The organism is Streptomyces longwoodensis (assembly GCF_001514125.1).
In the GTDB taxonomy this organism is placed as follows: domain Bacteria; phylum Actinomycetota; class Actinomycetes; order Streptomycetales; family Streptomycetaceae; genus Streptomyces; species Streptomyces longwoodensis.
Window position 1 is genome coordinate 220839 of sequence record NZ_KQ948553.1, and the last position, 56122, is coordinate 276960.

The window sequence follows — 56122 nt, forward strand, 5'->3', positions numbered from 1 at the left end:
GTGGATCTCCCACTGGCTGGTGGTGATGCCGCCGAACTTGGAGGAGTCGGAGTAGCCGAGCATGACCTCCTGGACGTCGCCGCGCAGGGCGACCAGCCGCCGGTAGGACGGGTCGGAGAGCATGTCCTCCAGGATCGTGTCGGCGGCCTTGAGTTCGTCGGTGGTCTCCAGGAGCGGCACGATGCCGATCTTCGCCCAGCCGGCGTGCAGGTCGATCAGGCCGGCCTCGCGGGCGAGGACGGCGGCGGCGAAGACGTCGTCCGCGCCCTGGCACATGGAGATGATGTACGACTCGACGACCTCGGGTCCGAAGACCTCCAGGGCGCGCTTGACGGTCCGGAAGACGCCGAGGGTCTTCTCGCCGGCCGCGTCGACCGGCGCCGGGGTGGGCGCGAGGGGCCGGCGGGAGCGCAGTTCCTTGGCGAGCAGCCGGGCGCGGTAGTCGCGGGGCATGTCGGCGTAGCGCCAGGACTCCTCGCCGAGCCGGTCGAAGAGCTGGCCGAGGGCGTGGTGGTGGGCGTCGGCGTGTTCGCGGACGTCCATGGTGGCCAGCTGGAGGCCGAAGGCGGCGAGGGTGCGGATGGTGCGGCTCATGCGGCCGTCGGCGAACAGGCCGCCGCGGTGGGCGCGCAGCGAGGTCTGGATGAGGACCAGGTCGTCGAGGAGCTCGCGGGTGCCGAGGTAGTCGCGGCCGGGCTCGTGCGCGGTGCCCCTGGCCAGGCGCTGCTTGGTGTTCTCCAGCTTCTGGCGGATGCAGGTGGCCTTGAGCCGGTAGGGCTCCTCGGCGTTGAGGCGCTTGTAGCGGGGGCTGATCTCGGGCAGCCGTTCGAGGTCGGCCTGCAGCGAGGTGAGGAGTTCCTCGGTGGCGCCGGAGTAGCGGATGGAGTTCGACAGGAAGCCCCGCAGCTCGTCGATCATCTCCAGGGCGTCGTTGATGCCGTGTTCGTGCTGGAGGATGAGGACGTCCCAGGTCACCTCGGGGGTGACGTTGGGGTTGCCGTCGCGGTCGCCGCCGATCCAGGTGCCGAAGGTGAGCGGGCGGGTCTCCTCGGGGAGGTGGACGCCGACGCGCTCCAGTTCGGCGGTCAGGTCCTCCAGGACGTCGCCGACGGCGCCGGCGTGCAGCTCGTCGAGGTAGTAGATGGCGTTGCGGGCCTCGTCGGCGGGCTCGGGGCGGACCACGCGCAGTTCGTCGGTCTGCCAGACGAGGTCGATGTTCTCGGCGAGCCGGACGTCCTGGCGGCGGCGGTCGGCGTCGATGACCGGCGTCTCCAGGAGCGCGGCGATGCGCCGGAGCTTGTTGAGGACCGAGCGGCGGGCCGCCTCGGTGGGGTGGGCCGTGAACACGGGGCGCACGTTGAGGTTGCGGACCGTCTCGCGGACGTGCTCGGGGTCGGCGTCCTTGAGGCGGTCGGCCGTGCGGGCGAGCAGGCCGCCCTCGGCGGCGCGGCGGGCGCGCAGCTCGCGGCCGCGGTGCACCTGCTCGGTGACGTTGGCCAGGTGGAAGTAGGTGGAGAAGGCGCGCACCAGCTTGGCCGCGGTCTCCAGCTCGATGCCGCGCAGCAGCTCGGCGGCGGCCTCGCCGTCCTCGCGGGTGAGGCGGCGGACCTTCTCCACCAGGTCGAGCAGCTCCGGGCCCTCCTGGCGGACGAGGGTCTCGCCCAGCAGGTCGCCCAGTCGGCGGATGTCGGCGCGCAGCTCGGTGCTGGTGGTCTCCTGGGACACGGTCTGGTCCTCGGCACTGCTCACAGGTGCGGCTCCTTGCAGTGTTGAAGCTCGTCTGGGAGGGGAACCCGGACTCCGCCCCGTGCGGCGGCGCCGCTTGCGGGGAGCAAGCTCCGGGAAGAAATCAGAGCGGACCGCGCTGTCCGACCGACACAAGGATAGGTGTCCATGCGCAGGCGCAGGCTGTCGGGCTCTTGCCGCCGCGCATCGCCCTGCCATACTTACGATGCCGTAGGTTACGGAACCGTAGGAACCGCTGGTACGGCTTCCGTCCACGGCACTGCCTGATTCCAAGACCCCCAGAGGACCCGCATGACCTCAAGCTCCGACGTGATCGCAGACACGGCGAAGACGACCGCCTCCACCGATCCGACCCCCGCCACGCTGGGCGGGGAGCAGAAGCGCTCGATCGAGCAGATCGCGCTGCTGCTCTTCATCACCGTTCCGTTCCTCGCGCTGGTGGCCGCGGTGCCGCTGGCCTGGGGATGGGGAGTGAGCTGGCTGGACCTCGGTCTGCTGGTGTTCTTCTACTTCCTCGGCTGCCACGGCATCACGATCGGTTTCCACCGCTACTTCACCCACGGCTCCTTCAAGGCCAAGCGGCCCCTGCGGATCGCACTGGCGATCATGGGGTCGATGGCGGTCGAGGGGCCCCTGGTCCGCTGGGTGGCGGACCACCGCAGGCACCACAAGTTCTCCGACGCGGAGGGCGACCCGCACTCCCCGTGGCGCTTCGGCGAGACCCTGCCGGCCCTGCTGAAGGGCCTGTGGTGGGCGCACATCGCCTGGATGTTCGACGAGGAGCAGACGCCGCAGGACAAGTACGCGCCGGACCTGATCAAGGACCCGGCGATGCGGGCGATCTCCCGCCAGTTCGTGCTGTGGACGGCCGTGTCGCTGCTGCTGCCGCCGCTGATCGGCGGCCTGGTCACGATGTCCTGGTGGGGCGCGGTCACCGCGTTCTTCTGGGGATCGCTCGTCCGGGTGGCGCTGCTGCACCACGTGACCTGGTCGATCAACTCGATCTGCCACGCCGTCGGCAAGCGCCCGTTCAAGTCGCGCGACCGCTCGGGCAACGTGTGGTGGCTGGCGGTCCTGTCGTGCGGCGAGTCCTGGCACAACCTGCACCACGCGGACCCGACCTCGGCGCGGCACGGTGTGATGCGCGGCCAGATCGACTCCTCGGCCCGGTTCATCCGCTGGTTCGAGATGCTCGGCTGGGCCTATGACGTGCGCTGGCCGTCACGCTCGCGTATCGATTCGCGCCGCACCGACGAGGAGGGCGGCTCCCGGCGCCGGAAGGTCACGGCCGACGCGGCATGATGGACGCCGTGGCGACCGATCCCAGCAGTACCCCCAGCAACGACAAGCCGCGGCGTGCGCGCCGCACCCGGATGACCGGTGCGGAACGCCGCCAGCAGCTCCTGGAGATCGGTCGCACCCTCTTCGCCGCGAAGGGCTTCGAGGGCACCAGCGTGGAGGAGATCGCGGCGAAGGCCGGGGTGTCCAAGCCGGTGGTGTACGAGCACTTCGGCGGCAAGGAGGGCCTGTACGCGGTCGTCGTGGACCGGGAGATGCGCCGTCTGCTCGACATGGTGACCAGCTCGCTGACCGCGGGGCACCCGCGCGAGCTGTGCGAGCAGGCGGCGTTCGCGCTGCTGGACTACATCGAGGAGTACACGGACGGGTTCCGCATCCTGGTCCGTGACTCGCCGATCCCCCAGTCGACGGGGTCCTTCGCCTCGCTGATCTCGGACATCGCCACGCAGGTGGAGGACATCCTGGGCCGCGAGTTCAAGAGCCGCGGCTTCGACCCGAAGCTGGCGCCGCTGTACGCCCAGGCCCTGGTCGGCATGGTCGCCCTGACCGGCCAGTGGTGGCTGGACGTGCGCCGCCCGAAGAAGGCGGAGGTCGCGGCGCACCTGGTCAACCTGGCCTGGCACGGCCTGGACGGCCTGGAGCCCAAGCCGCGGCTGATAGGCCACCGCAAGAGCTGACGGCGCCCCACGCCCGGCACACCTGAACGCGCCGGGGCCCCCTGTTCCCAGGGGGCCCCGGCGCGTGCGTGCGGGTCGGTCCGACCCGGTGCGTCCGTCTCAGTGCTTGAAGACGTCCTTCGCCTTCTCCTTGGCCTGGCGGGCGTCGCCCTTCATCTGGTCGGCCTCGCCCTCGGCGGTCATCCGCTCGTTGCCCACGGCACGGCCCACTGCTTCCTTGGCCTTGCCCTTGAGCTCTTCGGTCTTGCCCTTGGCCTTCTGCTCGCCTGCCACGGTTGATCACTCCCAGTCAGGTTCGGGGGGCGTCTCATCGCTACGAGTGACCGCTCCCGCCCGCCTCAAACCTCCGGCTCGAGGAACTCCAGCCGGTTGCCGACGGGGTCCTCGGCGTAGAACCTGCGGTGACCCGGCAGGTCCCCGTCCCACGTGACGGTGACGCCGTGGCGCGCGAGCCGGCCGGCGTACGCCGCGATGTCCGTGACGCGCAGCCCCGGGTGCGCCTTGCGCGCGGGGCGGAAGTCCGCCTCGACGCCCAGGTGGAGCCGGACCTCGCCGGAGCGGAACCAGCAGCCGCCGCGGGCGGCGAGCGCGGGCGGCTTGGCGTCCTCCGTCATGCCGAGGACGCCGACGTAGAAGGCCCGCAGCAGGTCCTCGCTGTCCGGTGGCGCGGCGAGCTGGACGTGGTCGACGCAGCGCAGCATCACGCCTCCTTGCGGGCCACCGCGAACAGGCGGCGGAAGGGCAGGACGGTGCCGTACGGGCTGCTCGGGTAGGCCGTGCGCAGCAGGTCGCGGTACTCGGCGACGAAGGCCTCCCGGGCCCCCGGGTCGTCGGCCAGGGCGGTCAGGGCGGGGCGCAGGCCGGTGCCCTTGACCCAGTCCAGGACCGGGTCCTCGCCGGTCAGGACGTGGTGGTACGTGGTCTCCCAGACGTCGGTGGCGCAGCCGAGGCGGGCCAGCCGGTCCAGGTAGACGCCGGGGGCGTGCACGGAGTCGCCGGCGCGCAGGACGTGTCCGAGGCGGTCCTGCCAGCGGGGCGTGGCCGCGAGCTCGCGCATCTGGGCGTGCAGGGGCGCGTCGAGGTTGTGCGGGACCTGGAAGGCGAAGGTGCCGCCGGGGGCGAGTCCGGCCAGCCAGGCGGGGAAGGCGTCGAGGTGCCCCGGCACCCACTGGAGCGCCGCGTTGGACACGATCAGGTCGTAGGGCTCGGCCGGTGTCCAGGCGGTGGCGTCGGCGGGCGCGAAGTCCAGGCGGCCGCCGCCGGGCGTGGGACCGGCGTGCGCCTGCGCCTGCTCGAGCATGGCGGGCGAGTTGTCGTAGCCGGTGATGTGCGCGGTGGGCCAGCGGTCGGCGAGCAGGGCGGTGACGTTGCCGGGGCCGCAGCCGAGGTCCGCGATGCGCGGCGGGTCGCCGGGCAGGCCCGGGACGCGGGCCAGCAGGTCGGTGAAGGGGCGGGCGCGGTGGCCGGCGTGACGCAGGTACTGGGCGGGGTCCCAGGTGGGCTCGGTCATGCCTCCACTGTCCCCGGCAATTTCTCTTGATGTCAAGAGACTTCACATCAAGAGACTTCATGTCGACACAACCACTACACTGATCGTCATGGAGGACGAGGTCGATCGGCTGGTCGCAGCGTGGCGCCGGGAGCGCCCGGACCTCGACGTGGAACCGCTCGAGGTGCTCAGCCGGGTCAGCAGGCTCGCCCGGCACCTGGACCGCGCCCGTCGGCTGGCGTTCTCCGAGCACCAGCTGGAGCCCTGGGAGTTCGACGTCCTGACCGCCCTGCGGCGGGCCGGGGCGCCCTACCAGCTCTCCCCCGGCCAGCTGCTGACCCAGACGCTCGTGACGTCGGGCACGATGACCAACCGCATCGACCGGCTGGCCAAGAAGGGCCTCGTGGAACGGCTGCCGGACCCCAGCGACCGGCGCGGGGTGCTGGTGCGGCTCACGGACGAGGGCCGCGACCGCGCCGACCAGGCGCTGGCGGGGCTGCTCGCGCAGGAACGCGCGATCCTCGGCGAGCTGTCGCACGCGCAGCGGATCGAACTGGCGGGGCTGCTCCGGCAGTTGACGGCGCCGTTCGACAACATCCCGGGCTAGGGAGTGTCTTCGGGCTGGGCCCGCCCTCGGGCTGCGGCGCCGTCGTGGCCGGTCGCGCAGTTACCCGCGCCCCCTCGGAACCGACCGGAGTCTCAGGCGCTGCTGCTCTCCTCCTGGACCATGCGGGCCGGAGTGCCGAGGTCGACCGGGCCGACGCCCGCCCGGCGGGCCAGGGCCACCGCGGCCAGGGTGGAGTGGACGCCCAGCTTGCCGAGGACGTTCTGCATGTGGGTGCGCACGGTGTGCGGGGAGAGGAACAGCCGCTCGGCGACGGCCTTGCGGCCGAGCCCGGCGACCATGCAGCGCAGCACCTCCCGCTCGCGCGGGGTCAGCGACTCCACCAGCCGCTCGCTCTCGGTGCGGTGCTTGCGGGCCGCGGTCAGCTCGCGCAGTACCCCGGTGAGCAGCGCGGGCGGCAGGTGCGTCTCGTCGCGCAGCACCCCCCGGATGACGTTGAGCAGCCGGGACAATGAGCAGTCCTTGGCGACCCAGCCGGACGCACCGGCCTGCAGCGCGAGGGCCGCGCGGCGCGGGTCGTCCTTCTCGGCGAGGACCACCACCCGGACGTGGGGCTGCGCCGCGCGCACCCCGGCGACCAGGGAGATCCCGTCGACCAGCCCGTCCTCGCCCACCTCCTGCACGGGCACCGCGGGCCGCGGCCCGGGCACGGCGCCGCCGAGGTCGGCGTCGACCAGCAGCACGTCGTAGCGGCGCCCCTCGGCGGCCGCGCGGTCCAGGCAGCGCAGCGCCGCCGGGCCGCTGCCGGCCGCGGAGACGTCGACGTCGGGCTCGGCGGCCAGGGCGGCGGCGAGCGACTCGGCGAAGATGCGGTGGTCGTCGACGACCAGGACTCGGATGCGCACCACGAAACCCCCTTCCCCGAGCTCCACGAGGAGCAGGGGATACCCCAGGTCCGGAGAGTGACGGCCGGCGCGGACACGACGCCCGGGCGGGGCACGCGCCGCACGGCCGCCGCCGTGCAGTAACCGCTACCCCCGCCCCGGGCGTCGTACCCGGCTGTCTCGCCCCCTGATCAGCACCGGCCCCCACCGGCGCTGTTCACAGGGTAGGGCTGCGGGCCGGGAGCGGAAGGGGATTTGCAGAACTGTTCCCCCGGCGCGTTTATGGTGTGCCGCATGTTCCGTCTTGAGACAGAAGTCGACAAGGACCGTCGCGCGGTGCTCCGTTCGCGCCTGCTGGACACCAACACGGCGGCCTCGCCGGTCCTGCGCGCCCTGCGCGGCACCCCGGCGGAGCGCGAGGCGCCGCTGCACGTCTGGGCCCTGGACCAGGCGGGCGAGCTGGCCGGCGGCCTGGTCGGGCACACCTGGACGGCCTGGCTGCACGTCACCCACCTGTGGGTCGACGAGCGGCACCGCGGCGCGGGCCTGGGCGCACGCCTGCTCACGGAGGCGGAGCGGGTCGCCCGCGAGGAGCGCGGTTGCACCCGCGTACGCCTGGAGACGTGGGACTTCCAGGCGCCGGGGTTCTACCGGCGCCTGGGCTACGAGGTGGTGTGCACGATCGAGGACTACCCGCCGGGCTGCACCGAGTACACGCTGACCAAGCGACTCGGCTAGGCCGGTTACGGCCCCACTCCCGAGGCGGGTCAGGCCAGGCGGCGGGCACCCGCCGCGGGGACCGCCTCGAAGACGCGCGGGGCGGTGAACCCGGCCCCCGCGAACGCCTCTTCGACCGCCTTGCCGACGGTCTCCACGTCGGAGGCCTCGGCGAGGACGATCGCCGAGCCGCCGAAGCCGCCGCCGGTCATCCGGGCGCCGAGCGCGCCGGCCGCCAGCGCCGTGTCCACGACCAGGTCCAGCTCGGGGCAGGAGACGCGGAAGTCGTCCCGCAGCGAGGCGTGCCCCTCGGTCAGGACCGGGCCGATGGCCCGGGTGTCGCCCGACTCCAGCAGGGAGACGACGCGTTCGACCCGGTGGTCCTCGGTGACCACGTGCCGCACCAGCCGCACGACCTCCTCGGCGTCCGGTGCGTCCCGGGCCTCGGTGCGCAGCCGGGCCAGGGCCGCGTCCAGGTCGTCGAAGGGGACGTCCCGCAGCGCGTCGACGCCGAGCAGCGCGGCGCCCTGCTCGCAGCCGGAGCGGCGCTTGCCGTACTCGCCCTCGTTGTGCGCGTGCTTGACGCGGGTGTCGACGACCAGCAGCCGCATGCCCTCGGCGGCCAGGTCGAAGGGGATCTGCCGCTGGGACAGGTCGCGGGTGTCGAGGAAGAGCGCGTGGCCCTCCTCGCAGCACGCGGACGCCGTCTGGTCCATGATCCCGGTGGGCGCGCCGACGTAGACGTTCTCGGCGCGCTGGCACAGCCGGGCCAGCTGCCAGCGCTGCAGGCCCAGGTCGTACAGGTCGTTGAGCGCCAGGGCGACCACGACCTCCAGGGCCGCCGACGAGGACAGGCCCGCGCCCGCCGGGACGGTCGAGGCGAGGTGGACGTCGGCGCCGGTCACCGCGTGGCCGGCCTCGCGCAGCGCCCACACCACGCCCGCGGGGTACGCCGTCCAGTCGCGGTCGGTCCCGGGCGCCAGGCCGTCGAGGGCCAGCTCGACGACGCCGCCCTCGACGTCCTCGGAGTGCAGGCGCAGCACGCCGTCGTCGCGGCGCGCGACCGCGGCGACGGCGGTGTGCGGCAGCGCGAAGGGCATCACGAAGCCGTCGTTGTAGTCGGTGTGTTCACCGATGAGGTTGACGCGGCCGGGCGCCGACCACACGCCCTGGGGCCCGGTGCCGTAGAGCTCGGTGAACCGGGCGCGTACCTGCTGTGCCGCCACTACTGCTCCTCCGTGATCCGCTGTGCGAACTCCCACGCGTCCGCGACGATGCCCGCGAGGTCCGCGCGGGACGGGTTCCAGCCCAGCTTCTCGCGGGCGGTGGCCGCCGAGGCGACCAGGACGGCCGGGTCGCCGCCGCGGCGGGGGGCCACGACCTCGGGGATCGGGTGGCCGGTGACCCGGCGCACCGTCTCGACGACCTCACGGACCGAGAAGCCGTTGCCGTTGCCGAGGTTGCAGATGAGGTGCTCGCCGGACCGGGCGGCCCGCAGCGCGAGCAGGTGGGCCTCGGCCAGGTCGGCGACGTGGATGTAGTCGCGCACGCAGGTGCCGTCGGGGGTCGGGTAGTCGTCGCCGTAGACGGAGATGGCGTCCCGCCGGCCCTGGGCGACCTGGAGGACCAGGGGGATCAGGTGCGACTCGGGCTGGTGGCGCTCGCCGTACGCGCCGTACGCGCCGGCCACGTTGAAGTAGCGCAGGGAGACCGCGGCCAGGCCGTGGGCCGCCGCCTCGCCGGTGATCATGTGGTCGACGGCGAGCTTGGAGGCGCCGTAGGGGTTGGTCGGCCGGGTGCGGGCGCTCTCGACGATCGGGACCTCGTCGGGCTCGCCGTAGGTGGCGGCGGTGGAGGAGAACACCAGGGTGCGCACGCCGGCCTCGCGCATGGCGGTGAGCAGTGCCATGGTGCCGCCGACGTTGTTCTCCCAGTACTTCTCCGGCTTGACGACGGACTCGCCGACCTGGGAGGAGGCGGCGAAGTGCAGCACGGCGTCGAAGGAGGCGTCGAGCCACTTGGCGGCGTCCCGGATGTCGCCCTCGACGAAGGAGGCGCCGGCGGGGACGCCCTCGCGGAAGCCCGTGGAGAGGTTGTCGAGGACCGTCACCTCGTGGCCGGCCTCCAGCAGGTGCTGGGCGACCACGCTGCCGACGTACCCCGCGCCACCCGTGACCAGGTACTTACCGCTCATGAACTCGCTACCTCTCGCAGTCGCTCGGCCGCGGCCTCCGGCCGGATGTCGTTGATGAACACGTTCATGCCGGACTCGGAACCCGCGAGGAACTTCAGCTTGCCGGAAGTGCGGCGGATGGTGAAAAGCTCGAGGTGCAGCGCGAAGTCGTCGCGGTTGACGCCGTCGAACTCCTCCAGCCGGCCGAACGGCGCCTGGTGCCAGGCGGCGATGTACGGCGTCGGCGGCTCACCCTCCCCGAAGATCCGGTCGAAGCGCCTCAAGAGTTCCAGGTAGACCTGGGGGAACTCGGTGCGCGCCGCCTCGTCCAGCGCGAGCAGGTCGGGCACCCGCCGCTTGGGGTAGAGGTGCACCTCGTACGGCCAGTGCGCGGCGTACGGCACGAAGGCCACCCAGTGTTCACCCTCCAGGACGACCCGCTCGTCGGCGCGTTCACGCTCCACGACGGCGTCGAACAGGTTCTCCCCGCCGGTCGCCTCCTTGTGCGCGGCCACCTGGCGCAGCATCAGCGCGGTGCGGGGCGTGGTGAAGGGGTAGGCGTAGATCTGCCCGTGGGGGTGACCCAGCGTCACCCCGATCTCGGCGCCACGGTTCTCGAAGCAGAACACCTGTTCCACGGAGGGCAGATGCGACAGCTCGGACGTCCGGTCGGTCCACGCGTCCAGGACGAGTCGCGCCTGCTCCTCGGTGAGGGCGGCGAAGGACGCGTCGTGGTCCTCGGTGAAGCAGACCACCTCGCAGCGGCCGGAGTCGCCGGCGAGGGAGGGGAAACGGTTCTCGAAGACCACGACGTCGTACGTCGAGTCGGGGATCTCGCTCAGCCGCCCGTCCCGGGACGGGCACAGGGGGCACTCGTCGGCCGGGGGGTGGTAGGTGCGGCCCTGCCGGTGGGAGGCGACGGCGACGGAGTCGCCGAGCAGCGGGTCGCGCCGGACCTCGGAGGTCGTCCGCGTCGGCTCCAGCGGCCGGCGGTCGACGGCGTCACGCACCCGGTCGTCGCGCAGGTCGAAGTAGATCAGTTCGCGACCGTCGGCCAGCCGGGTCGAAGTCTTCTTCACGTCGGACTCCTCACTCAACATAATCAAACATAACACATCACAACCCACCACCAGGAGTCAACGTCACGATCAAACAAAAACGAGCACCTGAAGTGTTCAATTGCTGAACGCAAAGGCGTAGGTTCCGCTCTGGATCTGTTCACGCAACGAAGCGAGATTCCATGCAAACCCCCACGGACACCCCTGTGCTCGACCTGGCGGCCGAGCTCCGACTCCCCACGAACGCACTCGACTACACGATTCTCGCCATCTACTTCGTCGTGGTCCTGGGCATCGGCTTCGCCGCCCGCAGATCGGTGAAGACCAGCCTGGACTTCTTCCTGTCCGGGCGGTCGCTGCCCGCCTGGATCACCGGCCTGGCCTTCATCTCGGCGAACCTCGCCGCCACCGAGATCCTCGGCATGGCGGCCAACAGCGCCCAGTACGGCGCCTACACGGTGCACTGGTACTGGATCGGCGCCATCCCGGCCATGGTCTTCCTCGGCCTGGTGATGATGCCCTTCTACTACGGCAGCAAGGTCCGTTCGGTCCCCGAGATGCTCCTGCTGCGCTTCGACAAGTGGGCGCACCTGCTCAGTTCGGCCCTGTTCGCCTTCGCCGCCATCCTGATCGCCGGCGTCAACCTCTACGCGCTGGCGATCGTCGTCGAGGCGCTGCTGGGCTGGCCGCAGTGGGTGGCGATCGTGGTCGCGGGCGCCTTCGTCCTCGGGTACATCACCCTCGGCGGCCTGTCCTCCGCCATCTACAACGAGGTCCTGCAGTTCTTCGTCATCCTGGCGGCCCTCATCCCGCTGGTCGTGCTGGGCCTGAAGAAGGTCGGCGGCTGGGGCGGCCTGACCGACAAGCTGACGGCGACCCACGGCGAGAACTTCACCACCGCCTGGGGCGGCACCGGTATCGGCAGCGACAACCCGCTCGGCGCCAACTGGCTGACCATCGTCCTCGGCCTCGGCTTCGTCCTCTCCTTCGGCTACTGGACGACCAACTTCGCCGAGGTGCAGCGCGCCCTGTCCGCGAAGAACCTCTCCGCGGCCCAGCGCACGCCCCTGATCGCCGCGTACCCGAAGATCTTCATCGTGTTCCTGGTGATGATCCCGGGCCTGACCGCCGCCGCCCTGATCCCCGGCTTCGGCACCCCCGACTCCGGCTACCAGTACAACGACGCCATCCCGTACCTGATGGAGCAGTTGCTGCCCAACGGTGTGCTCGGCATCGCGGTCACCGGTCTGCTCGCCGCCTTCATGGCGGGCATGGCGGCGAACGTGTCGTCCTTCAACACGGTGTTCACCAACGACATCTGGGCCCGCTACGTGGTCCGGGGCCGCGATGACGCCTACTACGTGCGGTTCGGCCGCCTGATCACCGTGATCGGTGTCGCCGCGTCCGTCGGCACGGCGTTCCTCGCGTCGTCGTTCTCGAACATCATGAGCTACCTGCAGACGCTGTTCTCCTTCTTCAACGTCCCGATGTTCGTCGTCTTCATCGTCGGCATGTTCTGGAAGCGCGCCTCGGCCAAGTCCGGCTTCTGGGGCCTGCTCGCGGGCACGGTCGCGGCGATGGTGAACTACTTCTGGATCTACAAGCAGGGCATCGTCGACATCCCCTCCGACCAGGGCGCCAACTTCGTCTCCGCGATCGTCGGCTTCGTCGCCGGCGCCGTCGTCATGGTCGCCGTCTCGCTGTTCACCGCGCCGAAGCCGGCCGCCGAGCTCCAGGGCCTGGTCTACGGCACCCGCTCGCCCGGCATGCAGGAGCCGCCCGCCGCGGGCGACGACGCCTGGTACCGCAGGCCCGCCCTGCTGGGCTGGGGCGCGATCGTCCTGGCGGCCGCCTGCTACATCCCGTTCTCGTTCTGATCGCGGGAGGATTGAGGAACCATGTCCGAGCACCACGGGTACTCCGAGCACGACGTCCAGCGCGAGGTCACCGACCTCGAGAGCAAGTCCGCGACGGCCGCGCGCCTCTTCGACATCCGCCGCATCATCGGCGGCCTGTTCGTCCTCTACGGCGTCATCGTCATGATCGCCGGCTTCACCGTGTCCGACGCCGACCTCGACAAGGCCGAGGGCGTCAACATCAACCTCTGGACCGGGCTGGGCATGCTGCTGCTCGGCCTCTTCTTCCTGGTCTGGCTGAAGCTGCGGCCCACCGCGGCCCCGACGCCCCCGCCGCTGCCGGAGGACGGGGAAGCGGGCGAGCCGGGCCGGCCCACGCCGTAGTCGCCCCCGGTACGGATACGCCTGCGGGTACGGGGCCGGAGTCCACAGGAACTCCGGCCCCGTACGGGTGCGCCGGACCGTACGTCCGCGACGCCGCTCAGAGCACCGGACCGCCGTCGGCCGCGCCCCGGGCGCCCGCCCGGTCCAGCAGGCCGGTGCGGGCCGCGAGGGCCGCCGCCTCCAGGCGGGAGCCGACGCCCAGCTTCATCAGCACCCGCTGCACGTGGGTACGGGCCGTGGAGGGCGCGATGCCCATGCCGGCCGCGATCACCCGGGTGTCCTCGCCGTCCGCGACCCGGACCAGGACCTCCACCTCGCGCGGGGTGAGCATCTGCAGCAGCCGCTGGCCCTCGTCGTCGGGCTGCGCGGCCGGGTTCAGCAGCTCGCTGAACGCCCCCTGCAACAGCTGCGGCGCCACGGCGGCCTCACCCGCCCGCGCCTTCATGATCGCCCGCTCGACGCCCTCGATGCGCTCGTCGTGCCGCACGTAGCCGCAGGCGCCCGCCGCGAACGCGGCCGCGATGCCCCGGGGGTCGGGCACCGGGCCCAGGACCAGCACCGCCACCTGCGGCCGCTCCCGCTTGATGCGGACCACCGGGTCGAAGGTCCCCGGCGCGGCCGGGGCCGCCGTGCCCAGCAGACACACCTCGGGCGCCCGGCTGATCACCAGCTCCGCCGCCCCCGCGGCCGGTGCGGCCGCCGCCAGCACCCGGTGCCCGCGCAGTTTCAGCGCCGAGGCCAGCGCCTCGGCGAGCAGTCGGTGGTCGTCGACCACCATGAGCCGCACTCCCATCGAGCAACCCCCCAGTCCCCCCATGGATGCCCACCACGGTGCCGGTCGAACGCGGTGCCCCCCGGCTCCCCCGTCCGTTTCATGCCCCCGGAAGCTACACGCTTGTTCGACATCGCGCTGCCCCTACCGGCGAGAACCGACCCGGATCGGAGGACTTTCCGGCGTTCCGCGCGCACGCGGGCGCACCACGGGGCAGCCACCGCGCCCGGCCCGCGACGGACACGCGCACGGCCCCGCCCCCGGGGAGGGGACAGGGCCGTGGCGGCGGGTGGCGGGGCGCCGGTGCTCAGCTTCCGGTGCCGAACCCGATCGCCAGGTACTCCTTGTCGCCGGTGCTGGAGACGTCGGCGTACACGCCGGCCATGTACAGCCGGCCGTCGGAGTAGATGATCTCCGAGTACTGCGGCAGGTAGTTGCTCTCCAGGTCGCGCACCGCGTCGGTGCCCGGGTTCTGCATCAGCGTCGTCTGCTTGAACGTGGTGCCGTCGATGCTGACGATCTGCCCGCCCTTGTCGTACGGCGGCCGCTTGTACGCGATCACGTCGGCGCCGTCCATGCGCAGCGGCACGATCGTGTAGCCGTCGCCCGCGTCCGCGCGCTGGCCGGTCTGCTTGCCGGTGGCCAGGTCGAAGGCGACGACCTCGTTGGTGCGGCTGTAGTCGCCGGTGCCGTCGTGCTCCTCGGTCGGCACGTACAGGCGGCCCGCGCCGACCGCGAGGCCCGTGCAGGCCTCGATGCGGGTGATGCCCTCGCAGTCCGCCGCGTACTGGTCGCCCGGCGCGGAGATGCGGGTGATCAGCTTGCCGGTCTTGTTGTCGACGGAGAAGAAGTCCGAGATGCCGCTGCCGTCACCGGCGCTGTCGCCGACGTCGGCGGCCACCACCAGCGGGTCGGTGGAGACGATCGAGGCGTACTCGATGCCCGCGGTCATCCTGTACTCCGACAGCACCTTCCCGGAGACCGGGTCGATGGTCTGGACGTGCAGCTCCGGGTTGTCGTACGAGCCGCACTTGCGCAGCGCCACCAGCTTCGGGCCGCCGCCGTAGCCGGCGTCGTAGCAGCTGTCGGACGTCTTGGGCGACCACAGCACCTTGCCGGTCGCGATGTCGAAGGCCGCGCCGCCGTCGGTGCTGCCCGCGGCGACGGTGTTCGCGCTGACGGTGACGTTGTCGAAGGTGACCGGGTAGTCACCGGAGGAGACGGTCTTGCGCCACAGCTGCTTGCCGGCCGCGAGGTCCAGCGCCGCGACCTCACTGCACCCGGCCGAGGAGTTCTTGGCGGGCATCTTCGGCTGGAACAGGACGGCGGTGCGGTAGTCCTTGGTCATGTGCCGGCTCGCCTCGCACACCGGGCCGGGCAGCTTGACCGTCCACAGCTTGGCGCCGGTGTTCCGGTCGTAGCCGGACACCTCGGCGACGCCGCTCTTCACGTACGCCTTGTCGGTGAGCCAGGAGCCGTCCACGGCCACGCTGTCGCCCTTGGCGACGACCGGCATCGGCACCTGGAAGAGCAGCTTGGAGGCCGGGTCGGCGGGCGCCTTCTCCGAGCCGCCGCCGGCCGTGCCGCCGGTGCCCTTGTCGTCCTGGCCGCCGGCGGTGCCGCCGGTGGTCCCGGCGGTCGCCTTGTCGTCCTTCTTCGCCTCGTTGTCGTCGGAGGACGCCTTGGAGTACCAGATGCCGCCGCCGACGATCAGCGCGATGGCGACGACCGCCGCCACGATGATCAGCAGCTGCGCGTTCACCTTCCGGCCGCCGCCGGCGGGCACGGCCTGCGGCTGGAGCGGCACGGTCGGCTGTCCGGGATACCCGTACCCCGGCTGGACCGGCTGTCCGGGCTGCCCCGGGTAGCCGTAACCGGGCTGGGCGGCGTACGGCGAGGGCTGCCCGTAGGGGCCCGGCTGCTGCGGGGCGGCGTACGGGCCCTGCGGCTGCGGGGGCGTGGGGTAGCCGTAGCCCTGGGGCGGCTGGGCGGGCGGGGCCTGCTGCGGGTAGCCGTAGCCGGGCGGCGCCTGGGGCGGGCCCGCGGGCGGGGTCTGGGGCGGGCCCTGCGGGGGCGGGGGCGTCGGCGAGCCCGGCGCCGGGGGCTGCTGGGGCGACGCCTGCGGTGCCTGCGGTGCCTGCGGTGCCTGCGGTGCCTGCGGTGCCTGCGGGTAGCCGTAGCCCGGCTGCGGGGCCTTGCTCAGGCTCGGCGGGGCGGGCGTGGCCTGGTCCTGCGGCTGGTCCTCGGGGGTGCCGGGGCCTGGCCCCTGCGGGGGCTGCTGGGGCGGCGGGGGCGGCGGCGTGGTCATGGTGTGGGTACCTCGTCGGGAAGGAGCTCGGGGGACGGACCGCGGGGAGGTGTCACTTGCCGTAGGCGAGCATCAGCTTCTCCTTCGCGTCGTCCGCCCCGTTCAGCCGGGTGCTGGAGAGGTAGAACCGCCCGTCCGTCCAGGCGAGGTCGCGGGCGTAGAAGCTGCTTTCGAGGGCGGTCGTGCTCGCCGGGAGCTGGAGCAGCTTCGCCGGGGTGTGCGCGGTCCCCGCGGTGGGGATCGACACCACCTGGCCGGCCGCGTCGTACGACGGCTCGACGTAGGCCACCAGGGCGCCGCCCTCGAGCCGGACGGGGAGCATCGTCTCGTCCGCGGGCGACTTCACGCGCCACTTCTGCTTGCCGGAGGAGAGGTCGATCGCGACGATCTCGTTCGGGCCGCTCTTGGCGTCGGTGGGCAGGTAGAGGGTGTCGGCGTCGGCCGCCACGCCCTGACAGCCCGTCAGGTCGCGCTGGAGGATCGCCGACTGGCACTCGGGCGCGAAGTTCCCGTCGAAGGCGACCTGGGAGCGGGCGGTGCCGTCGGCCTTGAACGTGGAGATGTTCCAGGTGTTCTTGTCCTGGTTGGTGCTGTAGACGACCAGCGGGTCCAGCGAGAAGGTGCGCGCGACCCGCCAGCCCTTGGCGAACTCCCGGGTCCACTTGGCCTTGCCGGTCGCCGGGTCCAGCTCCTGGAGCTCCTCGTGCTCCTTCGCGCCGGTCGCGTCGCAGGACGCCACGGACACCAGCCGGGTGCCGCCGGCGAACGCGGTCGGGAAGCAGGAGTCGCCGTAATTCTTCTTGTCCCACAGCTTCTTGCCGGTGCGCACGTCGTACGCCGTGCCGGACTGGGAGCGGCCCACCACCAGCGTGTTGCCGGCGAGGGACAGCTCGATGTCGATGGCGCTGTCGAACAGCGCGCCGTCGGCGACGACGGCCGTCCAGCCCTTGGCGCCGGTGTTCAGGTCGAGCTGCTGGAGCTGGTTGCACTTGGCGCGGTCGCTGGTGCCGCTCATGTACGCCACGACGACCTTGTCGTCGGCCGTCTTCTGCCGGGTGACCGCGCAGACCTTCTGCGGGAGCGTGACGGTGGCCCACGCGGGCGTGCCGTCGGCGACCTTGTAGCCGACGACCTCCTTGTAGGCGGCCTTCACGGCCGTGGTGCCGGTGATCCACATGCCGGGGGCCTCGGCGCCGGAGGCGGGCGCGTCGGGGGCCTCCTTGTACCAGAGGACCTTGGCCTCGCCGGCCTTGCGGCCCGCGTTGAAGTCCTGGGCGCCGCCGCCGCCGTCGCCGCTGCCGTCGCCGGGGTCGACCGGGTCGGCGGAAGCGGACGGCTTGTCGTCGTCGCTGTGCGTGGCGACCGGCTTGTCGTCCTTGTCGTCGCCGCCGCGCGTCACCGCGAACACCGTGCCGCCGACGACCAGCAGGGCGGCCACGGCCGCGGCGACCACGACCGCGGGCCGGCCCTTGAAGGGGCTGCGCGAGCCGGACGGCGGGGTGCCCGGGGCGCCGGGCGCGCCGGGGAACTGCGGCGGCTGCGGGTAGCCGTACCCGGGCTGCTGCCCGTACGGCCCCGGCTGCGCCGCGGGCGCGTAGGGTCCGGGCTGCTGGGGCGCCCCGTAGGGGCCCGGCTGCTGGGGCGGCGCGTACGGTCCCGGCTGCTGCGGTGCGCCGTAGGGTCCCGGCTGCTGGGGTGCGCCGTAGGGGCCCGGGGCCGGGGGCGGGGCCTGCTGCGGGTAGCCGTAGCCGGGCTGCGGCGGCGCGGGCGGTGTCGCGGGCGCCTGCGGCGGCTGGGCGGGCGGCTGGTGCGGGGGCGGTCCGAAACCACCCTGCTGCGGAGGCTGATCGGGCGGCTGAGCCATCAGCGTCTTCCCCCTCGTTCACTGATTTTCGGCCACGCCCTGAGGTTCGCTCGGGACCCGGAGTCGTACTCAGACAGTTCTCAGACGGCTCTTTCTATCACCCGGCACCGACGGTCCACCGGCCCGCGCCCGCCGCTGTTCCCAAGGGAGAACCCGCCCGTGATGCCCCCGTTACGCGCCTCCACGCCCCCTTCACACGGCGCGCGCGCCGACGCTGCGCGCCGGGGCGGGAGAACCGCGCCCCGCCCGCCGCGCCGTGCGCCGGGCCACTGCCTAGGCGTCCTCGGCCAGTTCCAGCCAGCGCATCTCCAGCTCCTCGCGCTCACCGGCCAACTCGCGCAGCTCGGTGTCGAGTCGGGCGACCTTCTCGAAGTCCGTGGCGTTGTCGGCGATCTGCGCGTGCAGCTTGGACTCGCGCTCGGAGAGCTTGTCCAACTGCCGTTCGATGCGCTGGAGTTCCTTCTTGGCGGCGCGCTGGTCGGCGGCGCTCTTCTCACCGCGCTCGGCGGCCGGCGCGGCCGCGGCGGGGGCGGCCGCCGCGGCGGCCTCCTCCATGTGCCGGCGGCGCTCCAGGTACTCGTCGATGCCGCGCGGCAGCATCCGCAGGGTGCCGTCGCCGAGGAGGGCGAAGACCCGGTCGGTGGTGCGCTCGACGAAGAACCGGTCGTGGGAGATCACGATCATCGAGCCGGGCCAGCCGTCGAGGACGTCCTCCAGCTGGGTCAGGGTCTCGATGTCCAGGTCGTTGGTGGGCTCGTCCAGGAACAGGACGTTGGGCTCGTCCATGAGCAGCCGCAGCAGCTGGAGGCGGCGCCGCTCACCGCCGGAGAGGTCGCCGACCGGCGTCCACTGCTTCTCCTTGCCGAAGCCGAACGTCTCGCACAGCTGCCCGGCGGTCATCTCCCGGCCCTTGCCGAGGTCGACCCGCTCGCGAACGCGCTGCACGGCCTCCAGGACCCGCCAGGTGGGGTCGAGTTCGGCGACCTCCTGGGAGAGGTAGGCGAGCTTGACCGTCCGGCCCACGGCGATCCGCCCGCCGGCCGGCTGGGTCTCGCCCTGGGTGCGCGCCGCCTGGGCCATGGCCCGCAGCAGGGACGTCTTGCCGGCGCCGTTGACACCGACCAGGCCGATGCGATCGCCGGGTCCGAGCTGCCAGGTGACGTGCTTGAGCAGCACCTTGGGGCCGGCCTGGACCGTGACGTCCTCCAGGTCGAACACGGTCCTGCCCAGCCGCGAGGACGCGAACTTCATCAGCTCGCTGGTGTCGCGCGGCGGCGGCACGTCCGCGATGAGCTCGTTGGCCGCCTCGATCCGGAAGCGCGGCTTGGACGTCCGCGCGGGCGCCCCGCGGCGCAGCCAGGCCAGCTCCTTGCGGACCAGGTTCTGCCGCTTGACCTCCTCGGTCGCGGCGATGCGCTCGCGCTCGGCGCGGGCGAAGACGTAGTCGGAGTAGCCGCCCTCGTACTCGTGCACCTCGCCGCGCTGCACGTCCCACATCCGCGTGCAGACCTGGTCGAGGAACCAGCGGTCGTGGGTGACGCAGACCAGGGCCGAGCGGCGCGTCTGCAGGTGCTGGGCCAGCCAGGCGATGCCCTCGACGTCGAGGTGGTTGGTCGGCTCGTCCAGGACGATCAGGTCCTGCTCCTCGATGAGCAGCTTGGCCAGCGCGATGCGGCGCCGCTCGCCGCCGGACAGCGGGCCGATCACGGTGTCCAGTCCCTGCGGGAAGCCGGGCAGGTCGAGCCCGCCGAACAGGCCGGTGAGCACGTCGCGGACCTTGGCGTTGCCGGCCCACTCGTGGTCGGCCATGTCGCCGATGACCTCGTGGCGGACGGTGGCCGCGGGGTCGAGGGAGTCGTGCTGGGTGAGGACGCCCAGGCGCAGCCCGCCGGAGTGGGTGACCCGGCCCGAGTCGGCCTCCTCCACCTTGGCGAGCATCCGGATCAGGGTGGTCTTGCCGTCGCCGTTGCGGCCGACGACGCCGATCCGGTCCCCTTCGGACACGCCGAGCGAGATGCCGTCGAGGAGCGCACGGGTGCCGTACACCTTGCTGACGTTCTCGACATTGACCAGGTTGACGGCCATTTCTCTCCTGCCCGGGGGGATGCTCGACCCTCCAGGGTAGTCGGGCGGCGGGGCGCTCCCGTCACGTCGGGCGGGCCAGGGACGGACGCCTCACCCGGTACCGGCCGCCCGGCGCCGCCGCTCCTGGTACCGCCACACGTCGAACAGCACCTCGTCGTCGCGCAGGTCCTCGCCGACGGGCCCGATCCGCTGCTCCGCGGCCACGCAGCGCGGGTCGTCGCGCAGGGCCAGGCCGGACACGGCGTGGGCGCGGATCCGCTGCCGCGGGTCGTGGGTGAGGGCGAGCAGCGCGTCCCCGGCCTCGGGTTCGGGGCCCCGGTAGTGGCGCAGCCAGTGGCACAGCCACGTACGGACGTCCGGGTCGGGGTCGTCGACCAGGGTGAGGACGACGGCCAGGCTCCCGCGACGGACCACGGACCGGCCGTCCCCGGAGACCTCCAGACAGTCCGGGACGAGCGACCGCACCCGCGGGTCGGGGTGCGTGAGGTACGACAGACCGAGGGCCTCGATCTCCGGGCCCTGGGCGTGGGTGAGCGCGTGCAGGAGGACCGCGAGCACCTCCGGGTCCTCCTCCTGCTCCGCCCACGGCAGGAGCTGGTCGGCCCGGTCCGAGAAGGGGTCACGGCCCGTCAAGGGGTCCCCGAGCACCATCCCCAGCAGCACGTCGGCGCCGAGGAGGCGGTGGGGCCGGTCCGGGTGGTTGAGCAGGTCCCTGGACCACTGCCAGGTCTCCTCATCGAGCCGGTGGGCGAGCGTGAACACGACCTTCGACCAGACGACGTGGTCGCGGTCGGGGTGGGCGAGGGCGCGCTCCACCAGTGTGTCGAAGGGCGTACGCCGCCCGTAGCGGGCCTCCAGTGCGGTGATGACCGCCGCGTGCGCGTCGTGCAGGGTCAGCCCGCCGAGTGACACCGCCTCCCACCACCAGCCGACCTCCGGGTCCTCGACCCGGGTCCGGGTGACGGGTCCGGTGAGACCGGTCAGCCGGCGCAGCCCCGCCTCGGCGCCCGTGTCCGCCCAGTGACGGGCGTGCGCCAACAGCTCCTCGCGGTCCGGGAACGGCAGGGGGGTGCGGCCGAAGGCCAGGGTGTCGGTCAGTCGCCACGCCCCGGCGGTCACCGCCCGCAGCAATGGGGTGGTTCCGTCGGACAACCGACGCAGCGGATCGGCCCCGGCCTCCAGCAGCGCCTCGACGACCGCTTCGTCGTGCGCCGCCACGGCCAGGCACAGCACCGGCACGCCCTCGTGGTCGTCGAACGCATCCGGCTCGACACCGCCCGCGAGCAGCGCCCGCACCTCCCGCAGGTCCCCCCGCCGCACGGCCCCCACCAACGCCCGCCGTCCCACACCCACCCCTTCCCCGACCGAACGCCGACGAGCGTAGGCGCCCGGCTGGGAGCGAGGCTCGGGGTTATTCACCCAGGGGCGCGGGGAACTGCGCGACCAGCCACGACGACGCCGCACCCACACGACGACCCAGGCGACCAGGGCAAGGTGCGGCACGAGAACCATCGACCGGCCCTGTCCCCACCCAGGGGCGCGGGGAACTGCGCACCCCACCACAACGGCGCCGCACCCACCCGACAGGCAGGACGCGGAGCGCACCGCTCAGCCAGACGCCGCGGGCTCCAGAACCGTCGCCCCCGCCACCGGCCCCACCGCCACGCGAACCGCCCGGCACGTCCCGGAAACCCGCAGAGCCCCCGCCACCGCCTCCGCCGACGCGAGGTCACGCGTGAGGAAGGCAGTGGTCGGGCCCGAGCCCGAGACCACCGCGGCCAGCGCCCCGGCCGCGCGCCCCGCGGCGAGGGTGTCGGTCAGCTCTGGGAAGAGGGACAGCGCGGCCGGCTGGAGGTCGTTGGAGACGGCCGCGGCGAGCGCGTCGGCGTCCCCCGCGGCGAGCGCGTCGAGCAGCGGCCGGGAGGCGACGGGCTCGGGGACGTCGCGGCCCTCGGCGAGCCGGTCGAACTCACGGAACACGGCCGGCGTGGACAGCCCGCGCGCGGCCATCGCGAAGACCCAGTGGAAGGTGCCGCCGACCTCCAGCGGGGTCAGGACCTCACCGCGCCCGGTGCCCAGCGCGGCCCCGCCGACGAGGCTGAACGGCACGTCGCTGCCGAGCTCGGCGCAGATCTCCAGCAGCTCCGCGCGGGACGCGCCCGTGCCCCACAGGGCGTCGCAGGCGAGCAGCGCGCCGGCGCCGTCCGCGCTGCCGCCCGCCATGCCGCCGGCCACGGGGATGTCCTTGGCGATGTGGACGTGCACGTCGGGGCTGCGGCCGTACCGCCCGGCGAGGGCGATCGCCGCGCGCGCGGCGAGGTTGGTGCGGTCCAGCGGGACCTGGTCGGCGTCGGGCCCGGCGCAGGTGACGCGGAGTTCGTCGGCCGGGGTGACCGTGACCTCGTCGTACAGGCCGACCGCGAGGAAGACGTTCGCCAGGTCGTGGAAGCCGTCCGGGCGGGCGGCGCCGACGGCGAGCTGGACGTTGACCTTCGCGGGCACGCGGACGGTGACGCTCACGCGCTCTCCTCGGGCTGGGCGGTGCGGTGCTCGGCGATGCGGGCGAACTCCTCGACGGTGAGGGCCTCGCCGCGGGCCTGCGGGGAGACCCCGGCGGCGACGAGGGCGGCCTCGGCGGCGGCCGCGGAGCCGGCCCACCCGGCGAGCGCGGCGCGCAGCGTCTTGCGGCGCTGGGCGAACGCGGCGTCGACGACCGCGAACACCTCCTTCTTGGAGGCGGACGTCTTCACCGGCTCACGGCGGCGGACCAGGGACACCAGGCCGCTGTCGACGTTGGGCGCGGGCCAGAAGACGGTGCGGCCGATGGCACCGGCGCGCTTGACGTCCGCGTACCAGTTGGCCTTCACCGAGGGCACGCCGTACACCTTCGAGCCGGGCGCGGCGGCGAGCCGGTCGGCGACCTCGGCCTGCACCATCACGAGGGTGCGCTCGATGCCGGCAAACGTGTCGAGCATGTGCAGCAGCACCGGCACCGCCACGTTGTACGGCAGGTTCGCGACCAGGGCCGTCGGGGCCGGGCCGGGCAGCTCGGTGACGTGCAGCGCGTCGGAGTGCACCAGCGCGAACCGGTCGGCCCGCTCCGGCATGCGCGCGGCGACGGTGGCGGGCAGCGCGGCGGCCAGCACGTCGTCGATCTCGACGGCGGTGACCCGGTCGGCGGCCTCCAGCAGCGCGAGCGTGAGGGAGCCGAGCCCCGGCCCGACCTCGACGACCACGTCGTCGGGCCGCACGCCGGCGGTGCGGACGATGCGGCGGACGGTGTTCGCGTCGATCACGAAGTTCTGGCCGCGCTGCTTGGTGGGACGCACGCCGAGGGCCGCCGCCAGCTCACGGACGTCGGCGGGGCCCAGGAGGGCGTCGGGGGTGGGGCTGCTGCTCACGGGACAAGACTACGGGGGCCCACCGACAGCCCCGGACCACGTCACGGGCCCCGCCCCGGCACTCCCGGCTCAGCCGTGCAGCCGGGCCCCGCAGTGCGGCCAGGGGCTCGCGCCGCGCCGCGCGTACAGCTTCTTCGCGCGGTACGTCTGTTCCGCCGCGGGCGCGTCCTGGGGCCGTCCGCTGCCGCCGAGGGTGTGCCACGTGCGCGTGTCGAACTGGTACAGCCCACCGTAGGTGCCGGACGGGTCGACCGCGTCGGGCCGGCCGCCGGACTCGCAGGCGGCGAGGCGCTGCCAGTCGAGCCCGTCGGCGCCGTGCACGGACGCGGGCAGCGGACGCGTGCCCACCTTCACCACCTGGGCGCGGGGCACCCGCACCACTTCGGCCCGCACCCGGCGGGGCCTGAGGCGCACGCCGTTGACGGTGCGCAGGGAGTACGTGACCCGCCGCAGGCCGGGCTGTCCGGCCTGCTCGACGACCTCCGTTCCCTTGAACTGGGTGGGGTCGGCGACGCGCCGGACGACGAACGGGATGGGCTCCTCGCGGACCTCCCTGCCCCCGGTGATGCGCAGCACGGTCACGGTCTGGCCGTCGCGCGGGAAGCTGTCCGGCGGCACCGAGGTGGTGTCCTGGCCGCGCAGGGTGATGCCGGCCTCCTCGACGGCCTCGCGCACGGTGGCCGCGTTGGTCCGCACGGTGCGGGCCCGGCCGTCCGCCATGACCGTCACCGAGCGCTCGGTGCGCACGTCCAGCGCGAGCCCCTCGCGCCCGATGGGCCGGGAGCGCGCGGCGGACAGGTACGCGCCCTCGGCGCGCACGCCCAGCTGTCTGAGCGCCCCCTCGACGGTGCGTTCGGTCGTCCACACCTCGTGGCGCTCCCCGTCCAGGGTCAGCCGCAGGGGGCGGCCGTAGCGCACCTCGACCTCCTCGCCGTCGCTCAGGCCGGTGCCGGGGCCGGGCACGACCACGTCGTGCGGGCCCACCCGCACGCCCTCCTCGGCGAGCAGTCCGGTCACGTCGTCGGCGAAGGTGTGCAGGGTGCGCGGGGTGCCCTCGACGGTCAGCTCGACGGCCTTGTCCTCGGCGACGAACGCGGTGGTGCCGCCGGCCAGGAACGCGACGACTAGCGCCTGCGGCAGCAGCCGGCGCACCGGCGAGTCGGGACGCTCGGCGTAGCGCGCCCTGCGCCGCCGCCCGGCCCGGTGCCCCGCCCCGGCGCGGGGCTCTCCCGGGCCCGGGTCGGGGCGCGGCGCGGCCGTGACGTCGACGAGGGTGGCGGTCGGCAGGTCCGCGAAGCCGGGGGGCGGCGGGGCGACCAGGGTGGCGGTGCCCGTCTGCCGGGGCAGCACGGGCTCGCGCGGCTCGTGCGGATACGTGTGCGCGTACGGGTGGGAGTACGGGCGGTCGTACGCGTACGCGTCGGCGTACGGGTGGCCGTACGGGTCCGGGTCGCCGTACGAGGAGAGGGGGCCGTACGGGTGCGGGAGGCTCCCGAGGGCGGGCCCGTACGGGTCGACGTAGTCCTCGGGCGGCCCGTACACCCCCTGTGGGACGGTCTCGGCGGTGTGCAGGCCGGGGTACTCCGGGTGGTGCGCGTTGCGCGCGTACTGCGGGTCGCTCACGCCGACACGCTCCAGGGGGCCGTATGTCCAGCGGGGTCGGGATCGGGCCCCCAGAACCTAGCGGCTCGCCGGTCACTCTCCAAAGCGACGCGGCCACGCTCCGTAGCTGCCGGGCGGCGAGCGCATCCCGGCCGTTATCGGCCGGTGACGAACGGCATACGTTCAGTAACCGAAGGCGCGCGCGGTGTTCGCGCCCAGGGCCGTCGCCAGGGCGTCCTCGTCGAGGCCCCGCACGGCGGCCATGGCGCGCACCGTGACCGGAACGAGATACGGCGCGTTGGGCCGTCCGCGGTACGGCGCCGGGGTGAGGAAGGGCGCGTCGGTCTCCACCAGCAGCAGCTCCAGCGGGGCGACGGCCAGGGCGTCGCGCAGGTTCTGGGCGTTCTTGAAGGTGACGTTGCCGGCGAAGGAGAGGAAGTACCCGGCCCGGGCGCAGACCTCGGCCATCTCGGCGTCACCGGAGTAGCAGTGGAAGACGGTGCGCTCGGGGGCGCCCTCCTCCTTCAGCACGCGCAGCACGTCCGCGTGGGCGTCGCGGTCGTGGATGACGAGGGCCTTGCCGTGCCGCTTGGCCATCTCGATGTGCGCGCGGAACGAGGCCTCCTGGGCCTCCTTGCCGTCCTCGCCGGTCCGGAAGTGGTCGAGGCCCGTCTCGCCGACCGCCTTCACGTGGGGCAGCGCGGCCAGCCGGTCGATCTCGGCCAGCGCCTCGTCGAGGGCTGCCGTGCCGCCCGGCTCGCGCGCGCCCTGCCGGGACCAGCCGTCGGGGTCGCCGTGGACGATGCGCGGAGCCTCGTTGGGGTGCAGGGCGACGGCCGCGTGGACGTTGTCGTACGTGGCCGCCGTCTCGGCCGCCCAGTGTGAGCCGCGGACGTCGCAGCCCACCTGGACGACCGTGGTCACGCCGACCGACGCGGCCTTCGCCAGGCCCTCCTCGACGGTGCCGGACTGCATGTCGAGGTGGGTGTGCGAGTCGGCCACCGGCACCCGCAGGGGCTGCGGGAGCGGCGGGGCGGTGTTCTTGTCGGCCCGGTCGGCGTTCGAAGGCATGCTCCGATCCTACGGAAGGCGACCGGGCCGCCCGGGTGGTGCCAGGCCCTAGCTGGCCCGGCGCTGGAAGGGGTGCAGCAGGTCGGACAGGTGCCAGTGGTGCTGCCCGTCCGGCCCCCCGGCGGACGGCCCGGGCACCTCGACCGGTCCGGCCGGCGACACCTCGTGCGGGCGGTGCGCCGCGTCGCGCACCGACGAGACCTGGCCGGCCCGCATGATGCGCACGACGGTGCCGTCGCAGTTGACGCAGGCCGGGCGGCTCAGCGGGGACGGCACGACGCGGCCGTCGGCCACGTACCGCACGAACTCGTGGCCGTCGCCGTCCCGGTGGTGCTCTATCTCGTACGACTGCTCCCAGCCGTGCCCGCAGCGCATGCAGGCGAAGGAGTACGACTCGTTGACGACGGCGGTGGCACCGGCGCGCAGGCCGGTCCGCCCTGTGGTCTCACTCATGCCAGCTCCTGTTGTCCGCTGGACTGGCGCCCCGGCGGGGATTCCCCCGGAACCCCGGTCGGGTCGCGGGACGGGTGCGTCCCTGCGGTCCAGTGGACTGCGCCGCCGAGGCGGGCGCAGCAGACCTGTCCACTGTTGGACCCGTTTTGGGCGTTCCTTGTCGAAACGGGCCCGGCGAGGCGCTCGGCTTTGCCTGGGGCGACCGCGCTTTTGCCCCGCCATGGGGCGTGCGCTCAGGCGATATGCGCCCTGCTCAGAGGGCATGTGCGCCGTTCTCAGGCCGGCTGCGTCCCGCCGTGCTTGGCCGCCACCACCGCGTCGAACACCTCGCGCTTGGGCAGCCCCGCCTCCGCCGCCACCGCCGCGATCGCCTCCTTGCGGCGCTCGCCGGCCTCCTCGCGCACCCGCACGCGCCGCACCAGTTCCTCCGGGCCGATCTCCTCCGGGCCGCGCTCGGGGGCGCCGCTCACCACCACGGTGATCTCGCCGCGCACGCCCTCGGCCGCCCACCGCGCGAGCTCCTCCAGCGGACCCCGCCGTACCTCCTCGTACGTCTTGGTCAGCTCGCGGCACACCGCGGCGCGCCGCTCGCCGCCGAACACCTCGGCCATCGCGGCGAGGGTGTCGTCGAGCCGGTGGGGGGCCTCGAAGTAGACGAGGGTGCGCCGCTCCTCGGCGACCTCCCGCAGCCGCGACAGCCGCTCCCCGGCCTTGCGCGGCAGGAAGCCCTCGAAGCAGAACCGGTCCACGGGCAGCCCGGACAGCGCGAGCGCGGTCAGCACCGCCGACGGCCCGGGCACCGCCGTGACCCGGACGTCCTTCTCGACGGCCGCGGCGACCAGCCGGTACCCGGGGTCGGACACCGACGGCATCCCCGCGTCGGTGACGAGCAGCACGCGCGCGCCGCCGAGCAGCTCGTCGACCAGCTCGGGCGTGCGGGCCGCCTCGTTGCCCTCGAAGTAGGACACGACGCGGCCGCGGGGCGTCACGCCCAGGGCCTGGGTGAGGCGGCGCAGCCGGCGGGTGTCCTCGGCGGCGACGACGTCCGCGTCGGCGAGTTCCCGCGCGAGGCGGGGAGGGGCGTCCGCGACGTCCCCGATGGGGGTGCCGGCGAGGACGAGGGTTCCGGGCGCGTTGTCGGGCGTAACTGTCACGTTTCCATCCTCGCAGGGGCGAGGCACGGGACTCACACAGACGGGTTCCCTACGATGGCGCGGTGACCAGTACTGCGTCCTCCACGGACTCCACGGACCACCGGCTGGCCCAGGCACCGCAGGACCAGCGGCCCTCGTGGCAGCAACGGCTGCGCCGTTTCGGGTATGCGGCGGAGCCGGCCGGCGACGTCCGGGAGCGGCTGGTGCCGCCGTACGCGCAGCCGAGCCCGCGGCTGTGGGACGCCCTGGGCGCGCGCCCCGCGCTCGCGGAGCGGATCACGCGCTGGTCGGGGTGGCTCGGCCCGCTGCTGGTGACGCTGCTGGCGGGCGTCATCCGCTTCTGGAACCTGGGCAGCCCCAAGGCGGTGATATTCGACGAGACGTACTACGCGAAGGACGCGTGGGCGCTGGTCCACCGCGGCTTCGAGGTCAACTGGGACAAGAACGCCAACGACCTGGTCCTCGGCAGCGGCGGCCACGTCACGATCCCGTCGGACGCCGCGTACGTGGTGCACCCGCCGGTCGGCAAGTACGTCATCGGGCTCGGTGAGCTGCTCTTCGGGTTCGACCCGTTCGGCTGGCGGTTCATGACCGCGGTGCTCGGGACGCTGTCGGTGCTGATGCTGTGCCGGATCGGCCGGCGCCTGTTCCGCTCGACCTTCCTCGGCTGCCTCGCGGGCGGGCTGATGGCCGTCGACGGGCTGCACTTCGTGATGAGCCGCACCTCGCTGCTCGACGGGGTGCTGATGTTCTTCGTGCTGGCGGCGTTCGGGTGCCTGGTGGTCGACCGGGACCGGGCGCGCGAGCGGCTGGCGGCGGCGCTGCCCGCCGACGCGGACGGCCGGACCCGTCCCGACCCGTCCGTCGGCGACCGGCTGCGCCTGGGGTGGCGCCCCTGGCGCTGGGCCGCCGGTCTGATGTTCGGCCTGGCGATCGGGACGAAGTGGAACGGCCTGTACATCATGGTCGCGTTCTGCCTGATGACGCTGCTGTGGGACGCCGGGTCCCGGAAGGTCGCCGGCGCGCGCCACCCGTACCTGGCCGTCCTGAAGTACGACACGGGCCTGGCGTTCCTCGCGACGGTGCCGGTCGCGGTGGCCGTCTACGTCGCGTCCTGGACGGGCTGGATCCTGTCCCCCGCCGACGGCTCGGGCGGCTACTACCGCAACTGGGCCGCCACCGACGGCAAGGGCGGCGACTGGACGTGGCTGTTCCCCGACTGGGCGCGCAGCCTGTGGCACTACGAGCACGAGGTCTACGAGTTCCACACCCACCTGACCTCGCCGCACACCTACCAGTCCAACCCCTGGAGCTGGCTGGTCCTCGGCCGCCCGGTGTCGTACTTCTACGAGTCCCCCTCCCCCGGGTCCGACGGCTGCCCCGTGAACGCGGGCGAGAAGTGCGCGCGCGAGGTCCTGGCGCTCGGCACGCCGCTGCTGTGGTGGGCGGGCTGCTTCGCGCTGCTGTACGTCCTGTGGCGCTGGGCGTTCCGCCGCGACTGGCGCGCGGGCGCGATCGCCTGCGGCATCGCGGCCGGCTACCTGCCGTGGTTCCTGTACCAGGAGCGCACGATCTTCCTCTTCTACGCGGTGGTGTTCCTGCCCTTCCTGTGCCTGGCGGTGGCCATGATGATCGGCGCGATCGTCGGCCCACCGGGTTCCTCGGACACCCGCCGCGTGGCGGGCGCGACGGGGGCGGGCGTCCTGGTCCTCCTGATCGCGTGGAACTTCATCTACTTCTGGCCCCTGTACACGGGCCAGGCGATCCCGATCGACTCGTGGCGGTCGCGGATGTGGCTGGACACGTGGGTATAGGCGCGGGCGCGCCCTTGGAGCGCGTCCTGGTCGTGGGCGTCACCGGTGCCGGGAAGTCCACGCTCGCCCGGGACCTCGGGGGGCGGCTGGGGCTGCGGTACCTGGAGATGGACGCGCTGTACTTCGCCGGGCCCGGGTGGGCCGTGAACGAGCGGCTGGTGGAGGACGTGGCGGGGCTGGTGGACGGGCCCCGCTGGGTCGTCGACTCGCTCGGGTACCCGGAGGTGCGCGACCTGTTGTGGGAGCGGGCCGACACCGTCGTCTGGCTGGACTACCCCCGGCGCGTCGTCATGCCCCGGGTGCTGCGCCGCTCGCTGCGGCGGACCGTCACCCGCGAGGAGCTCTTCGGCGGCAACCGGGAGACCTGGCGGGACTGGCTGAGCCGCGAACACCCCGCCTGGTGGGCCTGGTCCCAGTTCACCGCGCGGCGCCGGGAGATCGGGCGCCGGCTGCGCGACCCGCGGTTCGCCCCGCTCCACGCCGTCCGCCTCGGCCGCCCCCGTGACGCCGCCGCCTGGCTCGCGTCCCTCTGAGCCACGCCGCGGACGCCGGCGCCGTTCACGTACGTGGCCATGACCCGGTGTCCGATTCACGTGCCTGATTCACGCCGGTGACCCCGGTTTGCCGTCCGGCTTCGGACAAGTTCCCGGGAACAGGGGTCACAGCGGACCCTTCCTCCGCTTACAGTGCGACCACGGCCGCCGTTTCTGAACGCGTTCAGAACGAACGTGGGGGCGGCTCGAACGGGGATCACGGGGAAACGGGGAAGGGGCACGTCATGCGCAAGGGGGTCAAGGCGGCGATCATCGGCTCGGTGCTCGCCGTCATGGTCGGAGGGGCCGGCTACGGCGGCTGGACCGTGCTCTCCGCGCTGAGCTCGGACAGCGGCACGGCCGCCGGCGGGCCCGCGCCGGTGCGGACCGGACCACCGAGCGGCGACGAGGTGAAGGACACCACGCGCGCGTTCTTCGCCGCCTGGAGCAAGGGCGACGCGGCCGGGGCGGCGGCGCTCACCAACAACGCCGAACGCGCCCGGTCGCTGTTCACCGCCTACACCACGGAGGCCCACGTCACGGGCGTCCGCATCACCCCCGGCACGGCCACCGGGGCCACCGTCCCGTACGCCGTCAGGGCAACGGTGTCCTTCGGCGGGAAGTCCGCGCCGCTGACCTACCGGAGCCGGCTGACCGTGGTCCGGGGCGTCACCACCGGCAAGGCGCTCGTCGACTGGCAGCCCTCGGTCGTCCACCCGGCGCTGAGGAGCATGGACGACACCCTGGTGACCGGCGCGTCGGCGGCGGCACCGATCGAGGCGGTGGACCGCCACGGCAAGCTCCTGACGAAGGAGCAGTACCCCTCCCTGGGCCCGGTCCTGGACCAGCTGCGCGACACGTACGGCGACCGGGCGGGCGGTTCGCCCGGCGTCGAGCTGGCGGTGCGGCACGCGGACGCGAGCGCCGCCGACACCCCGGTGCTGACCCTCGCCGAGGGGCGGGCCGGGAAGCTGCGGACCACGCTGGACGCCGGGCTGCAGGCGGCGGCCGAGCGGGCGGTGCAGTCGTACGCCGAGTCGTCCGTGGTCGCCGTCCAGCCCAGCAGCGGCGACGTGCTGGCGGTCGCCAACCACCGCACCGACGGCTTCAACGCCGCGTTCCTGGGCCGGGTCGCCCCGGGGTCCACCCTGAAGATCGTCAGCGCGGCCACCCTCATCGACAACGGCATCACCACCGCCGACGGCCCCGCGCCCTGCCCCGAAGAGGCCGTCTGGCAGAGCCAGACCTTCCACAACCTCAAGGACCTGAAGCCCGACGAGGGCGCCACCCTCTCCGACAGCTTCGCCCGCTCCTGCAACACGGCGTTCGTGAAGTTCGCCGACGAGGTGCGGGTCGACTCCCTCACGAACGAGGCCGCCGACCGCTTCGGGATCGGCCTGGACTGGAAGACCGGCATCCCGTCCTTCGACGGCTCGGTCCCCGCCTCCGGCGGCCCCGACACGGCGGCCGCCCTGATCGGGCAGGGCCAGGTGCAGCTGAACCCGCTGAACCTGGCCTCGATCACGGCGACCGCGATGACGGGCAGCTTCCGCCAGCCGGTCATCGTGCCGCGCGGCCTCGACGACCGCGCCCTCGCCCGCGCCCGGGGGCTGTCGTCCCGGACCGTGCAGCAGCTGCGCGCCATGATGCACCGCACCGCGACCAGCGGAACCGCCGCCGAGGTGATGTCCGCGGTGCGGGGTGACGTCGGCGCGAAGACCGGCTCCGCGGAGGTCGACGGGCAGGCCCGCTCCGACAGCTGGTTCACCGGCTACCGGAACGACGTCGCGGCCGCGGCCATGGCCCAGGGCGCGGGCCACGGCGTCGACGCGGCCGGCCCCATCGTCGCGTCGGTCCTGCGCGCCGGCTGACCCACCACCCCCTCGTGTCACAACCCCGCTACGAGCGGGTGGCTGACGTCACAGAGGGGTCACCCGCGTGGCACGGGACCCTAGGCTGGTCGCCGTCGTTGGGGTGCATGAGGGCAACGAGGGCACGGGGGCACGGGGAGCCCTCCCGGGGAGCGCGGAGGAACACGGGTCGTGGGCAAGAGAAGGCGCGTCGCCGAGCGACGGACGAAGAACCCCGCCGTCATCGGCGGGATGGCCGCCGCGGTCGTCGTCGGCGCCGGGGTCGGCGCCTACGCGCTCTACGGCGGTGGCGCCTCGGCCGACAGCCGGACCACCGCCACGGCCGCCGCGAAGCCGAAGATCAAGACGGGCCCCCTGTCGGCGGCCGAGGTCACCGGCACCGCCACCACGTTCCTCACCTCCTGGCAGCAGGGCCGGGTCGACCGGGCGGCCGCCGCCACCGACGACACCGCCGCGGCCACCGCCCTGCTCACCGGCTGGACCAAGGACGCCCACGTCACCGGCGCCACCCTCACGCCCGGCACCCCCACCGGCGCGAAGGTCCCCTTCTCGGTGAAGGGCACGGTGACCTACCAGGGCGTCAGCAAGCCGCTCGTCTACGACAGCGCCCTGACCGTCGTCCGCGACACCACCGACGGCACGCCGCGCGTCGACTGGCACGCCTCGGTGGTCCACCCCGACCTCGCCGACGGCGACACCCTGGTGACCGGCGCGTCCGGCACCCCGCCGGTCACGGCGCTCGACCGCCAGGGCGGTGAGATCACCGAGGCGAAGTACCCCTCCCTCGGCACGATCCTGGACGGGCTGCGCGAGAAGTACGGCAAGGAGGCCGGCGGCAAGGCGGGCGTCGAGCTGCGCGTGGTGCGCGGCAAGGAGTCGAAGGCGAAGAAGTCCTCCGACAAGACGCTGCTGGAGCTCAGCAAGGGCACGCCGGGCACCGTGCGGACGACGCTCAGCCCGACGCTGCAGGCCGCCGCCGAGCGCCAGGTGGCGAACCGCCCGCGTGCCTCGGTCGTCGTCACGCGCGTGTCCACCGGGGAGGTCCTCGCGGTCGCCAACAGCGGCCACGGCTTCAACACCGCCTTCCAGGGCTCGCTGGCGCCCGGCTCCACGATGAAGGTCATCACCTCGTCGCTGCTCATCGAGAAGGACCTGGCGTCGGCGGACAAGGTGCACCCGTGCCCGAAGACGTTCCGCTACGGCGGCTGGACGTTCCACAACGACGACGACTTCGAGATCAAGAAGGGCACCTTCAAGGCGAGCTTCGCGCGCTCCTGCAACACCGCCTTCATCAGCCAGGCCGGCAAGCTCGACGACGACAGCCTGACCAAGCAGGCCCAGCAGGTGTTCGGCCTGTCGCTGAACAACTGGTCGGTCGGCGTGCCCAGCTTCGACGGCTCGGTGCCGGTGCAGTCGGCGGCCCAGAAGGCGGCCTCGCTGATCGGGCAGGGCGGAGTGCGGATGAACCCGCTGAACATGGCGTCCGTGGCCGCGACGGTGAAGTCCGGCTCGTTCCACCAGCCGTACCTGGTCTCGCCGAAGGTCGACGGCCGCACCCTGGCCACCGCCTCGCGCACCATGTCCCCGGCCACGCTCGGACAGCTGCGCGAGCTGATGAACTACACGGCGGCGTACGGCACGGCGGCGCAGGCCATGTCGGGGCTCGGGCCCGACTACGGCGCGAAGACGGGCTCGGCGGAGGTCGACGGGCAGGACAAGCCCAACGGCTGGTTCACCGCGTACCGGGGCGACCTGGCGGCCGCGGGCGTGGTCCAGGCGGGCGGCCACGGCGGCGACACGGCTGGCCCGATCGTGGCGTCCCTGCTGCGGCTGGGCGGCTGAGCCGCACCCTCAGCCCGCGACGGGCTCGGCGGTGTGGGTGCGGCGCAGGAAGCGGGTCAGCACCTTGGTCTCGAACTGCACGACCGAGACGCCCCGGGCCGAGTGGAACTCGACGATCGCCTGCACCCGGCCGCACGGCCACACCCGCACCTGTCCGCTGCTGACCGGGGCGCTCAGGCCCTCTTCGAGCAGGGTGCGGGACAGCGTCCACTCGTGCGGGCCGGGCAGGCCGACGCGCACCGAGCGGGGGTCGGCGTCCGGGTCGTAGCGCAGGACGACCGGGACCGCTCCGAGGTCCACCCCGAGCCGGTCGGCGTCCGTGAGGATGTGGGCTCGTGCGTACTGCTCGACTACGGACATCGGACGGCCCCTTCACACTCGGTGACCTTTGTGGAAGCTGTGCGTCCACCCCCTCACCAATGTCTCATATTTTCCGTTTTGCGCCTTCGGGCAATGAGATCGCTCTTGCAAGAGGTTCGCAACAGGGCTCTATCATCGAACGGTGCACGTACCCGACGGATTCATCAACGCCCCGACGTCCGCCGTGACCGCCGTGGTCGCCGCCGGCGCCATCGCCGTGAGCCTGCGCGGCGCGCGCCGCGAACTCGACGAGCGGACCGCCCCGTTGGCCGGTCTGGTCGCGGCCTTCATCTTCGCCGTGCAGATGCTGAACTTCCCCGTCGCCGCGGGGACCAGCGGCCACCTGCTCGGCGGCGCGCTCGCCGCGATCCTCGTGGGCCCCTGTACGGGCGTGCTGTGCGTCTCCGTCGTCCTGCTGATGCAGGGCATCCTCTTCGCCGACGGCGGGCTGACCGCGCTCGGCGTGAACATCACCGACATGGCGATCGTGACCACGGTCGTCTCCTACGCCCTCTTCCGCGCGCTGGTGAAGGTCCTGCCGCGCAGCCGCCGTTCGGTCACCGTGGCGTCGTTCGTGGCCGCGCTGGTCTCCGTGCCGGCCGCGGCGGTCGCGTTCACCGTGATCTACGCGATCGGCGGCACCACCGACGTCTCGATCGGCAAGGTCGCCACCGCGATGATCGGCGTGCACGTGCTGATCGGGATCGGTGAGGCCGTGATCACCGCGCTGACCGTGGGCGCCGTGATCGCCGTACGCCCCGACCTGGTGCACGGGGCGCGTGGGCTGGAGCAGCGGCTGAAGCTGCGGGTGAACGGCGAGCTCGTCGACGCGCCGTCGGCCCCGGCCGCCGCGGAGCCCGCCGCGGAGCCCGTCGCGGTGCGCACCTCGCGGCGCGCGCTGTGGGTGTCCGGCCTGGTCACCTCGCTCGTGCTGGCCGGGTTCGTCAGCTACTACGCCTCCTCCTCCCCGGACGGCCTGGAGAAGGTCGCCGCCGACCACGGCATCGACCGCAAGGCCGAGCAGCACACCAACGCCGATTCCCCGCTCGCCGACTACGGCGTCAAGGACGTCGACGACGCCCGCCTGTCCGGCGGGCTGGCGGGCGTGATCGGCGTCGGGGTGACCGTCGTGGCCGGCAGCGCCGTCTTCTGGACCCTGCGCCGCCGCCGCGCGGCCGACGACGTGTCGCCCGCCTCGACCACCACCGTGGAGAACGTCTGACATGGGCGCCGGGCACGCGCACCGGCTGTACCGGCACGGGCACTCGCCCGTGCACGCCCTGCCGCCGCACACCAAGCTCGCCGCCGCGTTCGCCTTCGTGGTGGTCGTGGTGTCGACGCCTCGCGAGGCGATGTGGGCGTTCGCCCTGTACGCCGTGCTGCTCGCGCTCGTCGCCCGCCACGCGCGCGTGCCCGCCGGGTTCCTGCTGCGGCGGCTGCTGATCGAGGTGCCGTTCGTCGCGTTCGCCGTGCTCATGCCGTTCGTGGCGGAGGGCGAGCGGGTCGACGTCCTCGGGCTGTCGCTGAGCGTCAACGGCCTGTGGGGCGCCTGGAACGTGCTGGCCAAGGGCACCCTCGGCGTCGCCGCGTCGGTGCTGCTGGCGGCCACCACCGAACTGCGCGAACTGCTGCTCGGGCTGCAGCGGCTGAAGCTCCCGCCGCTGCTCGTGCAGATCGCCTCCTTCATGATCCGCTACGGCGACGTGATCACCGACGAGATGCGGCGCATGCGGATCGCCCGCGAGTCCCGCGGCTTCGAGGCCCGGGGCGTACGCCACTGGGGCGTGCTCGCCAAGTCGGCGGGCGCCCTGTTCATCCGCTCCTACGAACGCGGCGAGCGCGTGCACCTGGCCATGGTCAGCCGCGGCTACGCCGGATCCATGCCGGTGATCGACGAGGTGACCGCGTCCCGGGCGCAGTGGTCGCACGCCCTCGCCCTGCCGTGCGCCGCCCTCGTCGTGTGTCTGCTGGGATGGACCCTGTGACTGCTTCCCTGGAGGTCTCCGGCCTCGCCTTCGCCTACCCCGACGGCCACCAGGCCCTGTTCGGCGTGGACTTCTCGATCGCGCGCGGCGAGCGCGTCGCGCTGCTCGGCCCGAACGGCGCGGGCAAGACGACCCTCGTGCTGCACCTCAACGGCATCCTGTCCGGCGGCACCGGCTCGGTGACCGTCGCCGGACTGCCCGTCGGCAAGCAGCACATGGCCGAGATCCGCCGCAAGGTCGGCATCGTCTTCCAGGACCCCGACGACCAGCTCTTCATGCCGACGGTGCGCGAGGACGTCGCGTTCGGGCCCGCGGCCGCCGGGATCAAGGGCGCGGCGCTGGAGGAGCGGGTCGACCGGGCGCTCGCCCAGGTGGGCATGGCGGAGTTCAAGGAGCGTCCGCCGCACCACCTGTCGTTCGGCCAGCGGCGCCGGGTCGCCGTCGCGACAGTGCTGGCGATGGAGCCTGAGATCCTGGTCCTGGACGAGCCGTCGTCCAACCTCGACCCGGCCTCCCGGCGCGAACTCGCCGACATCCTGCGCGCTTTGGACGTGACCGTGCTGATGGTCACCCACGACCTGCCCTACGCGCTCGAACTATGCCCGCGCGCGCTGGTCCTGAGCGACGGCGTGATCGCGGCCGACGGCCCGACCGCCGAACTCCTCGGCGACGACGCCCTGATGCGAGCCCACCGCCTGGAGCTGCCGTTCGGCTTCGACCCGCGGTCCGTGGCCACGGGCGCGTGACGCGCCGGACCCAGGAATCCCAGGGGCGTCGCACGCGTTACCCGCAGGGTCGAAGGTGAGCCGAGAGGACGGTCGGGCGTGGACGTGCACGTGAACGGTGCGGTGGCGGGGGGCTTCGAGCCGGTCCGGGAGGCGTTCGCCGCCAATTTCCGCACCCTCGGGGAGCGCGGCGCGGCGGTCGCCGTCTACCGGGACGGGCACCGGGTCGTCGACCTGTGGGGCGGCACCCGCGACGTCGACGGCACGCTGCCGTGGGAGCGGGACACCGCGCAGATCGTGCGCTCCGCGACCAAGGGCGTGGTCTCCGCCGCCCTCCTGCTGCTGCACCAGCGCGGCGAGCTGGACCTGGACGCCCCGGTGCGGACGTACTGGCCCGAGTACAAGGCGGCCGGCAAGGAGCACACGCGCGTGCGCGACCTGCTCGCCCACCGGGCGGGCGTGCCCGTGCTGGACCGGCCGCTGACCCCCGCCGAGGCCGCCGACCCCGACCTCGCGGCCGCCGCCGTCGCCGCCCAGGCGCCCGTCTGGGAGCCCGGCACCGCGCACGGCTACCACGCCCAGACCTTCAGCTGGCTCACCGGGGAGCTGGTGCGGCGGGTCACCGGGCGGTCCGCCGGCGCCTGGATCGCCGAGCACGTCGCCGGGCCGGCCGCCGCCGACTTCTGGCTCGGGCTGCCCGCCGCCGAGGCGCACCGCGTCGGCCGGGTCGGCCGGCTCCAGGCGCCCGAGCCGGCCGGCGCCCTGCGCGTGCGCCCCAAGCGGGCCGTCGCCGACGCCTACGCCGACCCCGCCTCCCTCACCCGGCGCGCCTTCGCCGCGATCACCCCGCTGCCCGACGAGAACGACCCCGCCTACCGCGCGGCCGTCCTGCCCGCCTCCAACGGCATCGCCACCGCCGACGGCCTGGCCCGGACCTACGCCGCGTTGATCGGCGAGGTGGACGGCGGGCGGCGGCTGTTCACGCCGGACACCGTGGAGCTGGCGCGCGGCGAGCGGTCGGCCGGGCCCGACCGGGTGCTCGTGGTCCCGACCCGCTTCGGCCTCGGGCCCATGCTGCACGGCACCGCCTCGCCGCTGCTGTCCCCCGGCTCCTTCGGCCACCCCGGCCGCGGCGGCGCCCTGGGCTTCGCCGACCCGGAGTCGGGCATCGCCTTCGGCTACGTCACCAACGGCTTCCGCTCCAGCGTGACGGCGGACCCCCGGGCCCAGGCGCTGGTGCGGGCGGTGCGCACGGCACTCGCCGGCTGACCCCGAGCGCCCCCGGGACCCGTCCCGCGCCGCTCAGACGTGGATCGGGTGGGAGGTGCGGCCCGACGCCGAGTCGATCTCGTCGTGCGCCTTGGTCAGCAGCCGCATGGCGATCTCGTTGAGCGCCCGGGCGCCCGCGATCTCCTCGCCCGTGCGCGGTTGGTCGGCGTCGGTGTCGTGGCGCGTGGCGTGCCCGTGGGCGCGGACCTCGGTGCCGTCGGGCAACCGCACCAGCGCCACCGCGCGCGTGTGCCGGCCGTCCTCCAGGAACTCCAGCTCGACGTGCCATCCCACTGCGGTGTGCATCATCAGGACCACCTCCACGAGACCTGCTTCCAGGGTGCTCCTCGGGACCTGCTGACGCACGCGACCACCGGGCCGCTATGTTGATGCGGCCATGCACAGCACAGACCAGCTCGCCCAGCAGCCGCCGGACACCGCCCGGGACGGGGACGCCGTCCGCGCCCGGGAGTGGCCCCGGCACTGGCCGCTCCTGCTGCTGGGCGCCGCCCTGCTGCCCGGGACCGCGCTGGTCGTCCTGGGCCGGTGGACGGACGCGCCCGCCGTCCTGGCGTGGCGGACGGTGTGCCTGGCGGTCTGCGTGCAGGCGCTGCCCTTCCTCCTCCTCGGCACGGCGCTGTCGGGTGCGATCAACGCCTTCGTGCCCGCCTCGGTGTTCCAGCGGGTGCTGCCCCGGCGCGGCGCGCTCGCCGTGCCCGTCGCCGGAGTGGCCGGAGTGGTGCTGCCGGGGTGCGAGTGCGCGTCGGTGCCGGTCGCGAAGAGCCTGATCGGACGCGGGGTGACCCCGGCGGCCGCGTTCGCGTTCCTGCTGTCCGCGCCGGCCGTCAACCCGATCGTGCTCACCGCCACCGCCGTCGCCTTCCCGGGCCGCCCGGAGATGGTGCTGGCCCGGCTGGTGGCCTCCCTGGCCGCCGCCTGCGTCATGGGCTGGCTGTGGCTGTGGCTCGGCAGGGAGGAGTGGCTGCGCCCGTCCGTACGGCACACCGGGCACCGGCCGGGGCACAGCCGCTGGGCGGAGTTCCGGGCCGGCTTCCAGCACGACCTGCTGCACGCGGGCGGGTTCCTGGTGGTGGGCGCGATGGCCGCGGCCACCTTCAACGTCGCCGTCCCGCGGTCCGTGCTCGACACCTTCGCCGGGTCGGCCTGGCTGTCGGTGCTGTTCCTGGCGGCGCTGGCCGTGCTGCTGGCGGTGTGCTCGGAGGCGGACGCCTTCGTGGCGGCCTCGCTGTCCGGTTTCTCGCCGGTGGCGCGGCTGACGTTCATGGTGGTCGGCCCGATGGTCGACCTGAAGCTGATCGCGCTGCAGACCGGCACCTTCGGGCGGGCCTTCGCGGTCCGCTTCTCCACGGCCACGGCGGTGGTCGCGGTGGCGTGCAGCGCGCTCGTCGGGGGGATCCTGCTGTGAGACGTCCCGTCCAGGCACTGCTGCTCGCCCTCAGCGGCCTCGGCCTGCTCCAGGCGACGCTGTTCTCCGACCTGTTCCTGCGCTACGTCAAGGAGGGCATGCGCCCGCTGCTGGTGGCGTCCGGCGTGGTGCTGCTGGCCCTCGGGGCGGCGGAGGGCTGGTCGTACGCGGCCCGGCTGCGGCGGGCCCCGGCGGCCGACGGTGCCGCCGCCTCCGCCGGGGACCCCCACGGGCACGACCACGGGCACGGCCCGCCGTGGGTCGCCTGGCTGCTCTTCCTGCCCGCGCTCAGCCTGCTGTTCTGGGCGCCGCCCGCCCTCGGCGCCTACACCGCCTCCCGGGAGACGCCCCAGGCCGTCCCCGTCACGGACCAGGACGCCTTCGACCCGCTGCCCGCGACCTCCCCGCTGCCGCTCACGCTCGGCGACTTCACGCGCCGGGTGCAGCAGGACCGGTCACGGGCCGTCCAGGGCCGTACGGTGCTGATGGCCGGGTTCGTCACGCCCGACGGCAGCGGCGACGGCTGGTACCTGACCCGGCTGATCCTCAACTGCTGTGCCGCCGACGCCCAGTCGGTCAAGGTGCGCGTCCACGGCGTGGCGGCGCCGAAGGCCGACACCTGGGTCGCGGTCACCGGGACCTGGCACCCGTCCGGCACCCTGGGCACCCCCTCGGCGGAGGCCGGCCTGGACGCCCGTACGGTCGAGCGCATCGCCCGCCCGTCCAACGGCTACACGGACGGCCCGCCCCTCGTCACCCGGTGAGCCGCCGTGGCCGGCGGCGTCACGCGGGACGTTCGCGCACGTCCGCCAGGGTGGCGCCGGCGTGCGCGACCAGCTCCCGCGGGGCCATCGGGAAGACGGTGTGCGGGTCGCCGGCGGCCGCCCAGACGACGTCGTGCGCGAGGAGGCCGCGGTCGGCCAGGACCCGGGTCGCGGTGCGGTGCCCGAACGGCGGCACGCCGCCGATGGCGTACCCGGTGGTCTCCCTGACGAGGGCCGCGTCGGCGCGGGTGACGGCATCGGCGCCGAGCTCCTTGCGGACGAGGTCGACGTCGACGCGGGAGGCGCCGTCCATGAGGACCAGGACGGGCACCCCGTCGGCGGCGAAGACCAGCGACTTGCAGATCCGGCTCAGCTCGCACCCGATCGCGGCCGCGGCCTCGGCGGCGGTGCGCGTCGCGTCGGGGAAGCGGCGGACCTGGGCGTTCAGCGCGTCGAGGCCCATCCCGCGCAGGGCCTGGGCGAAGAGGGGGTGTGCTGCGTCCGGCGTCGTCATGGACGGCATGCTAGGGGCAGGCGCGGGCGAACGCGTTGACGTGCGGCGGGGGCCGGCCCCGTCAGAGGCCGGCCCCCGTCCTGTGGGCCGGTGGGGGTGCCCCGTCCCCACGGATCCCCCACCGGCCGTTCCGGGCGGAGCGGTGCGTCAGGCGCGCACGAGCTCCTTGTCGTCGTCGTCCCGGCTGGGGGCGCCGGAGGCGGTGCGCAGGCCCTCGCCCTCGACGTCGACGTTGGGCAGGACGCGGTCCAGCCACTTCGGCAGCCACCAGGCGCGGCGGCCGAGCAGCGCGAGGACGGCCGGGACCAGAGCCATGCGGACGACGAAGGCGTCGAAGAAGACGGCGATGGCGAGGCCGAAGCCGATCATCTTCACCATCGACTCGCTGGAGCCGATGAAGCCGGCGAACACCGCCATCATGATCACCGCGGCGGCGGTGACGACCCGCGCGCCGTGCTTGAAGCCGGTGACCACGGCCTGGCTCGGCTTCTCGCCGTGGACGTAGGCCTCCCGCATCCGGGTCACGAGGAACACCTCGTAGTCCATGGCGAGGCCGAAGACCACGCCGACCATGAAGATCGGCATCATCGACATCACCGGGCCGGTCTCCTCGACGCCCATCAGGCCGGACAGCCAGCCCCACTGGAAGACCGCGACCACCGCGCCGAGCGCCGCCATGACGCTCAGCAGGAAGCCGAGGGCCGCCTTCAGCGGGACCAGGAGCGAGCGGAACACCACGATCAACAGCAGGAAGGCCAGGCCGACGACCAGCGCCAGGTAGGGCACGAGCGCGTCGTTGAGCTTCTGGGAGACGTCGATGTTCATCGCGGTCGAGCCGGTGACCAGCACGCTCGCGTCGGAGTCGGCCTTGACGTCCGCGCCCTTGTCGCGGATCGCGTGGACCAGGTCCTCGGTGGTCGCCGAGGACGGCTTGGAGCCGGGGATCACGGTGATGGTGGCCGTGTCGCCCGCCTTGTTGGCCGCGGCCGGGGTGACGGTGACGACGTCGTCCAGGCGCTTGATCTCGTTGCCGACGTCCCGGAAGACGGCCTGCGGGTCGGTGCTGTCCTTGGCGTCCACCACGACCATCAGCGGGCCGTTGAAGCCGGGGCCGAAGCCCTCGGAGAGCAGGTCGTAGGCGCGGCGCTGGGTGGTGGACGTCGGCTGGGAGCCGTCGTCGGGCAGGCCCAGTTCCAGGGAGGCCGCCGGGACCGCCGCAGCGCCGAGGCCGACGACGCCGAGCAGCAGGACGGCGACGGGGCGGCGGACGACGAAGGACGCCCAGCGGGTGCCCAGGTTGGGCTTGGCCGCGCGGTCGGCCGCGCGGGCCCGGCCGCCGCCCAGGAGCTTGCTCTTCTCGCCCATGGGGCGCACCTTGCGGCCCGCGTAGCCGAGCAGGGCCGGGATCATCGTCAGCGCGATGAGGACGGCGACGGCGACCGTGCCCGCGGCGGCGACGCCCATCTTGGTCAGCATCGGGATGTTGACCACGGACAGGCCCACCAGGGCGATGACGACGGTGAGGCCGGCGAAGACCACCGCGGAGCCGGCGGTGCCGACGGCGCGGCCGGCGGCCTCCTCGCGCTCGCGGCCCTCGGCGAGTTCGGCCCGGTAGCGGGAGACGATGAACAGCGCGTAGTCGATGCCGACGGCCAGGCCGATCATCGTGGCCAGCGTGGAGGTGGTCGAGCCGAGGTCCAGGGTGCCGGCCAGCGCGGTGATGGTGGAGACGCCGATGCCGACGCCGATGAGCGCGGTCAGCAGGGGCAGTCCGGCCGCGATCAGCGAGCCGAAGGTGATGACCAGGACGACGGCCGCGATGCCGATGCCGATGACCTCGGTGGCGCCGGTCTCGGGGGCGGCGCTCAGCGCGTCGCCGCCGACCTCGACGGTCAGCCCGGCGTCCCGGGCGTCCTGCGCGGCCTCCTCCAGCGCGTCGCGCGAGGAGTCCTCCAGCTCCATGCCGGAGACGTCGTACTTCACGGAGGCGTACGCGATCGTGCCGTCCTTGCTGACGGCCTTGCCGGTGTAGGGGTCGGCGACGGAGGCGACCTCGGAGCCGTCGGACAGGGTGCCGACGGTCTTCTCGACGGTGGCCTTGTTGCCGGCGTCCGTGATCTTCTCGCCGGCCGGGGCCTTGAAGACGACCCGGGCGGTGGCACCGTCGGCGCTCGCCCCGGGGAAGCGCTGTTCGAGCAGGTCGAAGGCCTTCTGGGCCTCGGTGCCCGGGATGGAGAAGGAGGTGTTGCCGGCGGCGGGCGCGTTGGCGGCACCGACCCCGGCGAGGGTCAGCAGCGCCACCCAGATCAGGGCGACGACGTGTCGTCGGCGGAAGGCGAACCGGCCGAGCCGGTACAGGAACGTGGCCACGGGGGCGTACTCCCGGTCAGTCGTGGGGTGGTCAGGGCAGGGGTGATCGACCCGCGGTGGGGACAGGGGTGATCGGCCCGACGACGTGAGCGGTGACGTCAGGTGAAGTCCGGGACGTGGGACCCGGTCAGCTGGTGGGGACGCCGAGGGCGGGGAGGACCACGGCGTCGATGTACGAGGTGAGGAACTCCTGCGTCGGCGGCTGGTCGTCGAGCAGCGCCCGGGTGGCGAAGCCGCCGACCATCATGTGCAGCAGGAAGTCCAGTGCGGGGCAGTCGGGGCGGACCTCGCCCCGGTCGACCGCGCGCCGGATCACCTCGTGGAAGGAGGACATCTCCGGTTCGACGAGCTGCGAGCGGAAGGCCGCCCGCAGGTCGGCGTTGTTGTGCATCGCCATCGCGACGCCCCGCATGAGCGCGGAGTTCCGCTCGATGGTGCAGTCGTCCTCCAGGCGGACCAGGGCGTGCAGGTCGCCCCGGAGGCTGCCGGTGTCGATCTCGTCGATGCGGCCCGGCTTGCTGTGCCGGATGGCCCGGACGACCAGTTCGGCCTTGCCGCCCCACTGGCGGTAGAGCGTGGCCTTGCTGGAGCGGGTGCGGGCGGCGACGGCGTCCATGGTCAGGGCGTCGTAGCCGACCTCGCGGAGCAGGTCGAGGACCGCCTCGTACAGCTCGGCCTCGCGCTCGGGCGTGATGCGACTGCGACGCGCCGTCGCGGTTTCCGTCATGCCGTGCGCCCCTCTCCGCTCCCGCGGTCGGTGACCCCGGACCGGGCCCGGGTGTCCTTGTGCAAGACGAACATACCCCGTTTGTCAACGAAACGAAACAGTTTCGTACGTGTCCTGGCTCACGTGTGTAAGAGCCGGGTAAGAGAAGGCCCCGGCGGCACGCGGACCGCCCACGAGTTGCCCGGCCCCGCGCACCGGAAAAGCATGGGGAGGTGAGCTATCTGCGCCTGCCGCACCTGCGCGGTGACCTGCTGTGCTTCGTGTCCGAGGACGACCTGTGGCTGGCGCCGCTCGACACGCCCGGGCGGGCCTGGCGGCTCACCGCCGACCGCACCAGGACCGGCCACCCGCGCCTGTCGCCCGACGGGCGCTGCGTGGCCTACACGAGCTGGCGCAGCCTCGACCCCGAGATCCACCTCGTGCCGGTGGACGGCGGCCGCGGCCGGCAGCTGTCGCACTGGGGCAGCTCCGACACGCGCGTGTGCGGCTGGACCCCCGAGGGCGACATCCTGGCCGTCACCTCCCACGGCGAGCCGTTCTCCTACTTCACCTGGGCCTACAAGGTCGGCGTGGACGGCGCCCCCGGCCGCAAGCTGCCCTGGGGCCCGGTCTCCGACCTCCAGGTCGCCGACCTCGACGGGGAACGCCGCAGCCTGCTGCTCACCGGCACCCCGCCGCACGAACCCGCCGCCTGGAAGCGCTACCGGGGCGGCGCCACGGACCGGCTCTGGCTGCACGGCCGGCGGCTGCTGCCCGGCCTCGGCGGCCACCTGCACTCCCCGATGTTCGTCGGCGACCGCATCGCCTTCCTCTCCGACCACGAGGGCGTCGGCAACCTCTACTCGTGCGCCCACGACGGCTCCGGCCTGCGCCGCCACACCGACCACGACGCCTTCTACGCCCGGCACGCGTCGAGCGACGGCACGCGCGTGGTATACCAGTGCGCCGGCGACCTGTGGATCGTCGACGACCTCGCCACCTCTTCCGCGCCGCGCCGGATCGACGTCCGCCCGAACGGGCCGCGCACCGGACGCCGGCCCCACCAGGTGCCCGCCGCCCAGCACGTCGACGGGCTCTCCGTGGACGACACCGGCCGGGCCAGCGCGGTCGTCGTGCGCGGCAGCCTGTACTGGCTGACCCACCGGGACGGCCCCGCCCGCACCCTCACCGACACCCCGGGCGTGCGCGTCCGGCTCCCCCGGATGCTCGGCCCCGGCGGGCAGGTCGCCTACGTCACCGACGCCGAGGGCGAGGACGCCGTCGAGATCGCCCACCTGCCGCGCGCCTCCGGCGACCGCCCGCCGCGCCGGCTCGCCCAGGGGGAACTGGGCCGCGTCCTGGAACTGGTCCCCGACCCGCGCGGCGAACGGCTCGCCCTCGCCGCGCACGACGGACGGCTGCTGCTCGTCGACGCCTCGGAGGACTCCAACGGCGAGGTCACCGAGCTGGTCCGGTCGGACAACGGACCCGTGCGCGACCTCGCCTTCTCACCCGACGGGGCCTGGCTCACCTGGTCCCACCCGGGCATCGGGCGCTCCCTGCGGCAGATCAGGGTGGCCCGCATCACCGGCACCGGCGAGCGGCTCGTCGTCGACGTCACCGACGGGCGCTTCGAGGACGAGAACCCGGTCTTCACCCGGGACGGGCGCTACCTGGCCTTCCTGTCCTGGCGCGGCTTCGACCCGGTCTACGACGTCCACACCGGCGACCTGTCCTTCCCGCTCGGCTGCCGCCCCTACCTGGTGCCGCTGTCGTCGGCGACCCCCTCCCCGTTCGCCCTCAGCCCCGAGGGGCGGCCCGCGGCGGGCGGCCTGGACCCGGCCGAGGACGAGGGCGCCGGGGACGGCACCGTGACCGTCGAGGTGGAGGGCCTGGCCAGCCGGGTGACGCCCTTCCCGGTCACCGCCTCCAAGTACTCCGCGCTGCGCCCCGTCGCGGGCGGCGGGCTGGTGTGGCTGCGCTGGCCCATCTCCGGCGCGCTCGGCGAGACCTTCGCCAACCCGGACGACACCAGCGGGCGGCCGACGCTCGAGCACTTCGCCATCACCCGGGCCAGGAAGTCCGAACTCGTCGGCCACCTCGACTGGTTCGAGGTCAGCGGCGACGGCACCCGGCTGGTCGTCGCCGACGAGGGCGACCTGCGCGCGGTGCCGTCCACCGAGACCGGCGACGGCGACACGACCGTCTGGATCGACCTCCGGCGCATCCTGCACGAGGTGGACCCCGGCGCCGAGTGGCGCCAGTCCTACGCGGAGGCCGGCCGGCTCATCCGGGCCTACTTCTGGGACCCCGGGATGTGCGGCATCGACTGGGACGCGGTGCTGGACCAGTACCGGCCGCTCGTCGAACGCGTCGCCACCCCCGACGAGTTCGCCGACCTGCTGCGCGAGGTCCTCGGCGAACTGGGCACCTCGCACGCCTACGTCACCGCCTCCCGGCGCAACGAGGGCCCCGCCCACTACCAGCGCTGGCAGGGCCTGCTGGGCGCCGACCTCGTGTGCCGCGACGGCGCCTGGACGGTCCGCCGCGTCCTGCCCGGCGACTCCTCCGACTCCAAGGCCCGCTCCCCGCTCGCCGGCACCGGCATCCGCGACGGCGCCGTCCTCACCCACGTCGACGGCCGGCCGGTGGACCCGGTCACCGGCCCCTCCCCGCTGCTCGCCGGCGCGGGCGGCACCACCGTGGAGCTCACCTTCACCCCCGCCGAGGGCGAGGCGGGCCGCGCCCGGCGCGTCGCGGTGGTCCCGCTGGTCGACGAACGGCCGCTGCGCTACCAGGACTGGGTCGCCAAACGCCGCCAGGTGGTGCGGGAGTTGAGCGACGGCCGGTGCGGCTACCTGCACATCCCCGACATGGGCGGCTCGGGCTGGGCCCAGTTCAACCGCGACCTGCGCGGCGAGGTCTCCCGGCCCGCGCTGATCGTCGACGTGCGCGGCAACGCGGGCGGGCACATCAGCGAACTGGTGGTGGAGAAGCTGACGCGCAGGATCCTCGGCTGGGACCTCACCCGCGACGCCCAGCCGGTGTCGTACGCCTCCAACGCGCCGCGCGGACCGGTGGTGGCGCTGGCCGACGAGGCGACCTCCTCCGACGGCGACATGATCACCGCCGCCTTCAAACTCCTGGGCCTGGGACCGGTGGTGGGACAGCGCACCTGGGGCGGCGTGGTCGGCATGACGGGGCGTCACCGGCTCGGCGACGGCACGGTCATCACGGTGCCGATGAACGCGGCCTGGTTCGACGCCTACGGCTGGTCCGTCGAGAACCACGGCGTCGCCCCCGACCTGGAGGCCCTGCGCACCCCGCTGGACTGGGCGGAGGGGCGCTACGCCCAACTCGACGACGCCGTACGGCTGGCGCTGGAGCTGCTGGAGACCCACCCGCCGGCGTCCCCGCCCGACCGCCGTGACGTGCCGGACCGGTCCCGGCCGAAGCTGCCGCCGCGGGAGGCGTGACCCACCGGGGGCCGGCCGCCCCACGACGGGGCGTGGGGTGCCCCGCCGAAGCGGAGCACCCCACGGAAGTCGGCCAGGGCCGTAGGACGAGGGTCAGGCCTCGTAGTCCTGGTCGAAGCGCTCCTCCGGCTCGCGGCGGCCGCGCTCGGACTGCCCGGGCTGCCCGGTCTGCTCGTCCTGGGGCGACCTGCGGCCGCGCTGCGGCATGCGCTCCTTGGCCTCGTCCACCTTCTGCCGAGCCTGGTCCTGCCACTGCTCGGTCCGGTCCTGGAACTTGTCCTTCATACCCATGTGGGTTCACTCCTGTGTGAGTGGGGGGTTGGGGCCCCTCGCGGGGCCACGACCAGATTCACACGGGCCGACACGCTCCGCATGTCGATCAGTTACGGGGCGTAGCCACAGGGGTGTTGACCAGTGCGGACGTCACCGCCGGCCCGTCGCGCGGGCCTGCTCGTCGGCCTGTCCGCCGGCTCCGACGAGCCCCGTGCTCATCCCCTGGAGCCGGGGCGCGAACCGCCTCATCTCCCGTTGCCCCACCGTCCCGATGAGCCCCGGCAGGTAGCCGCGCACGCCCTGCATCCCGCGCAGCCACCACTGCCCGTACACATGGCTCGACCGCCGCTCGATGCCGGCCACGATCCGGTCCACCGCCGGGCCGAGCGGGTACGTCTTGTTGGACGGCCACGGCAGCCGCTGCCTCAACTCCCGCATGACGTCCTCCTGGTCGGCACCGCGCACCATGTCGGTGTCGGTCCACGACAGGTAGCCCACCCCGACCCGCACCCCCCGGTGGCCGACCTCGGCGCGCAGGCTGTGCGCGTACGCCTCCACGCCCGACTTGGACGCGCAGTACGCCGTCATCATCGGCGCCGGCGTGATCGCCGCGAGGGAGGCGATCTGCAGCAGGTAGCCGCGGCTCTCCATCAGCACCGGCAGGAACGCCCGCCCGGTGACCGCCGATCCGATGAGGTTGACCTCGATCACCCGGCGCCAGGAGTCCGGGTCGGAGTCGACGAACGGCCCGCCGGTGGCCACCCCGGCGTTGGCCACCACGATGTCGACCTTCCCGAACCGCTCCTTGACCTCGCGGGCCACCCGGGCCATCGCCTCGTGGTCGGTGACGTCGGCGTGCCAGTGGTCGCTGTCGCCGTGCAGCCGCTCCCCCACCTGCTTGAGCAGGTCGGGCTCCAGGCCCACCAGCGCGACGCTCGCCCCGCGCGCCGACAGCTTGCGGGCGAGCAACTCGCCCACGCCGCGCGCCGCTCCGGTGACGACGGCGACCTGGCCCTCCAGGCTCACCTTGCTCATGCGCCCTCCTTGATCTGTGCGGTCCGTGCGGTCTGAGCGGCCTGTGCGGTCCGTTCGGTCCGTGCGGTCTGAGCGGGAACCCCGGCCGGGCCCTCCGCGGTGTGGGGAACGACGTACGTCGTGACCAGCTCCCTGATCCGGCCGGTGACCAGCTCCGGCGCCTCCACCGGCGTCATGTGGCCCAGGCCGGGCAGTTCGGTCAGGCCGACGCACTGCGGCAGGGCGGCCACCAGCGCACGGGCGTGCCGCGGGGGCGTCAGCCGGTCCGCCGTGCCGACGACCACCGCCGTCGGCACGTCCAACTCCCGTACGGCGTGGTCGAGGTCGAGCAGGTCCAGCACCTGCGACCAGGCGTGCCGCGACCCGCGCGGACAGGCGTGCACGATCCGCGCGCACGCCTCCACCATGTGCGGGCTCGAACCGGCGCCCATCGTGGCGTACTTGAGGATCCGCAGCGCGGCCGGCGTGACCGGGCCCAGCGGGGCGCGCGAGCCGAGGACGTGCCGGGTCAGCCACGTCCTGAGCCGGCCGGGCCGCAGCGGCAGCACCGTGGACTCGGCGACCAGCTGCGAACTGCCCGTGCTGCACAGCAGGACCGCCGCCGCGTGCGCGCGGAACGCCGGGCGCGTCGAGGCGGCCATGACGGTCATCCCGCCCATCGAGTGCCCGGCGACGACCGCCTTCTCGCCCGGCGCGAGGGTGGCGAGCAGGACCGCCTCGAGGTCGTCGGCGAGGGCGTCGGTGCCGCAGGTGCTGATCGCGGGGCTGCGCCCGTGGCCGCGCTGGTCGTAGGCGATGACCCGGTGGTCGGCCGCGAGCGCGTGGACCTGTGCCGCCCAGAAGGCGGTCGAGCAGGTCCAGCCGTGCGCCAGGACGACCGCCGGGGCGTCGTCCGGCCCGTGCACCTCGACGTGCAGCCGGGCGCCGTCGGCCGAGACGACGCTCAGCTCCCGCGTGGGGGCGGGCGGGGCGTAGGGACCGGAGGTGACGTGTGCGGGGCGCCGGCTCATGAGGCCACCTCGGCGGAGGCGGTGCCGGCCGTGGTCGTGGTGCCCGCGGTGGCCGTCCCGTCCGCGGTGGCCGTCTCGTCCGCGGTGGTCGTGGCGTCCGCGGTGGCCGTCTCGTCCGCGGTGGTCGTGGCGTCCGCGGTGGCCGTCGTGTCCGCCGCACCCGGGGCGCCCGGGCCGTCCTGCGCGCCCCCGGGCCGGACCACCTGGTACTCGGCGAGGTCCACCCGCCGCGTCGCGCGGCGGAACTCGGCGGTGGTGCCCGGCCAGATGGTGGTGTTGCGCCCGTTGGCGTCGAGGTACCAGCTGGTGCAGCCGCCGGTGTTCCACACGGTGCGCCGCATCCGCTCCTGCACGCGCCGGTTCCAGGCGTGCACGGCGCTCGGCCGGGCGTCGAGGGCGGCGCGGCCGCCGAGGACGGTCAACTGGCGCAGGTAGTCGGCCAGGTAGTTCAGCTGCGACTCGATCATCAGGATCATCGAGGAGTTCCCCAGGCCGGTGTTGGGCCCGATGATCGTCATGAAGTTCGGGAAGCCCGCCGCGGTCGCGCCGCGCAGGGACTCCATGCCGTCCTTCCACACCTCGGCGAGGGTGCGGCCCTCCGCCCCCACGACCCGCTCCGCGATCGGCATGTCGGTGACGTGGAAGCCGGTGCCGAACACGATCGCGTCGGCCTCGGCCTCACGGCCGTCGGCGGCCACCAGGGTCGAGCCGCGGACCTCGCGCAGCCCGCTGTCGACCAGGTCCACGTTGGGCCGGGCGAGCGCCGGGTAGTAGGTGCTGGACAGCAGGATCCGCTTGCAGCCGATCCGGTAGTCGGGCGTCAGCCTGGCCCGCAGCGCCGGGTCCTTGATGGCGCGGGCCATGTTGCGCTTGGCCAGCTTCTCGACGAAGCCCAGCTCGTCGGGCCGCTTGGTGAACGCCTGCACCTGCAGCTCCCGGATGCCCCACAGCAGCCCGCGGCGGAGCTGCGTGGTGAGCGGCAGTGCCCGGTGCAGGGACCGCTCGGCGCCGCTGATGGCGCGGTCGACGCGGGGCATCACCCACGGAGGGGTGCGCTGGAAGAGGGTGAGGCGGCCGACCTGCGGCTGGATGGCCGGCACGATCTGGATCGCGGACGCGCCCGTGCCGACCACCGCGACCCGCTTGCCGGTGAGGTCGTAGTCGTGGTCCCAGCGGGCGGAGTGGAAGACCTTGCCCGGGAAGGACGCCAGGCCCGGGATCTCCGGGATCTTCGGGTCGGACAGCGGCCCGGTGGCGGAGACCACGACGTCCGCCGACAGGGCGCCGCTCGCGGTCTCGATGTCCCAGCACAGCCGCTCGGCATTCCAGGTCATCCGCTGCACCTCGGAGTCGAAGCGCAGGTGCGGGCGCAAGTGGAAGACGTCGGCGACGTGCTCCAGGTAGGCACGGATGTGCTCCTGCCCGGAGAAGGTGCGCGGCCAGTCGGGGTTGGGCGCGAAGGAGAAGGAGTAGAGGTGGGAGGGCACGTCGCAGGCGCACCCGGGGTAGCTGTTGTCCCGCCAGGTGCCGCCGACGCTGCTCGCCCGCTCCAGGACCACGAAGTCGGTGATCCCCTCGCGGCGCAGCCGCACGGCCGCGCCGAGCCCGCCGAAGCCGGACCCGATCACCGCCACCCGTACCCGCTCCTGCTCGGCCATCCGAGACCCTCCTCGCGTGACTCTGCCAGTGAACACTGGCGCAATGGGAGAGTAGAGGAGCGGCGTACTCATGGGTAGGGGGTCGGCCGGAGAAAGTTACCGACGGTACGAACTAAGGTGCGGGCGTGGCAGACAAGCGGGAGTACCGCATGGCGGAGCTGGCCGAGCGGGCCGGCATCACGGTGCGCACCCTGCGCTTCTACCGGGAGCGCGGGCTGCTGTCGGCGCCCCGCCGCGAGGGCCGGATCGCCTGGTACGACGACCACCACCTCGCCCGGCTGCGCACGATCGCGGCGCTGCTGGAGCGCGGCCACACCCTCAGCGGCATCGCCGAACTGGCCGAGGCCCTGGACCACGGCCGGGACGTCGCCGACCTCCTCGGCGTCGCCCCGCCCACCGAGGAGGAACCGGTCCGCCTCACCCCCGAGGAACTCGCCGCCCGCTTCGAGGGCGAGGTCACCCCCGAGAACCTGGCCGCCGCCCTCGACCTCGGCTACCTGGGCACCGACGGCGACGAGATCGTCCACATCAGCCGCCGCCTGCTGGACGTCTCCTCCGCCCTGGTCCGCGAGGGCATCCCGCTCGCCGAGGTCCTCTCGGCGGGCGCCCGGGTCCGCCAGCACGCCGACGCCCTGGCCGACCTCTTCACCGACCTGATCCTGCGCCACGGCCCCGAGGAGAACCTCCACCGCCTGCGCCCCCTGGCCCGCAGCGTGGTGGAGGCGGAACTCTCCCTGGCGCTGGACCGGAGGGTGCGGGAGCACAAGGAGAACGAAAGGGAGGAAGAGGGGGACTGACGGATCCGCCGGGGCGGGCTCAGAGGTCGTAGACCACCGTCACCGGCGCGTGGTCCGACCAGCGCTCCGCGTGCGTGGCGGCACGCTCCACGTACCCCTTGACCGCCTTCCCGGCCAGACCGGGCGTGGAGACGTGGAGATCGATGCGCCATCCACTGTCGTTGTCGAAGGCGCGGCCCCGGTACGACCACCAGCTGTACGGCCCCTCCAGCCCCGGGTGCAGCGCCCGCACCACGTCCACGTAGCCGCCCTCCTCCGGGGTGAGGACGCGGGTCAGCCAGGCGCGCTCCTCCGGCAGGAAGCCGGAGTTCTTGGTGTTGCCGCGCCAGTTCTTCAGGTCGGCCGGCTCGTGGGCGATGTTCCAGTCGCCGCAGACCAGCACCTCGCGCCCGTCCGCCGCGGCGCGCTCGCGCAGCTCCTTGAGGTGGGCGAGGAAGGCGTCCATGAAGCGGACCTTCTCGTCCTGGCGCTCGGTGCCGACCTCGCCCGAGGGCAGGTAGAGGGAGGCCACCGTGACACCGGGCAGGTCGGCCTCGACGTAGCGGCCGGAGGTGTCGAACTCGGCCGAGCCGAAGCCGACGCGCACGGCGTCCGGCTCACGGCGGCTGTAGAGGGACACGCCCGCCCGGCCCTTCGCGGCGGCGGGCGCGTGCACGACGAACCAGCCCTCCGGCGCACCGGCCGCGGCGGGCAGCTGCCCGGGCTCGGCGCGCACCTCCTGCAGGCACAGCACGTCGGCGGAGGTGTCGGCGAGCCATTCCACGAAGCCCTTCTTCGCGGCGGCGCGCAGCCCATTCACGTTCACGGAGGTCACGGTCAGCACCCGGGCACGATACCGGCACACTGGAGGGCGACCGATCCGCCCCGCACCCCATGCGTGCGCATATACGTACAGTGAGCAGCATGAACATACGCCCCGTGCCCTTCGACCACCCGGACGCCGTCAAGCTCAACGACGAGGTCCAGGCCGAATACCACGTGCGCTACGGCGACGGGGGCGACGCCACCGTCCTCGCGCCGTCCGACTTCCAGCCGCCGCGGGGCGTGTACCTCATCGCCTACGACGGGCGGGACCGCCCGGTGGCGACGGGCGGCTGGCGCAGTCAGGACCACAACGACGAGGGCAACGAGGACGGCGACGCGGAGCTGAAGCGCATGTACGTCGTGCCCGAGGCGCGCGGCCGCGGCCTGGCCCGGCGGATGCTCGCCGCGCTGGAGGAGGACGCGCGCGCGGCGGGGCGGGTGCGGATGGTGCTGGAGACGGGCACCCAGCAGCCGGAGGCCGTCGCGCTGTACACCTCCAGCGGCTACGAGCCGTGCACCAAGTTCGGCTACTACCGCCACCACGAGGCGAGCCTGTGCTACGCCAAGCCACTGCGGCAGAGCCGGTAGTCCGGCCTCGGCCTCGTGTGAGCCGGCGGCCTCACTCCCGCAGGTACGCCAGTACCGCCAGCACCCGGCGGTGGACGTCCTGCGCGGGCGGCAGGTCGAGCTTGGTGAGGATGGAGCCGATGTGCTTGCCGACGGCCGCCTCGGAGACGACCAGCGCGCGGGCGACCGCGCCGTTGGAGCGGCCCTCGGCCACAAGCGCCAGCACCTCCCGCTCGCGCGGGGTGAGCCGCTCCAGCGGGTCCCGGCGCCGGCGCAGCAACTGCCGTACGACCTCCGGGTCGACGACCGTGCCGCCAGCCGCGACCTCGTCGAGGGCGTCGACGAACTCCGCCACCTGCCCGACGCGGTCCTTGAGCAGGTAGCCGACCCCGGTGCCGTCCCCGGAGTCCAAGAGCTCGGCCGCGTACGCGCGCTGCACGTACTGGCTGAGCACCAGCACCGGCAGTCCGGGCCGCTCGCCGCGCAGCCGCACGGCCGCGTGCAGTCCCTCGTCCGTGAACCCGGGCGGCATCCGCACGTCGGTGACGACCACGTCCGGGTCGTGCGCCCGGACCGCGTCGAGCAGGGCGGGGGCGTCCCCGACGGCCGCGACGACCCGGTGCCCGAACCGCTCCAGCAGGGCCGTCAGGCCGTCGCGCAGCAGCACGCCGTCCTCGGCGAGGACTACGCGCAGGGGTCGTCGGCCGTGGGCTGCGTCGCGCACGGGATCTCCACTCGCAGCAGGGTGGGCCCGCCCGGCGGGCTGGTCACGGCCAGTCTTCCATCGAGCACCGACACCCGGTCCCCGAGTCCGGTGAGGCCGGAGCCGGTGGCCGGGTCGGCGCCGCCCCGCCCGTCGTCCTCGACCTCCAGGACGAGCCGCCCGTGGCGGTGGGCGCCCCGCACGCGGGCCCGCCGCGCCCCGCTGTGCCGGGCGACGTTGGCCAGTGCCTCGCGCACCACGAAGTACGCGGCGGCCTCCACCGCCGCGGGGAGCCGTTCCGGCAGGTCGACCTCGGTCGCGACCGGGACCGGCGAGCGGTCGGCCGCGTCCGCCACGGCCGCCGCGAGCCCGTAGTCGGCGAGCACCTGGGGGTGGATGCCGTGGATGAGCTCCCGCAGCTCCGCGAGCGCCGCGTCCGCCTGTGCGTGGGCCCTGGCCAGCTGCGCGGCGAGCGGCCCGTCGGGCGGTGCGTCGAGCCGGGCCAGTCCCAGGGCCATGCTGAGGGCGACGAGCCGCTGTTGCGCCCCGTCGTGCAGGTCCCGCTCGATCCGCCGCCGCTCCGCCTCGAACGCCTCCACCAACCGCACGCGGGAACGTGCCAGTTCGCGCACCCGGGCCTCGGCCTCACCGGCGCGGGGCAGTACGAGCAGGCGGGTGAGCCCGGCCCGCGCGCCCGCGGCCACGCCGACGCCGTACAGCCCGGCGGCGAGCGCCACGAGCCCGAGCGCGGCGAGTGCACAGGCCTGCGCCTGCCCGGTGACGGTCACCGCCTTGAGCACCTTCAGCTCCCGCCCTTCCCCCGCGGTCGCCAGCAGCAGCGGCGTCGCGACCAGCGCCCCCGGGCACACCAGGGCGACGGTCACGACGAGCGCCTCCACCGGCCACAGCAGGAACCCGGTCAGCAGCGCGTGCCCCAACTCCCGCCAGGTGGCGGCCTCCCGGAGCCGGATGCCGAGCCAGCTGCGCAGGCCGGGGGCGGGCGGGTCTGCGTGTGCGGTGAGCCGGGCCGCGTCGGTGCCGGCGGGGCCGGGCCCCTCCCCGAGCCACCCGAGCCGCCACCGCTCCACGGCCGCGACGGGCAGGCCCGCGAACGCCGTCAGCCCCAGCAGCGGCAGCCCGACAAGGACGACGGCGAGGAGCCCGCCGGCCGCGACGAGGCCCACCAGCCCGGCCAGCACGACGACTCCCAGCACCACTCCGGTCAGCAGGTGGCCGACGGCCCGCCAGGGCCACGACGACAGCAGGTAGTCCGGGCGGGCCAGTGCCTGCCACACCGTACGAGGACGCATGCGGATCACCGTAGGAGCGCCGCCCCCGGCCGGGCCATCCGTCCAGCCGGAGCCCCGGGGGTATGCCTGGCCCCACCCCGGTTGTCGCCCCTGCCCGACCGACACGGGCCCCCGCCCGGGGTTTCGTGGGGTCATGACCACACACGCCGTCCAACTGACCGCCGTGAGCAGGCGTTACGGTGCCGGGGGCACCGGGGTGACCGCGCTCGACGACGTCACGCTCGCCTTCCCCCGGGGCTCGTTCACCGCCGTGATGGGCCCGTCCGGCTCGGGCAAGTCGACGCTCCTGCAGTGCGCCGCGGGGCTGGACCGGCCGACGTCGGGCTCGGTGCGGATCGGCGGCACCGAGCTGACGGGGCTGGGCGAGCGCCGGCTGACGCTGCTGCGCCGGGCCCGGATCGGCTTCGTCTTCCAGTCGTACAACCTGCTGCCGTCGCTGACCGCCGAGCAGAACGTCGCCCTGCCCCTGCGCCTGGCCGGCCGCCGCCCGTCCCGCGCACGCGTGCGTGCCGCGCTCGCCGAGGTCGGCCTGGCCGGCCGCGCGGACCACCTCCCCGCCCGGCTCTCCGGCGGCCAGCAGCAGCGTGTCGCGCTGGCCCGCGCGCTGATCACCCGCCCGGAGGTGCTGTTCGGCGACGAGCCGACGGGCGCGCTGGACTCCACGACGGCCCGCGGGGTGCTGGCGCTGCTGCGCGCCCTGGTGGACGACGAGGGGCAGACGGTCGTGATGGTCACGCACGACCCGGTGGCCG

The 56122-nt window shown here is 73.7% G+C and carries 51 protein-coding genes (2 of these 51 only partly in view); 20 read left to right on the forward strand and 31 right to left on the reverse strand.

Translation table 11 applies throughout. From position 1 onward, the window contains the following. On the reverse strand, positions 1 to 1749 hold the 5' portion of the coding sequence (gene ppc / locus AQJ30_RS16090) for a phosphoenolpyruvate carboxylase (protein ID WP_067233979.1). The gene continues 993 nt to the left of window position 1, outside the view; the window shows 1749 of its 2742 coding nt (coding positions 1-1749); the start codon lies at positions 1747 to 1749; its stop codon lies beyond the left edge, outside the window. Positions 1750 to 2037: 288 nt separating this feature from the next. Between ppc and AQJ30_RS16095 the strand changes: the two genes are divergently transcribed. After that, positions 2038 to 3048 (forward strand): acyl-CoA desaturase, encoded by a 1011-nt coding sequence (locus tag AQJ30_RS16095; RefSeq protein WP_067233981.1) that lies wholly within the window; start codon positions 2038 to 2040, stop codon positions 3046 to 3048. After that, positions 3045 to 3722: a TetR/AcrR family transcriptional regulator gene (locus AQJ30_RS16100; RefSeq protein ID WP_067233982.1), complete on the forward strand. Its 678-nt coding sequence runs from the start codon at positions 3045 to 3047 to the stop codon at positions 3720 to 3722. The genes AQJ30_RS16095 and AQJ30_RS16100 overlap by 4 nt, the downstream gene beginning before the upstream one ends. 99 nt (positions 3723 to 3821) lie before the next feature. On the opposite strand, the gene AQJ30_RS36945 is transcribed toward AQJ30_RS16100, so the two are convergent. The 3 genes from AQJ30_RS36945 to AQJ30_RS16110 form a co-directional block, all read right to left on the reverse strand. Further along, positions 3822 to 3995: a CsbD family protein gene (locus tag AQJ30_RS36945; RefSeq protein WP_079084076.1), complete on the reverse strand. Its 174-nt coding sequence runs from the start codon at positions 3993 to 3995 to the stop codon at positions 3822 to 3824. A 65-nt stretch (positions 3996 to 4060) separates the two neighbouring features. Continuing rightward, positions 4061 to 4423 carry a VOC family protein gene (locus tag AQJ30_RS16105; RefSeq protein WP_067233983.1) on the reverse strand — a complete coding sequence of 121 codons (363 nt, stop codon included), beginning with the start codon at positions 4421 to 4423 and terminating at the stop codon, positions 4061 to 4063. After that, positions 4423 to 5232 carry a trans-aconitate 2-methyltransferase gene (locus AQJ30_RS16110; protein WP_067233984.1) on the reverse strand — a complete coding sequence of 270 codons (810 nt, stop codon included), beginning with the start codon at positions 5230 to 5232 and terminating at the stop codon, positions 4423 to 4425. Before AQJ30_RS16110 ends, AQJ30_RS16105 begins: the two co-directional genes overlap by 1 nt. An 88-nt stretch (positions 5233 to 5320) precedes the next feature. Here AQJ30_RS16110 and tamR point away from each other — a divergent pair, with 88 nt between their 5' ends. Continuing rightward, positions 5321 to 5818, forward strand: a complete 498-nt coding sequence (tamR, locus tag AQJ30_RS16115) for a MarR family transcriptional regulator TamR (RefSeq protein ID WP_067233986.1) — start codon at positions 5321 to 5323, stop codon at positions 5816 to 5818. Between the two features lie 92 nt (positions 5819 to 5910). Here tamR and AQJ30_RS16120 read toward each other — a convergent pair whose 3' ends face one another. Then, entirely contained in the window at positions 5911 to 6684 is a 774-nt protein-coding gene (locus AQJ30_RS16120) for a LuxR C-terminal-related transcriptional regulator (RefSeq protein WP_067233987.1), read from the reverse strand. A gap of 258 nt (positions 6685 to 6942) precedes the next feature. Between AQJ30_RS16120 and AQJ30_RS16125 the strand changes: the two genes are divergently transcribed. Continuing rightward, positions 6943 to 7398, forward strand: coding sequence for a GNAT family N-acetyltransferase (locus AQJ30_RS16125; protein WP_174867800.1), 456 nt, complete (start codon positions 6943 to 6945; stop codon positions 7396 to 7398). A 29-nt stretch (positions 7399 to 7427) separates the two neighbouring features. Here the strand turns inward: AQJ30_RS16125 and galK are convergent, their stop codons facing one another. Genes galK through galT form a run of 3 tightly spaced genes read right to left on the reverse strand, consistent with a single transcriptional unit; the run spans position 7428 to position 10629 of the window. After that, on the reverse strand, positions 7428 to 8603 hold the full coding sequence (gene galK / locus AQJ30_RS16130) for a galactokinase (protein ID WP_067233991.1): 1176 nt from the start codon (positions 8601 to 8603) through the stop codon (positions 7428 to 7430). Beyond that, positions 8603 to 9571 (reverse strand): UDP-glucose 4-epimerase GalE, encoded by a 969-nt coding sequence (gene galE, locus AQJ30_RS16135; protein ID WP_067233996.1) that lies wholly within the window; start codon positions 9569 to 9571, stop codon positions 8603 to 8605. Before galE ends, galK begins: the two co-directional genes overlap by 1 nt. Continuing rightward, positions 9568 to 10629, reverse strand: coding sequence for a galactose-1-phosphate uridylyltransferase (gene galT / locus AQJ30_RS16140; RefSeq protein WP_067233998.1), 1062 nt, complete (start codon positions 10627 to 10629; stop codon positions 9568 to 9570). Before galT ends, galE begins: the two co-directional genes overlap by 4 nt. Before the next feature lie 161 nt (positions 10630 to 10790). On the opposite strand from galT, the gene AQJ30_RS16145 reads away from it, so the two are divergent. Together AQJ30_RS16145 and AQJ30_RS16150 are read left to right on the forward strand one after the other, a co-directional pair. Beyond that, positions 10791 to 12485 carry a sodium:solute symporter family protein gene (locus AQJ30_RS16145; RefSeq protein WP_067234000.1) on the forward strand — a complete coding sequence of 565 codons (1695 nt, stop codon included), beginning with the start codon at positions 10791 to 10793 and terminating at the stop codon, positions 12483 to 12485. Between the two features lie 21 nt (positions 12486 to 12506). Next, complete coding sequence (locus AQJ30_RS16150; protein ID WP_067234002.1) at positions 12507 to 12848, forward strand: hypothetical protein; 342 nt, start codon at positions 12507 to 12509, stop codon at positions 12846 to 12848. Between the two features lie 97 nt (positions 12849 to 12945). Here the strand turns inward: AQJ30_RS16150 and AQJ30_RS16155 are convergent, their stop codons facing one another. The 11 genes from AQJ30_RS16155 to rsmI all read right to left on the reverse strand — a co-directional run bounded on the left by AQJ30_RS16155 (position 12946) and on the right by rsmI (position 27558). Further along, complete coding sequence (locus AQJ30_RS16155) at positions 12946 to 13641, reverse strand: helix-turn-helix transcriptional regulator (RefSeq protein ID WP_067234003.1); 696 nt, start codon at positions 13639 to 13641, stop codon at positions 12946 to 12948. 286 nt (positions 13642 to 13927) lie between these two features. Then, a complete protein-coding gene (locus AQJ30_RS16160) occupies positions 13928 to 15928 on the reverse strand; it encodes an outer membrane protein assembly factor BamB family protein (protein ID WP_067234004.1) in 2001 nt (666 codons plus the stop codon). Positions 15929 to 15980: 52 nt separating this feature from the next. Beyond that, positions 15981 to 17792 (reverse strand): collagen-like protein, encoded by a 1812-nt coding sequence (locus AQJ30_RS16165; RefSeq protein WP_067234005.1) that lies wholly within the window; start codon positions 17790 to 17792, stop codon positions 15981 to 15983. 273 nt (positions 17793 to 18065) lie between these two features. Then, on the reverse strand, positions 18066 to 19877 hold the full coding sequence (locus tag AQJ30_RS16170) for an ABC-F family ATP-binding cassette domain-containing protein (RefSeq protein WP_067234007.1): 1812 nt from the start codon (positions 19875 to 19877) through the stop codon (positions 18066 to 18068). A 90-nt stretch (positions 19878 to 19967) separates the two neighbouring features. Then, a complete protein-coding gene (locus AQJ30_RS16175) occupies positions 19968 to 21197 on the reverse strand; it encodes a hypothetical protein (protein WP_245726951.1) in 1230 nt (409 codons plus the stop codon). A 288-nt stretch (positions 21198 to 21485) separates the two neighbouring features. After that, a complete protein-coding gene (locus AQJ30_RS16180) occupies positions 21486 to 22397 on the reverse strand; it encodes a 4-(cytidine 5'-diphospho)-2-C-methyl-D-erythritol kinase (protein WP_067234010.1) in 912 nt (303 codons plus the stop codon). Beyond that, complete coding sequence (gene rsmA / locus AQJ30_RS16185; RefSeq protein ID WP_067234012.1) at positions 22394 to 23278, reverse strand: 16S rRNA (adenine(1518)-N(6)/adenine(1519)-N(6))-dimethyltransferase RsmA; 885 nt, start codon at positions 23276 to 23278, stop codon at positions 22394 to 22396. Before rsmA ends, AQJ30_RS16180 begins: the two co-directional genes overlap by 4 nt. A 69-nt stretch (positions 23279 to 23347) precedes the next feature. Continuing rightward, positions 23348 to 24901 (reverse strand): resuscitation-promoting factor, encoded by a 1554-nt coding sequence (locus AQJ30_RS16190; RefSeq protein WP_067234014.1) that lies wholly within the window; start codon positions 24899 to 24901, stop codon positions 23348 to 23350. 162 nt (positions 24902 to 25063) lie between these two features. After that, positions 25064 to 25951 carry a TatD family hydrolase gene (locus tag AQJ30_RS16195; protein WP_067234015.1) on the reverse strand — a complete coding sequence of 296 codons (888 nt, stop codon included), beginning with the start codon at positions 25949 to 25951 and terminating at the stop codon, positions 25064 to 25066. Between the two features lie 48 nt (positions 25952 to 25999). Continuing rightward, positions 26000 to 26404 (reverse strand): hypothetical protein, encoded by a 405-nt coding sequence (locus tag AQJ30_RS16200; protein WP_067234017.1) that lies wholly within the window; start codon positions 26402 to 26404, stop codon positions 26000 to 26002. A gap of 275 nt (positions 26405 to 26679) precedes the next feature. Further along, positions 26680 to 27558 carry a 16S rRNA (cytidine(1402)-2'-O)-methyltransferase gene (gene rsmI / locus AQJ30_RS16205; protein ID WP_067234019.1) on the reverse strand — a complete coding sequence of 293 codons (879 nt, stop codon included), beginning with the start codon at positions 27556 to 27558 and terminating at the stop codon, positions 26680 to 26682. A gap of 62 nt (positions 27559 to 27620) precedes the next feature. On the opposite strand from rsmI, the gene AQJ30_RS16210 reads away from it, so the two are divergent. The 4 genes from AQJ30_RS16210 (at position 27621) to AQJ30_RS16225 (ending at position 33618) form a co-directional block, all read left to right on the forward strand. Further along, on the forward strand, positions 27621 to 29372 hold the full coding sequence (locus tag AQJ30_RS16210; RefSeq protein ID WP_067234021.1) for a dolichyl-phosphate-mannose--protein mannosyltransferase: 1752 nt from the start codon (positions 27621 to 27623) through the stop codon (positions 29370 to 29372). A 14-nt stretch (positions 29373 to 29386) separates the two neighbouring features. Further along, positions 29387 to 29905: a P-loop NTPase family protein gene (locus tag AQJ30_RS16215; protein ID WP_067234023.1), complete on the forward strand. Its 519-nt coding sequence runs from the start codon at positions 29387 to 29389 to the stop codon at positions 29903 to 29905. A gap of 245 nt (positions 29906 to 30150) precedes the next feature. Next, on the forward strand, positions 30151 to 31776 hold the full coding sequence (locus tag AQJ30_RS16220; protein WP_067234024.1) for a penicillin-binding transpeptidase domain-containing protein: 1626 nt from the start codon (positions 30151 to 30153) through the stop codon (positions 31774 to 31776). Between the two features lie 171 nt (positions 31777 to 31947). Next, positions 31948 to 33618: a penicillin-binding transpeptidase domain-containing protein gene (locus tag AQJ30_RS16225; RefSeq protein ID WP_067234026.1), complete on the forward strand. Its 1671-nt coding sequence runs from the start codon at positions 31948 to 31950 to the stop codon at positions 33616 to 33618. A gap of 9 nt (positions 33619 to 33627) precedes the next feature. Here the strand turns inward: AQJ30_RS16225 and AQJ30_RS16230 are convergent, their stop codons facing one another. Then, on the reverse strand, positions 33628 to 33978 hold the full coding sequence (locus AQJ30_RS16230) for an SsgA family sporulation/cell division regulator (protein ID WP_067234027.1): 351 nt from the start codon (positions 33976 to 33978) through the stop codon (positions 33628 to 33630). A gap of 142 nt (positions 33979 to 34120) precedes the next feature. Between AQJ30_RS16230 and AQJ30_RS16235 the strand changes: the two genes are divergently transcribed. The 4 genes from AQJ30_RS16235 to AQJ30_RS16250 all read left to right on the forward strand — a co-directional run bounded on the left by AQJ30_RS16235 (position 34121) and on the right by AQJ30_RS16250 (position 37957). Next, positions 34121 to 35200: an energy-coupling factor ABC transporter permease gene (locus AQJ30_RS16235; protein WP_067234029.1), complete on the forward strand. Its 1080-nt coding sequence runs from the start codon at positions 34121 to 34123 to the stop codon at positions 35198 to 35200. A gap of 1 nt (position 35201) precedes the next feature. Next, positions 35202 to 35963, forward strand: coding sequence for a cobalt ECF transporter T component CbiQ (cbiQ, locus tag AQJ30_RS16240; RefSeq protein ID WP_067234031.1), 762 nt, complete (start codon positions 35202 to 35204; stop codon positions 35961 to 35963). Then, positions 35951 to 36709, forward strand: coding sequence for an energy-coupling factor ABC transporter ATP-binding protein (locus tag AQJ30_RS16245; protein WP_067234033.1), 759 nt, complete (start codon positions 35951 to 35953; stop codon positions 36707 to 36709). The genes cbiQ and AQJ30_RS16245 overlap by 13 nt, the downstream gene beginning before the upstream one ends. An 84-nt stretch (positions 36710 to 36793) precedes the next feature. Then, positions 36794 to 37957 (forward strand): serine hydrolase domain-containing protein, encoded by a 1164-nt coding sequence (locus tag AQJ30_RS16250; protein WP_067234743.1) that lies wholly within the window; start codon positions 36794 to 36796, stop codon positions 37955 to 37957. Between the two features lie 33 nt (positions 37958 to 37990). Here AQJ30_RS16250 and AQJ30_RS16255 read toward each other — a convergent pair whose 3' ends face one another. Further along, the gene (locus tag AQJ30_RS16255) at positions 37991 to 38266 is read right to left on the reverse strand and encodes a DUF1876 domain-containing protein (RefSeq protein WP_067234745.1); all 276 of its coding nucleotides are present in this window, start codon (positions 38264 to 38266) and stop codon (positions 37991 to 37993) included. Positions 38267 to 38354: 88 nt separating this feature from the next. Between AQJ30_RS16255 and AQJ30_RS16260 the strand changes: the two genes are divergently transcribed. Together AQJ30_RS16260 and AQJ30_RS16265 are read left to right on the forward strand one after the other, a co-directional pair. Further along, on the forward strand, positions 38355 to 39383 hold the full coding sequence (locus tag AQJ30_RS16260; RefSeq protein WP_067234035.1) for a permease: 1029 nt from the start codon (positions 38355 to 38357) through the stop codon (positions 39381 to 39383). After that, a complete protein-coding gene (locus AQJ30_RS16265; RefSeq protein ID WP_067234036.1) occupies positions 39380 to 40147 on the forward strand; it encodes a TIGR03943 family putative permease subunit in 768 nt (255 codons plus the stop codon). Before AQJ30_RS16260 ends, AQJ30_RS16265 begins: the two co-directional genes overlap by 4 nt. Before the next feature lie 19 nt (positions 40148 to 40166). Here AQJ30_RS16265 and AQJ30_RS16270 read toward each other — a convergent pair whose 3' ends face one another. From AQJ30_RS16270 to AQJ30_RS16280, 3 genes are all read right to left on the reverse strand, one after another. Further along, positions 40167 to 40670: a YbaK/EbsC family protein gene (locus AQJ30_RS16270; RefSeq protein ID WP_067234038.1), complete on the reverse strand. Its 504-nt coding sequence runs from the start codon at positions 40668 to 40670 to the stop codon at positions 40167 to 40169. 138 nt (positions 40671 to 40808) lie between these two features. Beyond that, on the reverse strand, positions 40809 to 43031 hold the full coding sequence (locus tag AQJ30_RS16275; RefSeq protein WP_067234040.1) for an MMPL family transporter: 2223 nt from the start codon (positions 43029 to 43031) through the stop codon (positions 40809 to 40811). Positions 43032 to 43158: 127 nt separating this feature from the next. Further along, positions 43159 to 43758, reverse strand: coding sequence for a TetR/AcrR family transcriptional regulator (locus tag AQJ30_RS16280; protein ID WP_067234042.1), 600 nt, complete (start codon positions 43756 to 43758; stop codon positions 43159 to 43161). A gap of 212 nt (positions 43759 to 43970) precedes the next feature. Here AQJ30_RS16280 and AQJ30_RS16285 point away from each other — a divergent pair, with 212 nt between their 5' ends. After that, positions 43971 to 47213, forward strand: coding sequence for a S41 family peptidase (locus tag AQJ30_RS16285; RefSeq protein WP_067234044.1), 3243 nt, complete (start codon positions 43971 to 43973; stop codon positions 47211 to 47213). 93 nt (positions 47214 to 47306) lie between these two features. Here the strand turns inward: AQJ30_RS16285 and AQJ30_RS16290 are convergent, their stop codons facing one another. The 4 genes from AQJ30_RS16290 to AQJ30_RS16305 all read right to left on the reverse strand — a co-directional run bounded on the left by AQJ30_RS16290 (position 47307) and on the right by AQJ30_RS16305 (position 51189). Next, positions 47307 to 47504, reverse strand: a complete 198-nt coding sequence (locus AQJ30_RS16290) for a hypothetical protein (RefSeq protein ID WP_067234045.1) — start codon at positions 47502 to 47504, stop codon at positions 47307 to 47309. Positions 47505 to 47636: 132 nt separating this feature from the next. Further along, positions 47637 to 48521 carry an SDR family oxidoreductase gene (locus AQJ30_RS16295; RefSeq protein ID WP_067234047.1) on the reverse strand — a complete coding sequence of 295 codons (885 nt, stop codon included), beginning with the start codon at positions 48519 to 48521 and terminating at the stop codon, positions 47637 to 47639. Beyond that, complete coding sequence (locus tag AQJ30_RS16300) at positions 48518 to 49531, reverse strand: alpha/beta fold hydrolase (protein WP_079084077.1); 1014 nt, start codon at positions 49529 to 49531, stop codon at positions 48518 to 48520. The genes AQJ30_RS16295 and AQJ30_RS16300 overlap by 4 nt, the downstream gene beginning before the upstream one ends. After that, entirely contained in the window at positions 49528 to 51189 is a 1662-nt protein-coding gene (locus AQJ30_RS16305; protein WP_079084078.1) for a flavin-containing monooxygenase, read from the reverse strand. The genes AQJ30_RS16300 and AQJ30_RS16305 overlap by 4 nt, the downstream gene beginning before the upstream one ends. Before the next feature lie 125 nt (positions 51190 to 51314). Between AQJ30_RS16305 and AQJ30_RS16310 the strand changes: the two genes are divergently transcribed. Beyond that, complete coding sequence (locus AQJ30_RS16310; RefSeq protein WP_107119596.1) at positions 51315 to 51986, forward strand: MerR family transcriptional regulator; 672 nt, start codon at positions 51315 to 51317, stop codon at positions 51984 to 51986. 19 nt (positions 51987 to 52005) lie between these two features. On the opposite strand, the gene AQJ30_RS16315 is transcribed toward AQJ30_RS16310, so the two are convergent. Then, the gene (locus AQJ30_RS16315; RefSeq protein WP_067234048.1) at positions 52006 to 52809 is read right to left on the reverse strand and encodes an exodeoxyribonuclease III; all 804 of its coding nucleotides are present in this window, start codon (positions 52807 to 52809) and stop codon (positions 52006 to 52008) included. Between the two features lie 80 nt (positions 52810 to 52889). Here AQJ30_RS16315 and AQJ30_RS16320 point away from each other — a divergent pair, with 80 nt between their 5' ends. Then, positions 52890 to 53378 (forward strand): GNAT family N-acetyltransferase, encoded by a 489-nt coding sequence (locus AQJ30_RS16320; RefSeq protein WP_067234050.1) that lies wholly within the window; start codon positions 52890 to 52892, stop codon positions 53376 to 53378. Between the two features lie 31 nt (positions 53379 to 53409). On the opposite strand, the gene AQJ30_RS16325 is transcribed toward AQJ30_RS16320, so the two are convergent. Together AQJ30_RS16325 and AQJ30_RS16330 are read right to left on the reverse strand one after the other, a co-directional pair. Next, positions 53410 to 54081, reverse strand: coding sequence for a response regulator transcription factor (locus tag AQJ30_RS16325; protein ID WP_211278995.1), 672 nt, complete (start codon positions 54079 to 54081; stop codon positions 53410 to 53412). Then, positions 54042 to 55370, reverse strand: coding sequence for a sensor histidine kinase (locus AQJ30_RS16330; RefSeq protein ID WP_067234052.1), 1329 nt, complete (start codon positions 55368 to 55370; stop codon positions 54042 to 54044). Before AQJ30_RS16330 ends, AQJ30_RS16325 begins: the two co-directional genes overlap by 40 nt. Positions 55371 to 55503: 133 nt before the next feature. On the opposite strand from AQJ30_RS16330, the gene AQJ30_RS16335 reads away from it, so the two are divergent. Further along, positions 55504 to 56122, forward strand: partial view of an ABC transporter ATP-binding protein gene (locus AQJ30_RS16335; RefSeq protein WP_067234054.1) — the 5' portion only. The gene runs 137 nt beyond the window's last position; only the first 619 of its 756 coding nucleotides appear in the window; its start codon is at positions 55504 to 55506; its stop codon lies beyond the right edge, outside the window.

Coding starts and splice junctions, on each gene's coding strand:
- AQJ30_RS16095 (WP_067233981.1), top strand. CDS start 2,038: ATGACCTCAAGCTCCGACGTGATCGCAGACACGGCGAAGACGACCGCC.
- AQJ30_RS16100 (WP_067233982.1), top strand. CDS start 3,045: ATGATGGACGCCGTGGCGACCGATCCCAGCAGTACCCCCAGCAACGAC.
- AQJ30_RS16105 (WP_067233983.1), bottom strand. CDS start 4,423: ATGCTGCGCTGCGTCGACCACGTCCAGCTCGCCGCGCCACCGGACAGC.
- AQJ30_RS16110 (WP_067233984.1), bottom strand. CDS start 5,232: ATGACCGAGCCCACCTGGGACCCCGCCCAGTACCTGCGTCACGCCGGC.
- tamR (WP_067233986.1), top strand. CDS start 5,321: ATGGAGGACGAGGTCGATCGGCTGGTCGCAGCGTGGCGCCGGGAGCGC.
- AQJ30_RS16125 (WP_174867800.1), top strand. CDS start 6,943: ATGGTGTGCCGCATGTTCCGTCTTGAGACAGAAGTCGACAAGGACCGT.
- galE (WP_067233996.1), bottom strand. CDS start 9,571: ATGAGCGGTAAGTACCTGGTCACGGGTGGCGCGGGGTACGTCGGCAGC.
- AQJ30_RS16145 (WP_067234000.1), top strand. CDS start 10,791: ATGCAAACCCCCACGGACACCCCTGTGCTCGACCTGGCGGCCGAGCTC.
- AQJ30_RS16150 (WP_067234002.1), top strand. CDS start 12,507: ATGTCCGAGCACCACGGGTACTCCGAGCACGACGTCCAGCGCGAGGTC.
- AQJ30_RS16155 (WP_067234003.1), bottom strand. CDS start 13,641: ATGGGAGTGCGGCTCATGGTGGTCGACGACCACCGACTGCTCGCCGAG.
- AQJ30_RS16160 (WP_067234004.1), bottom strand. CDS start 15,928: ATGACCACGCCGCCGCCCCCGCCGCCCCAGCAGCCCCCGCAGGGGCCA.
- AQJ30_RS16165 (WP_067234005.1), bottom strand. CDS start 17,792: ATGGCTCAGCCGCCCGATCAGCCTCCGCAGCAGGGTGGTTTCGGACCG.
- AQJ30_RS16170 (WP_067234007.1), bottom strand. CDS start 19,877: ATGGCCGTCAACCTGGTCAATGTCGAGAACGTCAGCAAGGTGTACGGC.
- AQJ30_RS16195 (WP_067234015.1), bottom strand. CDS start 25,951: ATGCCTTCGAACGCCGACCGGGCCGACAAGAACACCGCCCCGCCGCTC.
- AQJ30_RS16200 (WP_067234017.1), bottom strand. CDS start 26,404: ATGAGTGAGACCACAGGGCGGACCGGCCTGCGCGCCGGTGCCACCGCC.
- AQJ30_RS16220 (WP_067234024.1), top strand. CDS start 30,151: ATGCGCAAGGGGGTCAAGGCGGCGATCATCGGCTCGGTGCTCGCCGTC.
- AQJ30_RS16230 (WP_067234027.1), bottom strand. CDS start 33,978: ATGTCCGTAGTCGAGCAGTACGCACGAGCCCACATCCTCACGGACGCC.
- cbiQ (WP_067234031.1), top strand. CDS start 35,202: ATGGGCGCCGGGCACGCGCACCGGCTGTACCGGCACGGGCACTCGCCC.
- AQJ30_RS16245 (WP_067234033.1), top strand. CDS start 35,951: ATGGACCCTGTGACTGCTTCCCTGGAGGTCTCCGGCCTCGCCTTCGCC.
- AQJ30_RS16255 (WP_067234745.1), bottom strand. CDS start 38,266: ATGATGCACACCGCAGTGGGATGGCACGTCGAGCTGGAGTTCCTGGAG.
- AQJ30_RS16260 (WP_067234035.1), top strand. CDS start 38,355: ATGCACAGCACAGACCAGCTCGCCCAGCAGCCGCCGGACACCGCCCGG.
- AQJ30_RS16270 (WP_067234038.1), bottom strand. CDS start 40,670: ATGCCGTCCATGACGACGCCGGACGCAGCACACCCCCTCTTCGCCCAG.
- AQJ30_RS16280 (WP_067234042.1), bottom strand. CDS start 43,758: ATGACGGAAACCGCGACGGCGCGTCGCAGTCGCATCACGCCCGAGCGC.
- AQJ30_RS16290 (WP_067234045.1), bottom strand. CDS start 47,504: ATGGGTATGAAGGACAAGTTCCAGGACCGGACCGAGCAGTGGCAGGAC.
- AQJ30_RS16295 (WP_067234047.1), bottom strand. CDS start 48,521: ATGAGCAAGGTGAGCCTGGAGGGCCAGGTCGCCGTCGTCACCGGAGCG.
- AQJ30_RS16300 (WP_079084077.1), bottom strand. CDS start 49,531: ATGAGCCGGCGCCCCGCACACGTCACCTCCGGTCCCTACGCCCCGCCC.
- AQJ30_RS16305 (WP_079084078.1), bottom strand. CDS start 51,189: ATGGCCGAGCAGGAGCGGGTACGGGTGGCGGTGATCGGGTCCGGCTTC.
- AQJ30_RS16320 (WP_067234050.1), top strand. CDS start 52,890: ATGAACATACGCCCCGTGCCCTTCGACCACCCGGACGCCGTCAAGCTC.
- AQJ30_RS16330 (WP_067234052.1), bottom strand. CDS start 55,370: ATGCGTCCTCGTACGGTGTGGCAGGCACTGGCCCGCCCGGACTACCTG.